Origin of the sequence: Streptomyces sp. WAC06614, assembly GCF_003949795.1 — a bacterium.
In the GTDB taxonomy this organism is placed as follows: Bacteria; Actinomycetota; Actinomycetes; order Streptomycetales; family Streptomycetaceae; genus Streptomyces.
In genome coordinates this window covers 1-42,756 of sequence record NZ_RPRY01000026.1, presented here as the reverse complement: position 1 = coordinate 42,756, position 42,756 = coordinate 1, and the positions used below count along the sequence as shown (strand labels likewise).

Sequence of the window (42,756 nt, the reverse complement as noted above, 5' to 3'; positions counted from 1 at the left end):
GTGGTGCCGGAGGCGTACGCGCTGCCGGTGACCGTCCCGGCCCTGGTGGTGGGCTTCCGGCGCCGGCGGCGGGACCCGCTGGCCTCGTCCTGGGCGGCCTACGGCGGCGGGCTGGCCGCGACGCTGGTGCCGAGCCTGGTGGCGGTGTGGACGGACCCGCACTGGCTGCGTCCGCTGCTGCTGGGGCTCGGGGCGCTGGCGGTGACCCTGGTGGGGGCCCGGGGGCGGCTCCAGGCGCCGCTGCTGCTGGGCGGGGCCGCGCTCGGCCTGGTGGCCCTGCACGAGCTGGCACCGTACGTCGTCCAGGTCGTGGACGCGCTGCCGCGATGGCTGCCGCCGGCCCTGGCGGGGGTGCTGCTGCTGGCGGTGGGTGCCACGTACGAGCGGCGGCTGCGCGATGCGCGGCGGCTGCGACAGGCCCTGGGCCGGTTGCGCTGACCGGGCGAATTCCGGCGGCGGATTGCCGTGGCCGGGAACGCCGAGGGCCCGGAGACCTTGATCGGTCTCCGGGCCCTCGGTCCGGGGTGGGCGATACTGGGTTCGAACCAGTGACCTCTTCGGTGTGAACGAAGCGCTCTCCCACTGAGCTAATCGCCCGGGCGCACCGCAAACATTACCGCATGTCAGCGGTGCTTCCGACCATCCGTGGTCCCGGGCACCGGCCGGTCACTGGTCCTTGATCTTCCAGGGCAGCACGAGCCCGTACTTCCACAGGTAGAAGCCGACCAGCGCACCGGCGATGACCAGGCCGGTGGTGGTCAGGATGATGTTGCGGCGGCGGACCTTCGGGTCCAGCGCCTTCTGCGCGGCCTCGGTGACCTTGCGCTTGGTCCAGCGCAGCACGACGTGCGCCCAGGCGAACTCGGTGGCCCAGATCGCCAGGCCCGCGAAGATCGCGACCCAGCCGGGGCCGGGCAGGACGAGCATGGCCACACCGGCGCCGATCACGGCCAGGCCGACGACGAAGACGCCGACCTGCCAGCTCAGGTGCAGGCTCCTGTTGCGCTTGATGAAGGCGGGCGCGCGCGACACGTGGTGGTGCGCGGCGTCTTCCGCGGCCGTGTCCGGCCCCGGGCCCTTGTGGTCACTCCCCGTATTCATGAGGCCGAATCTACCCGAGCCCGATGCACACGGGAACGACCTCTCGGATCCGCCGTCCGAGGGACCCAGAGGACCGCAAAACGGTCAGAGGGGTTTACAACGGCACCGTAGGTGGCATGTCGATTTCGCCGACGTGCGAATCCCCGAGCGCACACTGAGCGAAAGGCCCTGGCGCTTATGAACACCACGGTCAGCTGCGAGCTGCACCTGCGCCTCGTTGTGTCGAGCGAGTCCTCACTGCCTGTTCCCGCGGGCCTGCGGTATGACACGGCCGATCCCTACGCCGTGCACGCCACCTTCCACACCGGCGCCGAGGAGACGGTCGAGTGGGTGTTCGCCCGCGATCTCCTGGCCGAGGGCCTGCACCGGCCCACCGGCACCGGCGACGTCCGCGTCTGGCCGTCCCGCAGCCACGGCCAGGGAGTCGTCTGCATCGCCCTGAGCTCTCCGGAAGGAGAAGCCCTGCTCGAAGCCCCCGCCCGAGCCCTGGAGTCGTTCCTGAAGCGGACCGACGCCGCGGTGCCGCCCGGCACCGAGCATCGCCACTTCGACCTCGACAAGGAGCTCTCCCACATCCTGGCCGAGAGCTGATCCGGCCCGGCAGGGAGCGCACCCGGCGGTAGCCGGGGCGCCTGGCCGGGGGAACCGCCCGGCACCGTCCGACTCGGGGCGACGGTGCGCGGCGACAACCACATACGGCACGACCGGCGCTGTCCGTACGGGAGCCACCCGCACGGGCAGCGCCGCCGCGTGGTGGGGGCGGCTCCCACCTGCGGCGCGGGGCGACTATTGTCGGCCGTCAACGGCGGCACCGGCCCGCCGCCGCGTGCCGTCCCGGCCACCGAGGGAGTTCACCGTGCAGATCCCCCACGACACCCGTCGCGCGCTCGACGTCGTCGTCGCGCTGGTGAACACCGCGCCCGAGGGCGACCAGCCCGACCTGCTGGCCGACGTCCGCGCGCTGCGCGCCTTCGTGCAGGAGCACGCGATCAGCGACGTCGGCGAGCTCGGCGCCCGCGACCTGGCCGGCGTACGGACCGTGCGCGGCAAGTTCGCGCAGGTCTTCGCGGCGCAGAACGCCAGGACCGCGTCGGGGCTGATCAACGAGCTGGTGGCCACGGCGGGCACCACCCCGCAGCTGACCGACCACGACGGCTACGACTGGCACGTGCACTACTTCGCGCCGGGCGCCTCGGTCGGTGACCACCTGGCCGCCGACGGCGGCATGGCGCTGGCCTTCATCGTGGTCTCGGGCGAGCAGGAGCGGCTGCGCCGGTGCGAGGCGCCGGACTGCCGGCGGGCCTTCGTGGACCTCTCGCGCAACCGTTCGCGCCGCTACTGCGACAGCCGGACCTGCGGGAACCGGCTGCACGTGGCGGCGTACCGGGCCCGGCGCCGGTCAGAGCAGGAAGAGGTCGTGCACGGCGGCACAGAGCAGCAGCACGCCGATCACGGCTAAGAAGATCATCAGCGGCGGCTGGGAGAGCGCGAAGAGGCAGCCTCGGGGCTCCTCGGCGGCGGGGGTGTGTGCGGCCGGGACGGGGACCGGGGGCTCACCCTGGGATGTGTCGAGCATGTCGGGGCGATGATGGCGCAGCCACCCCGGTTTGACCTGTCAACACGCCATGTATGGTGCGGGAGTTCGTCAGATCCCGTGCTTCTTGAGGATCGCCTCGATGTCGGAGAAGTCGTCGGCGGGCGCGGCGGGGGCCTGCCGGGGACCCTGCTGCGCACCGCCGCCGCCGAGCGAGGGGGCGGAGGCGCCGGGAGCGACGGCGGGGGCGGCGGAGGAGCCGCGGGCGGCCTTGCGGCCCGCGGGCCGCGCGCCGGAGCGCAGGGAGCGCCGTTCCACGATCCTCGTGGTGAGGAAGAGCGCCCAGGCCAGGCCGAGCAGGCCGAAGCCGGCCCAGACCACCGGGTCGAAGACGATCGAGGCGGCCCAGTCCACCAGGCCGGTCAGCACCAGCGCCAGCGGGACCAGCGCGTACGCGGCGATCCGGGTGGCGGCCAGGAAGCGCCGGCGGTACGCCGTCACGGCGGCGATACCCAGGCCCGCCGCGGACACCGCGGAACAGATGGTCTCGGCAAGCATGGCGCTCCTCCAGCCCCTGGGCGATCCGTCCCCTCCATCCTGCACCGGCCGCCCCCGCGGCGGCCACGGCCGCCCGGGCTCCGGTACGGATCTCCGGGACATCTCCGGGTCGGCCTCCTCCTTGCGGCCAGGTGCCGGTGCGGCCGATCGTCCGGGCGGCTGGGAGACTGTCCCCATGAGCGATTCCCAGCCCGCCGGCTCCCCCTCCCCCGTGGTCCTCGACGTCTGGTGCGAACTCCAGTGCCCGGACTGCCACGCCGCCCTGGACGACGTCCGTGCCCTGCGGGCGCGGTACGGCGACCGGCTGGAGATCCGGCTGCGGCACTTCCCGCTGGAGAAGCACAAGTACGCGTTCGCGGCGGCGCAGGCGGCGGAGGAGGCCGTGGAGCAGGGCCAGGGCTGGCCCTACATCGAGGCCGTGCTCGCGCGCACGGCGGAGCTGGGCGACCGGGGCGAGGCCGTCCTGCTGGACGTGGCCCGGGAACTCGGCCTGGACGCCGAGGAGTTCGACACCGCGCTGATCGACGGCCGGCACATCCTGATCGTGGACGCCGACCAGGCCGAGGGCAAGGCGATCGGCGTGACCGGCACCCCGACCTACGTCATCGGCGGCGAACGCCTGGACGGCGGCAAGAGCCAGGAGGGCCTGCGCGCCCGCATCGAGGAGATCGCCGACCGCCTGCTGGCCGAGGCGTAGGCCGGCCGGGGAGTCGGGTCGGCGCCGGGTCGGCGCCGGGTCGGGGACGGGTCAGGGGCGGGTCGTCAGGCCGGTTTCGTAGGCGAAGACCACTGCCTGGGCCCGGCTGTTGAGGCCCAGTTTGCTCATGCAGCGGTGGACGTGGGTCTTGATCGTGGCCGCGCTGAGCACCAGGCGTTCGGCGATGTCGGAGTTCGACAGGCCGGCGCCGACCAGGCCGAGCACCTCCACCTCGCGCGGGGTCAGCGCCGCCAGGCCGGGGTGCGCCGACGGCGGCGCCGTCACCCGTGGGGTGTAGGCCTGGACGAGGTGGGCCACGACGGCGGGGCTGAACAGCATCTCCCCGGCGTGCACGGTCTCGATCGCGGCGAGCAGCCGGTCGGGCGGGGTGTCCTTGAGCAGGAAGCCGGACGCCCCGGCGCGCAGCGCCCCGTAGACGTACTCGTCCAGGTCGAAGGTGGTGAGCACGAACACCTTCGGCAGCGGGCCCGAGCGGGTCGCGGCCTCGGCGAGGATCCGTTCGGTGGCGGTGATCCCGTCGACCCCGGGCATCCGGATGTCCATCAGGATCACGTCCGGCCGAAGTTCCGCGGCCAGGCGCACGGCCTCCTCGCCGTCGCCGGCCTCGCCGAGCAGGTCGATGCCGGGCGCGGCGCGCAGCAGCGCGGCCAGTCCGCTGCGGATCAGGTACTGGTCGTCCACCACGAGCACCGAGGGCACCGCCCGGCCTCCTGCCTCGGGCTGCCCGCCCGGTCTCACCGGCCGCCGGTCACCGGCAGCGTCAGCCTCACCTCGAACCCTCCGTGCGGGCCGGGGCCGGCCGTCACCGTCCCGCCGTAGATGGTGACCCGCTCGCGCATGCCGATCAAGCCGTGGCCGGGCTGCGGGGACGGGCTGACCGAAAATGGCTGCTGCCCGTCGTCGGTGACGGTCACACGGACCTCACCCGGGCCGTACGCCACCAGGACGGCGGCCCGGGTGGCCGTGGGCGCGTGCTTCAGCACGTTGGTGAGGGCCTCCTGGACCACCCGGTACGCGCACAGGTCCGCCCCCGCCTGGAGCGCGTACGGGGTCCCCGTGACGGTCAGCGGGACCTCGACGCCGGCGGCGCGGACGCGGCGGGCCAGTTCGGCGAGCCGCCCGAGCCCGGGGGCGGGGCCCAGCCCCGGGTCGGGGGCGGGGGTGCCGCCGGCCGCGGTGAGGGCGTCCGGGCCCTCGCTCCCGCCGTGGCGCAGCACCACCAGCATCCGGCGCATCTCGGCCATGGCCTCCTGGCTGCTGCCGGCGATGGTCTCCAGGGCTCCGCGTGCGGTGTCGGGGTCGGAGGCGAACACGTAGCGGGCGAGTCCGGTCTGTACGGATATCACCGAGACGTGGTGGGCGATGACGTCGTGGAGCTCGCGGGCCATCCGCAGCCGCTCCTCGGCGACGGCCTGGCGGGAACGTTCCTCCTGCTCCTCGCGGAGCTGCCGGGTGAGGACCGCGAGCCGCTCGCCGCGCTCCGCCAGCCGCCGGGAGCCGTCCCCGGCCACCCAGCACACCACGGTCGTCACGGTCACGAAGGCGACGCTGAGCGCCCCGATCCCGGGTTCGGCCAGCCGCGTCCCCCACAGCAGCACCCCGAGCGCGATCCCGGCGCAGCGCACGGAGGTGCGCCGAGGACACAGCGCGGCCACGGTGTAGAGGGCCAGGCCCGTCCCGCAGACCACGACCACGTGGTAGTAGCCCAAGGTGAAGTAGGTGAGGACGCACGCGGCGGTCCAGCCGAAGACCACGACCGGCGCCCGGCGGCGCAGCGCCAGCGGGAGGTAGACCGCGGCCAGCAGGGCGTAGGCCCAGACGTCGGTGTCGCGCCAGTAGCCGTACGGGTCGGGCCAGTTGCGCAGCATGGTGAACGAGATGCCGAACGACCCGACGGCGTAGCCGACTTCGGCGACGTGCGGCAGGGCACGGCGGGCCACGGACCGGATCCGGTCGATCCGGATCATCGGGTCGGGCCGGTCGGTGCGGTCGGGCCGGTCGGTGCGGTCGGGCCGGTCGCGGCGCGGGTCGGGCGGTGGGGACGGCGCTGACACCGTCCGAGGGTATGCCGCACCCGGTCGGCCCGTCCCGGGGGCCGGGCAGAGGTACCACCCTGGTGGTAGACGGCACCCTCCCTGGGGGGAGACGGGTTCACCCCGTGGTGGGGCGCGGGCCGCGGGCGTCCGCGGATAGCTTTCCACCGGGCCGCATCTCCCCCCACAGCCAGGTCCCGGCCCCCCGCACGGGGGTCGGGGGGCCGGGGCCTACCAGAGCTGTTTGCCGAAGTGCACGGTCGTCGTGCGGTAGCCGAGCGACTCGTACAGGCGCAGGGCCGGGATGTTGCCGCTGTCGACGTGCAGCGCGAGCGGCCCGGCCCCGGCGGCCAGCGCCACGCGTTCGGCCTGGAGCAGCAGGCTGCGGCCGTGACCGTGGCCGCGGTGCGCCTCGGCGACCTCGACGTCGTACACGTAGGCTCCGCCGCCCCCGCCGGGCAGGTCGTGCGCGGTGGCCACCCAGACGTGGCCGACAGGCGTCCCGGCGGCCTCCAGGACGCTCAGGGCCATCCCGTCGGTGTCCGGGCCCTGCGGCAGCAGTTCGGCGTGCTGCCGGGCCGAGCTGCTGCGGGCCCGCTCGGGGTCGAGCCCGCCGCGCTCCGCGCAGCGCAGGGCGTACCCGGCCACGGCCCGGGGCAGCCACTCCTCGTACTCGGCCGGGGTCATCGGGCGGGCCGTGACGCCCTGCGGCAGCGCGGGCGGGGCGGCCGGGAGGTCCTTGCGCATGCTGCGGCCGGACTCCGTGTAGCCGAGGGCGGTGGCCAGCCGCAGCCCGCCGGCCGAGCCGACGGGGACGGCGATGCGCACGTGGCGGCAGCCCCAGCCGCGCAGCACCTCCTCGCCGGCCAGGGCGGCGACGGTGGCCCGGCCGCGGCGGCGGTCGGGCTCGTCGACGTACAGCTCGCGCAGTTCGCCGACGCCCGGTCCCAGGGGGCTGTCGGCGGCGATCACCAGCGCGCCGACCCTTCTGCTGTTGACCCGGATCTCGTACGGGCGCGAGCGCGCCCCCGTCGCGGTCTGCTGCAGCGGCGCGGACGGCCGCAGGGTGGTGGTCATCCCTGGTGTTCTACCCGCCCGGCGCCGCCCGCGTCAGCCCCGCGGCGGCCCCGCCCCGGACCGCGGCGGCCCCACGGGCGGGGTTCAGGGGTCGAGGTCCTCGCCGGACCGCTCGTCGAAGAGCCGGGCGGTCGCGGCCGTGACGGGCCCCGGCGCGTGGCCGAGCACCCGGTCGTCGAGCCGTACGACGGCCTGGACGTCGCGCAGCGAGGAGGTGAGGAAGATCTCCTCGGCCTGGTCCAGGGCCTCGAAGGGCAGGTCGGTCTCCTTGGCCCCGGTCCATTCGAGGAGCAGCTCGCGGGTGATGCCGGCGAGGCAGCCGGAGGCCGGCGGCGGGGTGTGCAGCTCGCCGTCGAGGACGACGAAGACGTTGGAGCCGGTGCCCTCGCAGAGCCGCCCGACGGTGTTGGCGAAGAGCGCCTCGGAGGCCCCGGCGCGGGCCGCGGCGGCCAGGGCCACGACGTTCTCGGCGTAGGAGGTGGTCTTCAGGCCGGCGACGGCGCTGCGCTCGTTGCGGACCCAGTCGACGGTGATCGCGGCGGTGGTGTCGGGGCGCCGGACGGCCTCGGCGAGGGCCACCACGAGGGTGGGGCCGGCCTCACCGCGGTCGGAGCCGAGCGGGGAGACGCCGCCGGTGTAGGTGATGCGCAGCCGGCCGAGCGGTACGGGCTGCGCGGCCAGGACGGCGGCGCAGGCCCTGCGGACCTCGTCGTGGTCGGGGTCGGGCAGGCCCAGGCCCCGGGCGGAGCGGGTGAGCCGGTGCAGGTGCCGGGTCATGCCGAAGGCGCGGCCGTGCTCGGCCTTGAGGGTCTCGAAGACTCCGTCGCCCACGGTCAGCCCGTGGTCGAAGACGGACACCTTCGCGCTGTCGGCGTCCTGCAGCCTGCCGTCGAGCCAGATCGTCACCGTACGGTCCTTCCGCTGTCCTGGTACGCGCCCGACGCTACCGCGAGCAGCCGGGCGGCCTTCAGCTCGGTCTCGGCCCATTCCCGTTCGGGGTCGGAGCCCCAGGTGATGCCGGCGCCGGTGCCGAAGAGCAGGCGGGGGCCGCCGGGGGCCTCCCGGTCGATCCAGAACGTGCGGATGCCGACGGCGAGCTCGGCGGTGCCCCGGTCGGCGTCGACCCAGCCGATGCCGCCGCAGTACGGGCCGCGGGGGGCGGTCTCCAGGGCCTCGATGATCCGCAGGGCGGAGGACTTCGGGGCGCCGGTGACGGAGCCGGGCGGGAAGGTGGCGGCGAGCAGCTCGGGCCAGCCGGCGCCCGCGGCGAGGTCCCCGCTCACGGTGGAGACGAGGTGGACCAGGCCCGGGTGCTCCTCGACGGCGCACAGCTCGGGGACGGTGACGGAGCCGGTGGCGCAGACGCGGCCGAGGTCGTTGCGGACCAGGTCGACGATCATGACGTTCTCGGCGCGGTCCTTCTCCAGCAGGTCCGCGGCGGTCCGGCCGGTGCCCTTGATGGGGCCGGACTCGACGTGGCGGCCGCGGCGGCGCAGGTAGAGCTCCGGGGAGGCGGTGGCGATCTCGACGCCGTGGGCCGGCAGCCGAATCGTTCCTGCGTAGGGGGCGGGGTTGCCGCGGGCCAGCAGGGCCGTCAGGGCGTCCACGTCGGCCCCGGCCGGGTCGGGCAGCGGCGCGGACATCACCCGGCAGAGGTTGGCCTGGTAGACCTCGCCGGCCGCGATGTGCTCGCGGATCCGCCGGACGCCGGCCACGTAGGCGTCACGGTCCAGGGAGGAGGTCCACGCGCCGGCGGCCGGACCGCGCCAGGCGCCCGGCACGGGCTCGGGGACCGGGTCGGTGCGTATGTCCCCGAAGCGCGCGCAGACCAGTCGGCCCTCGAAGTCCGCCGCCACCGCCCAGAAGCCGGTGGAGTCCAGGGCGGCGGGATCGCTGGTCACGTCGCGCAGATCGGTCGCGAGGAGGCCGCCGAAGCGGGCCAGGGGAGGCAGGTCGTGCACGGCTGTGAGTCTATGACCGGTGGCCGGACGGCGCCGGTGAGGTGACCTGCGGATGACGTCCGGTGATCGGGTGGCAGCACGCTGCGGAAACGCGTTTTTGAGCTGGCCCGGGAATCCGCTAGAGTTCAACACGTCGCCGGGACGCGGCGGGGAAAAACCCCGGAGCGGATCGGGCCGACAGGCGGACGTGGCTCAGTTGGTAGAGCATCACCTTGCCAAGGTGAGGGTCGCGAGTTCGAATCTCGTCGTCCGCTCGAAGTGGGGGATCTTTCCCGAGACCCCCTGCTACTGACGGGGTGGAGTGGCCGAGAGGCGAGGCAACGGCCTGCAAAGCCGTCTACACGGGTTCAAATCCCGTCTCCACCTCCAAGGACGATTAGCTCAGCGGGAGAGCGCTTCCCTGACACGGAAGAGGTCACTGGTTCAATCCCAGTATCGTCCACGCAGTAACACGCAGTACCCACGATCTCCGGGTCGTGGTCCCGAGGACGATTAGCTCAGCGGGAGAGCGCTTCCCTGACACGGAAGAGGTCACTGGTTCAATCCCAGTATCGTCCACGCAGTAACACGCAGTACCCACGGCCTCCGGGTCGTGGTCCCGAGGACGATTAGCTCAGCGGGAGAGCGCTTCCCTGACACGGAAGAGGTCACTGGTTCAATCCCAGTATCGTCCACGCACCGGAAAGCCCCGGCCGTCTCGACGGCCGGGGCTTTCGCGTGGTGCCCGGTCCCGGGACCGGCTCAGGGTCCCGGGCGCGGATCAGGACGAGAACAGCAGCCGGCCGAAGCCGCGGTGGCCGTGGTGGCCGTGTCCGTGGTGGCCGCCGTGGTGCGGGGCTCCCCACGCGGGGGCGGCGGCGTGCGCGGCCGGGTAGGCGGGCGGCGCGGCCGGCGGCGGCACCTGACCGTACTGGCCGTACTGCGACTCCAGCCGGGTCAGGGCCTCCAGCTCGCCGTAGTCGAGGAAGATGCCCCGGCAGTTGCTGCACTGCTCGATCTGGACGCCGTTGCGGTTGTAGGTGTGCATCACCGCGTGACACTTCGGACACTGCATGATCGGCTCAACTCCTCGCCGTCGTACGTCGCCAGGGACCCGTGCCCCGGCGTGGGGCACACCCTACGGCGTGCCGGCCGGTCCGCGGTCGGCCGGGAGCGCGGATATGCGGGCACAGGCGTCGGTCAGGGCGCGGTCCACCTCGTCCGGCCGGCGCCCGGCCTCGGCCGCCTTGGCGACCGCGAGGGCGGCGCTCTGCACGGTCAGCGCCCGGGCCGCGAGGTCCAGCCGCGGCCACGGGTCGGTCCCGGCCGGGCCGGCCGCGGGACCGCCCGCGGCCCGGTAGGCCTCCAGGAAGCGCTGCCAGGCCCCGGGGTCCAGCAGCCCGGCGGCGTACCAGGCGGCCGGCCGGCCCAGGTCCCAGGCCGGGTCGCCCAGGCCCAGGTCGTCCACGTCGATCAGCCGCCAGGGCCCGTCCGGGGCCGGGTGCCGTACGAGCTGGCCCAGGTGCAGGTCCCCGTGGCAGAGCGTGGCCGCGGCGGGGGCGGGCTCCTGCCCGCGGGCCCAGCCGGGCAGCCGGGCGGCGGCCGCCCGGACCGTCTCCGCCTCCGGGTACGGGTGCCCGTAGGGCCCGGCCGGGCCGACCGCCTCGGCCATCCGGTGCAGCGCCCGGTCCACCTTCGCCGGGCCGCGCATCGGGGGGACCGGGCCGGGCAGGCCCGCCACCGGCGTGCGGTGCAGCCGGGCCAGCAGCGCGGCGGCCTGCTCCCACGGGGCGTCCTCGGGCCGCTCGGGGTCGACCGGGGTGCCGTAGGGCCACAGCGAGAACGGGCGGCCGCGGACCTCGGCCGGCGCGGGGCGCAGGGGCGCGAGCAGCACCGGCGCGAGGGCCGGGTCGGCCGCGATCCGCATCCGTACGGCAAGGTCGGCGCGGTCGGTGTCGTCGGCGTGCGCCTTGGCCACCAGGTCGTGGCAGCGCACCACGGTCCCGTCCGCGCGGTCGGCCAGCACCTCGTAGCCGGGCTGCGCCCCGGGCCCACCGGGCACACCGGCCGGTCCCGGCACCTGCGCGGCCAGGGCGGCGGGGAGGGAAACGGTCACGGACACCCCCAGTCGTACGGGGCGGTCGCCCCCGGGGGATCGTACGCGGCACGGAAAACGGCGGGCACGGAAAACGGGTGCTGCCCGTACGACTCCCCAGTCGTACGGGCAGCACCCTTTTCACTGCCGTCCGCCCTACCCCCGTCCCCACGGGGTCGTGGCTGCGATGTCCCGGCCGGGGCCGCTCACCCCGGCCCGGGGCGCCGCTCAGCGCCCCAGCAACGCGCCCACGGACGACGCCTGTGTCACCACCGCGTCCCAGCCGCCGAACAGGACGACCAGGAGGGTGGCCAGGGGGAGCACCATGGCGACGGCCACCAGCGGGTGGCGCGTACCGGACTCATGGGCGTTGAACGCGAACGCCTTGCGTCCAGACCGTGCGACGTGCGCCATGATCCTCTCCCTGTCGTGTGGGAGCGGCGGGTGTGTGACCTCGGGGGACGAGTGCGCCACCCGCCGCTTGTCCTCCACACTAGGCGCGCCCGATCCCCGTTGGCCTCATGCCCTCGTACCCATTGGCGGGCCTCCAGGAGGATGACGGTGCACCGGCGGTGTACTCCCCTGGGTGGAGGCCTGTCCCCCTCCGTAGGGGTCTTCCCGGAGGGGGTCACCGGGGGTGAGTGACATCGCTCACTTCCGTCACTCCCTGCACATGCGCCTCGTCGTACGGTCGTCGGGCCGGGCGGCGTCGCGGCGGTCACGGCGGCCGCCCGCGGTGGCCGGATCCGACCGGCGGTTCGCGGCGGTCAAGATCCTTGCCGGACAAGCACGTTGGCCGCGCGTCCGGACCGGGGCGCGACGACGGCGGGTACGCCTGAGGCTCCCTCAAGTGTGTTGCGGCGCACTGACAATCGAATCTCCCGACCAGGGCGCGGCCTCTGAGCGCGCATGGCGGATCGTCCGTAAGCTGTGCCACGTCAACAGGACGACCGGTCAGCGGGGTGGACATGGCGATGATGCGGCTCCGACGCGAGGACCCGCGAGTCGTCGGCTCGTTCAGGCTGCACCGGCGGCTCGGTGCCGGCGGGATGGGTGTGGTCTACCTCGGCTCCGACCGCCGCGGCCAGCGCGTCGCGCTCAAGGTGATCCGGCCCGATCTGGCCGAGGACCAGGAGTTCCGCTCACGGTTCGCCCGGGAGGTGTCCGCCGCGCGGCGGATCCGCGGCGGCTGCACGGCCCGCCTGGTGGCCGCGGACCTGGATGCCGAGCGGCCGTGGTTCGCCACGCAGTACGTGCCCGGGCCCTCGCTGCACGACAAGGTGGCCGAGGAGGGACCGCTGACCGCGGCGCAGATCGCGGCGATCGGTGCGGCGCTCTCGGAGGGCCTGGTCGCCGTCCACGAGGCCGGCGTGGTCCACCGCGACCTCAAGCCCTCGAACATCCTGCTCTCCCCCAAGGGGCCGCGGATCATCGACTTCGGCATCGCCTGGGCGACGGGTGCGAGCACGCTGACCCATGTCGGGACCGCGGTCGGCTCCCCCGGCTTCCTCGCGCCCGAGCAGGTGCGCGGCGCCGTCGTCACGCCGGCCACCGACGTCTTCGCCCTCGGCGCCACCCTGGCCTACGCGGCGACGGCCGACTCCCCTTTCGGGCACGGCAGTTCCGAGGTCATGCTGTACCGGGTGGTGCACGAGGAGCCCCAGCTCGTCGGCGTACCGGACTCCCTGGCCCCGCTGGTGCAGGCGTGCCTGGCCAAGGACCCGGACGAGCGGCCGAGCACGCTCCAGCTCTCGATGCGGCTCAAGGAGATCGCGGCGCGCGAGGCGCAGGGCCTGTCCGACGGCCGTCCCCCGGCGCCGCGGGCCCGGGCCGAACGCCCGTCCGGCCGGCTCGCCCCGACCTACGCCGACCAGCGCACGCAGCGCGCCCCCGCCGGGACCCCGGCGCCGCGTCCGCAGGGCGGACCGGAGCGCGGGCAGGCCGGCGGCCCGGCCTCCCGGCCGTCGTCGCCGCGGCACCCGGGCGGGGCCGGGGCACGGCCGGCGGCGGGCACGGCGGGGCGTTCCACGGGCCGCCCGGGGCCGCGGACGACGGGCACGGGACGGCGGCCCGGGCGGCCGGACCCGAAGCTGATGCGGCAGCGGCTGATCGTGTTCGTGGTCGTCACGCTGGTCGTGGCGCTGGGCATCGCGGCGGCCCAGCGTCTCTGAGCCGCGGCGGGCCCGGGCGGTCCGGCCCCGCCCGAGCACCTGACCGGAGGTCGGTGGGTCAGCGGCCGGGGCCGGCCACCGCGTAGAAGGCGACGGCGGCGGCCGCGCCCACGTTGAGCGAGTCCACCCCGTGGGCCATGGGGATCCGCACCCATTCGTCGGCGGCGACCAGGGCCTGCGTGGACAGGCCGTCGCCCTCGGCGCCCAGCATCAGGGCGACCCGTTCGAGGTCCTGCGGGGCCGCCACGTCGATCGGCGAGGCCTTCTCGTGCGGGGTCAGCGCGAGCAGCTTGAACCCGGCCTCCCGGACCGTGTCCAGCCCCTTGGGCCAGGACTCCAGCCGGGCGTAGGGCACGGAGAAGACCGCGCCCATGGAGACCTTCACCGAGCGGCGGTAGAGCGGGTCCGCGCAGTCCGGCGAGAGCAGGACGGCGTCCATGCCGAGGGCGGCGGCGCTGCGGAAGATCGCACCGATGTTGGTGTGGTCGTTCACCGACTCCATGACCACCACCCGGCGGGCGCCGGCCAGCAGGTCCTCGGCGGAGGGCAGCGGCTTGCGCTGCATCGAGGCGAGGGCGCCGCGGTGCACGTGGTAGCCGGTGACCCGCTCGGCGAGCTCCGGGCTGACGGCGTAGACGGGCGCCGGGAGCTCGTCGATGACGTCGCGCATGACGTCGACCCACTTGGCGGAGAGCAGCATGGACCGCATCTCGTAGCCGGCGTTCTTGGCCCGTCTGATGACCTTCTCGCCCTCGGCGATGAACAGGCCTTCGGCGGGCTCGCGCCGACGTCGCAGTTCGACGTCGGTCAGGCCCGTGTAGTCGCGCAGGCGCGGGTCGTCGGGGTCCTCGACGGTGATGAGATCTGCCACTTGAGTGATACTGCCTTGTCCTGGGTGCGGTGCCAACGGCTCGGTCAGCCGGTGGTGTGGACCTGCACGACGTCACCGATGACGATGACGGCGGGCGGCCGGACCTCCTGGGCGCGGACGGTCTCGCCGACCGTCGCCAAGGTGGCGTCCACCCGGCGCTGGGCCGCGGTGGTGCCCTCCTGGACCACCGCGACGGGGGTCGTCGCGGGCTTGCCGTGCCGGACGAGGGCCTCGGCGATGGCACCGATCTTGTCCACGCCCATGAGGATCACCAGGGTGCCGGTGAGCTTGGCCAGGGACGCCCAGTCCACGAGGGAACGCGGGTCCTCGGGGGCCACGTGCCCGCTGACGACGGTGAACTCGTGGGCCACCCCGCGGTGGGTCACGGGGATGCCGGCGGCGCCGGGCACGGAGATGGAGCTGGAGATCCCGGGCACCACCGTGCAGGGGATGCCCGCCTCGGCGAGCGCCTGGAGCTCCTCCATGCCGCGGCCGAAGACGTACGGGTCACCGCCCTTGAGCCGGACCACGGCCTTGCCGGCCTTGGCGTGCTCGATCAGCGCGTTGTTGATGGCCTCCTGGGCCATGAACCGGCCGTACGGGATCTTCGCGGCGTCGATGACCTCGACGTGCGGGGGCAGTTCGTCGAGGAGGTCACGGGGCCCGAGGCGGTCGGCGATGACGACGTCGGCCTGGGCGAGGAGGCGGCGGCCGCGGACGGTGATCAGGTCCGGGTCACCGGGACCGCCGCCGACCAGGGCCACGCCGGGGGTGTGCGGGCGGCGCTGGGCGGGGGCGTCGAGGGAGCCCTCGCGCAGCCCCGTCACGATGGCGTCGCGGACGGCCGCGGAACGCCGCGGGTCGTTGCCGGTGAGCACCGCCACGGTGACGCCCTCGCTGCGGCCGGTGGCCGGGGTCCAGGCGGTGGCGGCGGAGGCGTCGTCGGCCCGGACGGCCCACACGCGGCGCCGCTCGGCCTCGGCGGAGGCCGCGTCGTTCACGTCGCGGTGCTGGGTGGCGATGAGCACGTACCAGGCCTCGGCGAGGTCACCGTCCTGGTAGCGGCGGCGCTCCCAGCGGATCTCGCCGGTCTCGGCCATGGCGTCCACGGAGGGGGTGGCCGAGGGCGAGATCAGCAGCACGTCGGCTCCCGCCGCGACGAGCGCGGGCAGCCGCCGCTGGGCGACCTGCCCCCCGCCGAGGACGACGACGCGGCGGCCGGCCAGACGGAGGCCTACGGGGTACGCGGGGTGCGCGGGGTGTTCGGCCATGGCGGTGCGGCTCCTGATCGCGGCGAAGGGGACGGGCCGCTGCGGCGCTGGAGCGGCGGTTTGACGTGCGGTTATCACCGCCCAACACCATACGGCCCCGGTGTCCCCGGGCCACGCCCCGGCCCTGAGTTTCGGGGGGCTCCGCCCCCGTTCCCCCGCGCCTCGAAGCCGGCGGGGCCGGACAACTCCAGCCCCGCCGGCGTTTCAGGCGAACGGGGTCCGGGGCGGAGCCCCGGGATCGGCTACTTCTCGGTGACGCCCGCCGAGTCGAAGGTGGCCACCTCGTGCATGGCCCTGGCCGCACTCTGGACCAGCGGAAGGGCCAGCAGCGCACCGGTGCCCTCGCCCAGCCGCAGGTCCAGGTCGACCAGCGGCCGCAGCCCGAGCTTGTTCAGCGCCGCGACATGCCCGGGCTCCGCGCTCCGGTGGCCGGCGATGCACGCCGAGAGGGACTCCGGGGCGATGGCCCGGGCGACCAGGGCCGCGGCCCCGGCGCTGACCCCGTCCAGGATCACCGGCGTCCGCAGCGACGCACCGCCCAGCACCAGGCCGACCATCGCCGCGTGCTCCAGGCCGCCGATGGCCGCCAGGACGCCGATCGGGTCGGTCGGGTCCGGCCGGTGCAGTTCCAGGGCCCGGCGGACCACGTCCACCTTGCGGGCGTGGGTCTCGTCGTTGATGCCGGTCCCGCGCCCGGTGACCTCCGCCGGGTCCACCTCGGTGAAGACCGAGATCAGCGCCGCGGACACGGTCGTGTTGGCGATGCCCATCTCACCGGTCAGCAGCGCCTTGTTGCCCGCCGCGACCAGGTCGCGCGCGGTCTCGATGCCGACCTCGATCGCTGCCACGGCCTCCTCGCGGGTCATGGCCGGACCGGCGGTCATGTCGGCCGTGCCCGGGCGGACCTTGCGCGGCAGCAGGCCCGGGGTGGCGGGCAGGTCGCCGGCCACGCCGACGTCGATCACGCAGACCTCGGCGCCGACCTGGTTGGCGAAGGCGTTGCAGACCGCCCCGCCGCCCAGGAAGTTGGCGACCATCTGCGAGGTGACCTCCTGCGGCCACGGCGTGACGCCCTGGGCGTGCACCCCGTGGTCCCCCGCGAAGATCGCGACGGCGGCCGGCTCCGGGATCGGCGGCGGGCAGACCCGCGACAGGCCCGCGAGCTGGGCGGAGATGATCTCCAGCATGCCGAGCGCGCCGGCCGGCTTGGTCATCCGCTTCTGCCGCTCCCACGCCTCGCCGAGCGCCTTGGCGTCCAGCGGGCGGATGCTCGCGACGGTCTCGCCCAGGAGGTCGTGCGGCTCCTCGCCGGGCAGGGCGCGGCGCCCGTACGTCTCCTCGTGGACGACCCACGACAGCGGGCGACGCTTGGACCAGCCGGCCTGCATCAGCTCGGGCTCGTCCGGGAACTCGTCGACGTAGCCCACGCACAGGTAGGCCACGACCTCCAGGTGCTCGGGCAGGCCGAGGGCGCGGACCATCTCGCGCTCGTCGAAGAAGCTCACCCAGCCGACGCCGAGGCCCTCGGCGCGGGCGGCCAGCCAGAGGTTCTCGACCGCGAGGGCCGAGGAGTACGGGGCCATCTGCGGCTGGGTGTGCCGGCCGAGCGTGTGCCGGCCGCCGCGGGTGGGGTCGGCGGTGACCACGATGTTCACCGGCGTGTCGAGGATCGCCTCGATCTTGAGTTCCTTGAACTGCTTGGCCCGGCCCTTGGGCAGCGACTTGGCGTAGGCCTCGCGCTGGCGCTGGGCGAGTTCGTGCATCGTCCGGCGGGTCTCGGCGGAGCGGATGACGACGAAGTCCCAGGGCTGGGAGTGGCCCACGCTGGGCGCGGTGTGCGCGGCCTCCAGGACGCGCAGCAGCACCTCGTGCGGGATCGGGTCGGTGCGGAAGCCGTTGCGGATGTCGCGGCGTTCGCGCATCACGCGCAGGATCGCCTCGCGCTCGGCCTCGGCGTAGCCCGGGGCGGGCTCGCCCGGCGAACGCCCCGCGACGGCCACGGCCTCCGCGTCGGCGGCCGTGTCCTCCGGGGCGGAGGCGGGCTCGGCGGCGGCCTGCGCCGCTGCCGCGTCCGCGGCGGCGACGGCCGCCTCCGGCGCGAGGGGCTCGGGCCCCTCGGCGGCCTCGGGCGCGGGCTCCGGCGACGAGGCTTCCGCAGCCTGCACCACCGCTTCCGCGGCCGCCGTCGCGTCGGCCACCGCGGGCTCCGCGACGACCGGCTCCGCCGGGGCCGGGGCCTGCTCCTGCTGCGGCTCCGCGGACACCTGCGGGGCGGCGACGGCCGCGTCCGGCAGCAGCCGGCCCAGCATCGCCTCGGGCGCGGCGGGCGCGGGAGTCGTCAGCGGGGCCGTGGCGGGCTCCGCCGCGGGCGCCGCTGCGGCAGCGGCCTCGGGCCCGGGCTGCGCGGCCTCGGGTGCGGCCCCGGCTGCGGGAGCACCCGCCGGCTCGGCTCCGGTCACGACAGCGGCTTCGGCCACCGGCTCGGCCCCGGCCGGGGCGACGGCCTCGGCGGGCGCGACGGCCTCGGCAGGGGCGACGGCCTCGGCCCCGGGCACGGCCACAGCCACGCCCTCGGCACCGGACTCGGCCCCCGGCACGGCGCCGGCGGCGCCCTCAGCCGCAGCCACGGCCCCACCATCGGCCGGGACGGCCACGCCTTCGGCACCGGCCACGGGCACGGCACCGGCCACGGGCACGGCACCGGCCAGGCCGTCGGCCGCGGGCACGGCCGCAGCTTCAGCCCCGGCCACCGCCCCGGGCCCCGCCGCACCATCGGCCGGCACGGCCCCGGCCTCGGCCGCCACGGCCCCTGCCCCGGCCACGCCTTCGGCCGCGGTCTGCGGCCCCGCCTCGCCCGTGGCCGCGGGCTCGGCCGCGGGGGCGGTGGCGGTGGCGGGCGCCGGGGAGGCCTGGGCCGTGGGGTCCAGGTTCGCCCACGGGGTGCCGGCCTGCGGCGGGATGTCGGTCAGCGGGAGGCCGGGCACGGCCGGGACCGGCTCGGGGCGGGGCAGGTCGAGGTACTCGGGGCCGAGCGTCGGCGGGCCGGCCGGCGGCATGGCGCCGGCGGCCGGGACCTGCTGCGGGGCGCCCGACGGCACGGGGGCGCCCAGCGGCAGGCCGGTGGCCGGCGGGACCGGGCCGGCCGGAGCGGCGGGGGCCGGGCCCCGGTCGGCGAGGGAACGGACGACTCCGCCGGAGGCGTCCGGCATCGGCGGGCCCATGTGCAGGGGGCGGCGGACCGGCCCGGTCGGCTGCGCCGCGGGCGGCGGCAGCAGACCGCCGAGGTCGAGCGCGCCGGAGTCACGGCCGCCGGCCTCGTGCGCGCCGTCGGCGTACCCGGCCTCCGGGTAACCGCCCTCCGGGTAGCCGCCCTGGGCGAAGGCCGGCTGCGGGTAGCCCGTGGCGGGGGCGTCGGCGTAGCCGGAGCCGTCAGGGGCCGGGAACTCGGGGACCGGCGGGACCGGCTGCGGGTCGCTCCACGAGCCGGTGTGACCGCTCGGCATCAGCAGCAGTTCCTCGTCCTCGGCCGGACCGTCCATCAGGTCCTGGAAGGCGTAACCGGCCGGCGCGCCGGGCATGGGTGCGGGGGCGGGGGCGGGCTGCACCGGGACCGGTGCGGGGATGCCCTGCTGATCCACCATGCCCGTGTTGTCCGGGTGGCCCTCGCCCGGAACCTGGCCGGTGTCAGTCATGCGTACCCCTCGCCCATCGGTTGTGCTTCGTCGATCGCCGGCGCCCGCTCAGGCCAACGAGTGCGGCTGCCCGGTGGCAACCACTAAGCATTGTCGCGTCCGTTCGCGTCCGCGGCGGCCATTACCGTCACGCTCCGCTGTGGACTGCGCCACGTCGCACGCCCGGTGGCGGTCCGGCGTCCGTACGACGATCGGCCAGCCTACCCCGGTTGCACGGTCAGCGGATCGGGGGGCGTTCGGCGGCGATCAGGAAGACGACCGAACGTCCCTGCTCGGCCCAGGTGCGCGTGTCGAGGCCGACGGACTGCAGCAGCTCGCACGCGACGGCGTACCCGCGTTCGGTGAGGGCGCGGTCGATCGCCTCGGCCTCGTCGCGGGTGGCGGCGTGGGTGACGATCCGTTCGGGGCGCCGGTCGGCGCACGCGGCGACGACCGCGGCGCCGCCCCCGCCGACCCGGACGACGTCGGGCTCGGCGAGGGACTCCAGGGCGTGCGGGGCACGGCCGTTGACCACCTGGAGCTGTACGCCCCGCTGCCGGGCGGCGGCCGTGACGCGGGCACAGGCCTCCGGGTCGGCGTCGACGGCGATGACCGCGGCGCCGAAGGCGGCGGCGTCGACCGCGAAGGCGCCGGAGCCGGCGCCGATGTCCCAGACGAGATCGCCGGGACGGGGTCCCAGCCGGGCGAGCTGGGCGGTGCTGGTCACGGCGGCGCCGGCGCCGCCGATGACGATGACGACGTTGGGGTCGCGCCAGCTGTGGTCGGCGGCCTTGTCGGAGGTGAGGACGGTGACCTGTTCCCGCTCGGTACCGAGCTCCTCGCAGATGACGAAGGTCCGGTGGACCCCGTCGAGGAGCAGGGCGAGTTCGGCGGGCCCGGCGCCGGGCGAGGTGAGGACGGCGACCTTGGGGTGGGCGCGGCAGACGTTGACGGCCCGGCGCAGGGTGCGCCGCTGGGCGACGACGACCTGGGCGTCGTCCCAGGGCATGCCGGCCCGGGCGAAGGCGGCGGCGACGGAGGAGACGGCCGGCACCACCTCGACCTCCAGGCCGTGCTCGGGCGCGCGCAGGGTCCGTACGACGCCGAAGAAGCCGGGGTCGCCGTCGGCGAGGACGACGGCGGTGCCGCGGTGGGCGGCGATCCGGCGGGCGGCGAGGCCGAGGCTGCCCAGGCGGATGCGTTCGGCGGTGGGCGGGATCTCGGGGAGGGCGAGGTGGTGGCCGGCGCCGGCGACGAGCGTGGCGGCCGCGAGTGCGGACCGGGCGGCCGCGGTGAGGGGCGAGCCGTCCCAGCCGATCACGGTGACCCGGTCGGCCATCGTCGTCAGTCTCCTGATCCGGGGGTGGGGTCGAGCGCCGGGGAGGTCTCGTACCGGCGGGCGCGCAGGTCGAGACTACCTGGTCACCGGGTCAGTGCCAGTCGGCGGAAACGGCGTATCCGGTGGCTTCGGCCATCCGGCCGCCGGCGAGGTCGTCCAGCTCGTCGAGGTCCTCGGGGAGCAGGCTCCAGACGATCAGGTCGGTGCGGATCTCGCTCCAGGTGCCGTCGTGGCCTTGGGTGCGCACTATCCACGCGTTGCGCAGGACGCCTTCGCTGATGCACCCGATCTTCTGGGCGACCTGCTGGCCGGCGGTGTTGTCGGCGGCGGTGCGCAGTTCGAGGCGTTCGAAGCGCTGGTCGGTGAAGAGCCACTGGGCGACGGCGAGCGCGGACTCGCTGGCGTAGCCCTCGCCGCGGGCCCAGGGGGCGGTGACGTAGCCGAGCTCGGCGCTGCGGGTGCGCCAGTTGGTGTTCCGGAGGTGGACGACGCCGACGAGGCGCTGGGTGAGGAACTCGGTGACGGCGAGGACGATGCCGCGGCCCTCGGTGCGTACGGTGTGGGAGCGGCGGGTGGCCCAGTCGTGGGCGTCGGCCGGGGTGTAGGGGTGCGGGACTCCGGTCCAGGCGACGACGAGCTCGTCGTTCATCATCTCGGTGAGCGCGGCGACGTCCCCTTCCTCGAAGGGGCGCAGCACCAGCCGGTCCGTGCTGATGGAGACGTCCGGGAAGGTGGTAGTCATTGCGCAGCTCCATGCCTGAAGACCGAGGTACGGGACCGTTGGTGCGGGACCGTTCGTGCGGGCGCTCGTGTGACGGGGCGTCGAAAAACCCGTAGGGCCACAGCATGCAGCATCGGCCCGGTGATGTGCATGACTGGGCCCCGCACGCTCGTTCGAAGCGGTGCGGGGCCCGGGTGTCACGGTGCGGGGACCGGGGTCAGGAGGCGGGGGTGCCGAAGGCCGGGACGACCGAGCCCTGGTACTTCTCCTCGATGAACTTCTTGACCTCGTCGGAGTTCAGCAGCTTGGCGAGCTTCTGGACCCGCGGGTCGTTCTGGTTGCCGTCCTTGACCGCGAGGAAGTTGGCGTAGGGGTTGCCCTCGGACTTCTCCAGGACGAGCGCGTCCTTGGCGGGGGTGAGCTTGGCCTCCAGGGCGTAGTTGCCGTTGATGACCGCTGCGTCGACGTCGTTCAGGGCGCGCGGGACCGTGGCGGCCTCCAGCTCCTTGAACTCCAGGCCCTTCTTGTCGGCGATGTCGGAGAGCTTGGCGCCGGTGCCGACGCCTTCCTTGAGGGTGATGAGGTGGTTGGCGGCGAGGAGCTGGAGGGCGCGGCCCTCGTTGGTGGTGTCGTTGGGCACGGCGATGGTCTGGCCGGGCTTGATGTCCTGGAGGGTCTTGACCTTCTTGGAGTAGAGGCCGAGCGGCTCCAGGTGGACGTTGCCCACCGGAACGATGTGGGTGCCGTTCTTCTTGTTGAAGTCGTCCAGGTAGGGCTTGTGCTGGAAGTAGTTGGCGCCGACGCTGCCCTGCTCGGTGGCGGTGTTGGGCAGGACGTAGTCGGTGAACTCCTTGACGTCCAGCTTCAGGCCTTCCTTGGCCGCCAGCTTGTCCTTGACGAAGTTGAGGATGTCGGCGTGCGGGGTCGGGGAGGCCGCGACGACGAGCGGCTTGCTCTCGTCGACCTTGCCGCCGTCGGCCTGGTTCGAGGCCGGGTCGGAGGCGCTGCCGCAGGCGGAGACGCCCAGGGCGATGGCGGTGGTGAGGGCGGCGAGGCCGGTGAGCTTGATGTTCTTGCGCACGAAGAGTGCCTTTCATGGTGGTGCGGGGGTGATGTCCCGCGGGATTGCAGGCCCGAGCACGACAAGTGCGGGCCCTTCTTTCTGGGGTGGGAAAGTCTGGGGTGCCGGCGGTACCGGCCGGGTCGGTCGCCCTGCCGGACCGGTGCGGGCCGGTCAGGCCGTGCGGCCTCGGCGGGCCAGGAGCCGTACGACGCCGTCGCCGATGAGCTGGATCACCGTGACGATGGCGATGAGGACCACGACGGTGGCGATCATGAACCCGGTCTCGAAGCGCTGGAAGCCGTAGGTGATCGCCTTGGAGCCGAGGCCTTCGCCGCCGACCGCGCCGGCCATGGCGGAGTAGCCGACCAGGGTGATCACGGTGGTGGTGACGCCGGCGACGAGGGAGGGCAGGGCCTGCGGCAGCAGCACCTTCCCCACCAGGGTCGGGACGCCGCCGCCCATGGACTCGACGGCCTCGACCAGCCCGTGGTCCACCTCGCGGACGGCCGTCTCGACGAGGCGGGCGAAGAAGGGGACGGCGCCGATGGCCAGCGGGACGATCATGGCGGTGGGGCCGATGAACGTGCCGACGATCGCCGTGGTGAGCGGGATCAGGAAGATCAGCAGGATGATGAACGGCAGCGACCGGCCCATGTTCACGATCACGCCGAGGATCTTGTTGAAGGGACGATTCTGCAGCAGTCCGCCCTGGTCCGTCAGCACCAGCAGGATGCCGATCGGGAGCCCGCCGAGGACCGTGACCAGGGTGGACCACAGCACCATGTAGAGGGTGTCGTAGGTGCCCTGGGTCAGCAGGGGCTGCATGTCGGACCAGGTCACTGGGCACCGTCCTTGATCAGTTCGGCCGCGGCGACGACCTCGGCCGCGTCGTCCACCACGTCCACCTGGAGGCCCTGCTCGCGCAGGAAGCCGACGGGGACGACGTTCTCCTCGTAACGGCCGGGCAGCTCGATGCGCATCCGGCCGATCTGCCGGCCCGCGACGGTGTCCATCGCGGCGCCGAGGATCGAGATGTCGATGTTGTACGTGCGGGCGAGCTGGGAGATCACCGGCTGGGTGGCCGCCTCGCCGCGGAAGGTCACGTCGAGCACGGTGCGGTCCGGGCCGGTGGCCAGGCCGCTGACCGGGAAGAGCTCGGCCGCCAGCTCCGAACCCGGCGTCGCCAGCAGTTCGGAGACGGTCCCGGACTCCACGACCCGGCCCTTCTTCATGAGGGCGGCGGAGTCGCAGACGCTCTTGACGACGTCCATCTCGTGCGTGATGAGCAGGACGGTCAGGCCGAGCTCCTGGTTGAGGTCGCGCAGGAGCTGGAGGATCGAGCGGGTGGTCTCGGGGTCCAGGGCGCTGGTGGCCTCGTCGGACAGCAGCACCTTGGGGTTGCCGGCCAGGGCGCGGGCGATGCCGACGCGCTGCTTCTGGCCGCCGGAGAGCTGACCGGGGTAGGCCTTGGCCTTGTCGGCGAGGCCGACCAGGTCGAGCAGGGCCAGGGCGCGGGCGCGCCGTTCGCCGCCGGAGAGGCCGAGGATCTCCAGGGGCAGCTCGACGTTGGCCTGGACGGTGCGCGAGGACAGCAGGTTGAAGTGCTGGAACACCATGCCGATGCGGCTGCGCGCCTCGCGCAGTTCCTTGCCGGCGCGGCGGCCGCGGCCGGCGAGCGCGGTGAGGTCGACGCCGTCGACGGTCACGGTGCCGGAGGTGGGGCGCTCCAGCAGGTTGACGCAGCGGATGAGGGAGGACTTGCCGGCGCCGCTCTGGCCGATGACGCCGAAGACCTCGCCCTCACGGACGTGCAGATCGACGCCGTCCAGGGCGGTGACCTCGCGGCCACGGGACTGGTAGACCTTCGTGAGGCCCGATGTGGTGATCACAGGATTTCCGTCGCTGTCGAGTGCGCGGCGCTACGTGCCGGGCACGGGGCAATCGTCTGGGGATGCGGCAACGGGCTGATTCCGGGACGAACCGGGCGGCAGCGCGTGCGGGGGGCATGGAGCGTTCCGTGGGGGACACGGGGCTCGGCCGGCCTCGCTTCGGGGCGCGAGGCGTTGCGGAAGGGGCCCTCAGAAGGCGCACATTCGACACATACAACGAGCACCGGGCGTCATCATCGCCTCGGTCGCAAGGGTGCGGCTGCTCGTCGTGGTCATGGGCCTCAGTAAAGCAGACAGACCGGTCCAGCGGTCCAGGCTGTCCGAATAGCGGACGAAATCCCTTCACATAGCGGACAGCTGCGGATATCCGGAGGGGCCGGTCCCGCCCCCTGGACCACGGCCCCCACCTGCGCCTACGCCGCGGGGACGGGGCCCGGCGGGGCGCGTGGCGCCCGCACTCCTCCGTCGACCGGGGGCCGGGCCTGTGGTCAAGACCACTGCCGGGCCGGGGGCCCCGCCGGTCCCGCCGCCCGGGGCGCGCGCAGCCGGGTCCCGGGCCCGTACTACCCTCGCTGCATGCTCGATGCCCTGACGACCGCCATCGGCGTGGCCGCGCTCGCGCTCGCCGCCTGGTGCGGCTTCGCCGCGTACCGCGACCAGCCGACCAAGGACTGGCACTTCCTCGGCATGGCCGTGGTGACCGTGCTGGTGCTGGCGCAGCTCGTGATCGGGGTGGTCGCGCTCGCCCGGGGCAACCGGCCCGACGAGGGCTCGGTGATCTTCGTGGCCTATCTGATCGGCGCCTTCGCGGCGATCCCGGCGGCGGGTCTGCTCTCGCTGACCGAACGCACCAAGTGGGGGTCGGTGACGGTGTCCGCCGGCGCCGTGGTCCTCGCCGTGCTGGAAGTACGACTCTTCGACATCTGGGGCGGCACCGGTGCCTGAGACGACCTCTCCCACTCCCCCGGCCACTCCCCCGGCCGCCGCGCCGCCCCGCGCCCGGCTGGTCTCCGGCCCGGGGCTGCTGCTGGTCTGGCTCTACGGCGTGATGGTCGTCGGCGCGCTCTCCCGGTCCGCCTACCAGATCTCCACCGCGTTCGACCGGGCCCCGCTGGCGTACACGCTGTCCGCGGTGGCGGGCGTCGTCTACGCCTTCATCACCTACTCGCTGGTGCGCGGCGGGGACACGGCCCGGCGTGCGGCGCTGGTGTGCTGCGCCCTGGAGCTGGCCGGTGTGCTGGCCGTGGGCACCTGGACGCTGGTGCGGCCCGAGGCCTTCCCCGACGCCACGGTGTGGTCGGACTTCGGCATGGACTACCTGTTCATCCCGGTCGTCCTGCCGGTCACCGGGATGCTCTGGCTGCGCCGCAAGCACTGACCGCCGACGGGCGTTCCCGTCGGCGGCCGGACGCTGCGTGAGGCGGCGGCGGTTACGCGCTGACCGCGTAGTCGGTGGGGGCGTCCTTCTCCAGGATCACCAGCTCCACCCCGTCGGACGCGGTGCGCCCGCCGACGGCGACGTAGCCCGCCTTGCGGTACATGCGCAGGTTCGACTCGCTCTTGCGGCCGGTGTGCAGCCGGAACCGGGCGGCCCGGGCGCGCTCGGCGAGGGCCTCCTCGACAGCGCGCAGCAGCCGGGCGCCCAGGCCGTGGCCCTGGAGGCGGGGGTGGACGCACAGCTTGGCGATGGCACCGGCGCCGTCCTCGTCGACGCTGCCGCGGACCGCTCCGACCACCTCGTCGCCGAGCCGGGCCACCAGCACGATGTGCTGCGCCAGCTCCTCCCTCAGGGAGTCCAGGGACTGCGTGAGGGGCTGGATGCGGTAGTTGCCGTAGAGGGCGGCCTCGCTCTGGAAGGCGAGGTACTGCAGCTTGAAGATCTGCTCCGCGTCCTCGGCGACCGCCGACGAAATGGTCACGCTCATGCCCATGTGCGCATGCCTCCCGCTCATCTGGTAGCCCGTTGTTCTACGGCTCCTTTCCCCACAGGCCAGGAGCTGCAACCTCTACAGCGAGCATTCTGCGCAGACATCCCAGGCAACGGGAACGTATGGGCCCCAAACTTCCTTGTGAGATACCCAACTCTCCTGCGATTTCACGGTAAGTCAGGTCCTGTGGCGAAAGAAGTGCGCTCATCAGCTCCGGGCAGCGTCCCGGCAATCGGGCGACCGCCGATCGGAGCGTGCGCCGTTGTTCACGCCCCATCAGTTCCTCGTCGGGCGCCGCCGCCACCGGTGCCTGGCCGCCGTAGGGGACCTCACGGCGGGCGCGGCGGCGGGCGGGGCGGGCCTCGGCGCGCACGGCCCGGCGCAGCCAACGGGCCCGTTCGCGGGGCGGGGGCGCGGGGCCGCGCTCCAGCAGCCTGACCCATACGGCTTGTTCGAGGTCGGCCGGGTCCACGCCGGCGCCCGGCGCCTCGGCGGCGGCCTCCGCCGCGAGCAGCGGCCCGAGTTCCTTCAGCAGGTCCATGCCGGGCGGGACGAGCGGGCCGCGGCGGGTGGTTGCCCTCCCGGCCGCGGCCCACTCGTACGGGGGGCTGCCCCGCGGGACGGTGTCTAACGGTTGACGGGGCGCCGGCCGGGGCGGAAGTCCTCGGCGGCCAGCAGGGCGGTGTCGGCCTGGTCGCTGAAGATGCCGTCGATGCCCTGCTCGAAGTACTTCCGGTACGCGCCGAAGACGTCGCCGTAGGCGGTCGGGTCGGTGCCCTTGCGGTACTCGGCGGGCAGGAAGCTGTTCTCGTTGCGCGCCGTGTAGGGGTGCAGGACCAGGCCCTGGGCGTGGGCGTCGCGCACCAGGGTGGTCGGGGTGCCGAGCTTGCCGTCCGCGGTGCGCGGGATCACCAGGTTGAGGGTGGGGCCGATGCCCTGGGCGAATCCGGCCAGCCACCTCAGCCCCTCGGGCTCGACCAGGTCGGCGACCGTGCGCGGGTCCTTGGCCAGCTCGAAGTCCCAGGGGCGGGTGCCGGCGTCGGAGAGCAGGACCACGCGCGGGGTGGCGACCAGGCGGGACAGGCGCTGGATGCTGGAGGGCTCGAACGACTGCAGGAACGCGGCGGAGTCGTGGCGGTCCCGGCCGTAGCGGCGCAGGAGCCTGGCGAGCGGCTCCTCCAGGCCCAGGCCCAGGCCGCGGAAGTAGCTGGGGTGCTTGGTCTCGACGTGCAGCCAGACCCGCTTGCCGCGGCGGTGGCCCTCGCGGTCGGCCCAGCGCAGCACCTCCTCGAAGGTGGGCACGTCCCAACGGCCGTCGTAGAGGGTGTTGCGCTGGCGGACGGCGGGGATCCGTTCCTTCGCCCGTAGCGTCTTGAGCTCGGCGAGGGTGAAGTCCTCGGTGAACCAGCCGGTCAGGGCGACGCCGTCGACGGTCCTGGTGGTGCGCCGGGAGGCGAACTCGGGGTGGTCGGCGACGTCGGTGGTACCGCCGATCTCGTTCTCGTGGCGGCAGACCAGGTGACCGTCGCGGGTGGGGACGAGGTCCTGTTCGACGACGTCGGCGCCGAGGTCGAGGGCGAGCTGGTAGGAGCCGAGGGTGTGCTCGGGGCGGTAGCCGCTCGCGCCGCGGTGGCCGATGACCGTGGGGCAGGGCAGGTCGCGGTAGCCGCCGCGGCCGCTGCCGCTGCCGTACTGGCCCTCCTGGCGGTCCTGGCCGCCGCCCTGACCCTCCGTCGCCGCCGCGGCCGCTGCCGGCCCCGCCCCCAGGCCGAGGGCGCCGCCGCTCGCGGCGAGCACCGCCGCCCCCAGTACTGCGCGTCGTGCCGCCCCGCCCTGTGTCATGGTCGTCTCTCCCCAGTCGTCGTGAGGCGCCGGGGCCCGGGATCCGGCCGGGGTGATCGGCGCCGATCGGCGCAGTGATGGTAGGCGGCGGCCGGTGTCGGCCGGGCCAGCGGCGCCGGAACATGGCGGAAACGTGTGTCAACACGACGTATCCATCGCGTGAACCCGATGTGCGATCACGCGTGACCCGCGAGTATCGTCCTCACCTGCACTGCCCGTGGGCGGTGCGCCACCGCTTGTCGATGCCGGAGGGGCCCCCGTTGTTCCGTACCCGTCTCATCAAAGCCACTGTCGGACCGGTTCTCCGTGCGTTCTTCCGCACCCGGGTGGAAGGCGTGGAGAACATTCCCGGCACGGGTCCGGTGATCCTCGCGGGCAACCACCTCACCTTCATCGACTCGATGATCATGCCGCTGGCGGTGGACCGGACGGTGCACTTCATCGGCAAGGACGAGTACGTCACCGGCAAGGGGATCAAGGGCCGGGCCATGGCCTGGTTCTTCACGGGCACCGGCATGATCCCGGTGGACCGGGACGGTGCCAACGGTGGCGTGGCCGCGCTGATGACCGGGCGGCGGATCCTGGAGGAGGGCAAGATCTTCGGGATCTACCCGGAGGGCACCCGCTCCCCCGACGGCCGCCTCTACCGCGGGCGCACCGGCATCGCCCGGCTCACCCTGATGACGGGCGCCCCGGTCGTCCCGTTCGCCGTCATCGGCACGGACAAGCTCCAGCCGGGCGGCAAGGGCATGCCCCGCCCGGGCCGCGTCACGGTCCGCTTCGGCGAGCCGATGGAGTTCTCCCGCTACGAGGGCATGGACCGCGACCGCTACGTCCTGCGCGCGGTGACGGACTCGGTGATGGCCGAGGTCATGCGCCTGTCGGGCCAGGAATACGTCGACATGTACGCCACCAAGGCCAAGGCCGCCTGACCCCCCGGGCGCCTGCTCCCCGCCGCCCGGGCGCGGCGCGCCCCGCAGGAGCGCGGCTCCGGGCCGGGCCTACTGCCGTTGCAGCGAGCGGGTGACGCCGGCTGCGGTGGTGGTGGCCAGGAGCCAGCCGGTGATGGTCAGGAGGTACGAGAGCCACTGGTACCAGCCTGACGGGGCGAAGGCCCCCTCCTGGCCGAAGCCGATGATCGGCAGGAGCAGGTCGATGGTGTAGAAGAGCGGGTTGAAGTCCGGGGCCTCGCCTGGCTTGAGGGGGCGGGGCGGTTCCAGGCCGTAGGCGAGGGTGCCCGTCACGAGCAGGGCCAGCAGCCAGGCCGCGGCGCGCAGCGGGCGGAAGCCGTAGCCGACGGTGACGTCCTGGAGCGCGCCCCACACGCGGCTGGGCCGGGGCCGGGTGTGCCGGTGGCGGCGCAGCTTGGCCAGTTGGACGGTGCGCGCGGAGGTCTCGTCCCCGACCGTCCGGTACGAGGCCGCCAACTGCTCGTACGCGTACGGCAGGTACCCGTCCTCCTCCCGCTCCAGCAGCGGCAGCCGCTCCTCGGCGGGCAGGTGCGGGTGCAGCACTCGGTAGGTGAGCCCGTCCGTGCGGACCACGGGCGGCCAGACGGACGGCTCGGCCCACAGCAGGTCGAGCTGGCTGCGGCGCAGGTTGACGACGCCGTCGACGGGCGGGCACTTGCGCAGCCAGAACTCCCCGATCACACAGCTGCTCGCCCGCAGCGCCACCCCGCCGGGGTTCGACAGCCGCGCCCGTCCCAGGAACAGCTGCCCGGGGATGCGTGCGCCGGTGAGGTTGACCATGCCCTCGGCGTCGAGCCGGTTGCCGCGCAGGTCGGTGCCGACGGACAGGGTCTCGGCGTGCAGGGCGATTCCCCCGGGGTTGATCAGCCGGGCCCGGTCGAGGTTGATCTGGCCGGCGACGGTGGCCCCGTTGATGCGGAGCTGGCCGTGGACGGTGAGGCCGCCCGCGATGACGTCCGTGCCTATCTCGGCGTGGTTGAGCTGGACCGGCGGCTCGTCGACCTCGTCGGGGAGGCTGCTGGGCCGGACCACCGCGCTCTGGAGGAACAGACCGCCGGTGATCCGCGCGCCCGCGAGCCGGATCGGGCCGTTGACGGTGCAGCAGGACAGCCGCAGCACGACGTCCACCCGTACGGTGGCGGCGGTCAGGCCCGGCAGGGTGGAGTCGCTCAGGACGACGGCGCGCAGCTGGGCGCCGTACATCATGGGCTTGCGCTCGAACCAGCACGCGCGCAGCCGGATCGGATGGTCCACGATCGCGTACTTGAGGTCGAGCTTGCCGACGATCCTGGCCCCGTAGAGCTTGAGCCCGGCGACCCGGTCCGCCTGGGGCGGGACGCTGAGCAGCAGGGTCCGCAGGACGTCCGCGCGCACGGTGCGCTCCGGGCCCCAGGCGGCCCCGTCGCCGGAGGGTTCGTCGGGCCGCGCACGGAAGTCGACGCCCTCGCCGCGCGGGAAGGCGTCCCAGACGCGGCGTTCGGCGGGGGTCAGGTCGGTGATCTCCATCGGCGGGATGGTGTCGTGACCGTGACGGCCTGTCAACTCCGGTCGATTCCGGTCACTTGCCGCCGGGCGGCACCGGCGGCGGGGCGCCGGCGACGGGGCGCCGGCGCCGGACCGTCAGTGCTCGATCCCGCCCTGGAGCCGCTGCCCGCGCAGCAGGAACCAGGCCGCCGCGGCAGTGGCCAGCAGCACGACCGCACCGACCCCGGAGGCGAGCCGCAGCCCGTCCACGAAGGCGTCCTGGGCCGCGGTGACCATGGACTGCGCCGTGGCGGGGTCCAGGCCCTTGGCCGCCTCCACGGCCCCGCCCAGCGACTCGTGGGCGGCGTCGGCGACGGCGGCCGGCACCCCGGCCGGAGCGGTGAACGCCTGGTAGGCCCCGGTGACGATCGAGCCGAGCAGGGCGATGCCGAGCGCGGCGCCGAGCTCGTAGGCGGTCTCGGAGACGGCGGAGGCGGAGCCGGCCTGCTCCTTGGGCACGCTGGAGAGGATCACGTCGGCGGTGACGGTGAAGGAGAAGCCCGCACCGAGGCCGACGATCAGCAGGGCCACGCCGAGCAGCGGGTAGCCGGTCTCCCGGTGGACGAGGGTGACCATGCCGAGGGCGAGGCCGATGGCCGCCAGGCCACCCGTCACCACCGAGCGGACCGAGAAGCGGCGGGCCCAGTGGCCGGCGATCAGGCCGGTGACCACGGCGCCGAGGGCTGCGGGCAGCTCGGCCAGGCCCGCCTCCAGCGGCGAGCGGCTCTGGACGAGCTGGAGGAACTGGGAGAGGAAGAAGACCAGCCCGGACAGGCCCAGGACGGTCAGCAGGTCCGCCAGTACGGCTCCGGAGAAGCCGCGGTGCCGGAACAGGCGCATGTCGAGAAGGGGCGCGGTGAGGCGGAGCTGGCGGCGGACGAACGCGTACAGACAGGCCGAGCCGAGCGCGGCCGTCGCCGCGACGGTCCAGGTGAAACCGTGGGCGGCGACCTCCTTGATCGCGTAGACGACGGCGATGACGCCGACGAGGGACAGCCCGACGCTGAGCAGGTCCCAGGGGCCGCTGATCCGGCTCTTGGACTCGGGCAGCAGCTTGCTGCCGACGACGACCATGACGGCCATCACGGGCAGGTTGATCAGGAAGACCGAACCCCAGTAGAAGTGCTCCAGCAGGAACCCGCCGACGACCGGGCCCACGGCCGCACCACCGGAGGCGGCGGCGCCCCAGACGCCGATGGCGAGGCTGCGCTCCTTGGGGTCGTGGAAGATGTTGCGGATCAGCGCCAGCGTGGACGGCATCAGGGTGGCACCGGCGACACCGAGCAGCGCCCGGGCGGCGATCATCATCTCGGGGCTGGTGGCGTAGGCGCAGAGCACGGAGAAGGCGCCGAACGCGGTGGCACCCGTCAGCAGGAGCTTCTTGCGGCCTATTCGGTCGCCGAGCGAGCCCATGGAGACCAGCAGACCCGCGATGACGAACGAATAGATGTCGCCGATCCACAGCAGCTGGTTGCCGGAGGGCTTGAGGTCCTCGCTCAGGGCGGGGGTGGCGAGGCCGAGTACGGTGGCGTCGATGGCGACCAGCAGGATGCCGAACACCAGCACGGACAGCGCGAGCCAGCGGCCGGAGTGCGTCGCTCCCGTCCCGCTCTCCTGTGTGAACTGCTTGGTCCCGGTCATTTCTCCACACTCCGTCGGGCGCCACCGAGCAGCAGCTCGATGACCATGTACTGGAAGTCCTTGGCGGCGACCCGGCCGTCCATGACGGCCCAGGCGCAAGTGCCGATGAGGCCGTAGAGGGCCTCGGTGAGCCAGGCGAGGCTCAGGTCGATGCGGAAGTCGCCCTCCTCCTGGCCCCGTTTGAACAGGGCGGAGACGCGGGCGTCGAGCCGGGCCCAGCCCTCGTCGACCTGGTCGCCCTCGAAGAGCTGGTTCTCGGTGACGAGGAAGGCCAGGAGCTGGGCGTTGGGCTCGGTCTCGGCCACGAGCCGGCGCAGGGCCTGCTCGGCGGTGCCCTCGGCGAGCCGGGCCCGGTCGAAGGCCCCTTCGAACTCGCGGATGCCGAGCTCCTCCAGGGCCTTGACCAGGGCGTCCCGCCCGGCGAAGTGCCGGTGCAGGGTGGCCCGGCCGATCCCGGCGGCCTTGGCGACCTCGTCCATGGTGGCGGTCGACTTGCGGGAGAGCAGAGCGGCGGCTGCGCGGAGCACCTGGTCACGATCCATTGCCATGAGACCAGCGTACCTCAAATGAGACATCAATGTCTCATTCAATATTCGCGTGCCTCACGCGAGGCCGGAAGGAACCCTTGACGTATGAAGCCCCTGCTGCTGATCGACGTGGACGGCCCCCTCAACCCGTACGGCGCCCGGCCCGAGCGCCGCCCTCCCGGCTACACCACCCACCGGATGCGCCCGACCGGCTTCACGGCGGGCCGCCCCCTGCGGGTCTGGCTGAACCCCGGCCACGGCGCGCAGCTGCTGGCCCTGGCCCGGCGGTACGAGCTGGTCTGGGCGACCACCTGGAAGGACGAGGCGAACGACTGGATCGGGCCCCACCTGGGCCTGCCGCGGCTGCCGTACATCGACTGGCCGGAGATGCACGGCCGGGCACCGCGCGGCACGTTCTGGAAGACGCAGTACGTCCTGGAGTACGCGGCGGGCCGCGCGTTCGCCTGGATCGACGACGACATCGCGGACCCGGACCGCGAGTACGTCGACCAGCGCCACCCGGCCCCGGCGCTGCTGATGCGCATCGACGAGCGGATCGGGCTGGTCGGGGACGACTTCGAGGCGCTGGCGCGGTGGGCGGCGTAGGGAGGGCGGAGGACGGGCGGCGGACGCGTCGAGGGGCGGCCCGGCGGGGTGCCGGACCGCCCCTCGGCGGTGGAACGTGAACGGGGAGGCCGCGACGGGGAGACGCAGGCTCAGGCGTGACTCGGACTCGGACTCGGACGGGAGGGCCCGGCCCGGAGGGCTACTGCTTGTGGGTCGCCCAGGCGTGCTGGATCACCAGGTCCGCCTTGAGCTCGGTCAGCTGGACCGCGACCGCGCTCGGGGCGGTGCCGCCCCGGCCGTTGCGGGAGGCCAGGGCGCCCGGCACGTTCAGGACGGTCCGCACCTCCGGGGTCAGGTGCTCCGAGATCTTGGCGAACTGCTCGTCGGTCAGCTCGTCCAGCTCGATCCCGTGCGCCTCGCACTCCTTGACGCACTCGCCCGCGACCTCGTGCGCGACCCGGAACGGCACGCCCTGCTTGACCAGCCACTCGGCGATGTCGGTGGCCAGCGAGAAGCCGGCCGGGGCCAGCTCCTCCATCCGCTCCCGGTTGACGGTGAGGGTGGCCATCATGCCCGTGAAGGCCGGCAGCAGCACCTCCAGGGTGTCGCAGGAGTCGAAGACCGGCTCCTTGTCCTCCTGGAGGTCCCGGTTGTAGGCGAGCGGCAGGGCCTTCAGCGTCGCGAGCAGGCCGGTCAGGTTGCCGATCAGCCGGCCCGACTTGCCGCGCGCCAGCTCCGCGATGTCGGGGTTCTTCTTCTGCGGCATGATCGACGAGCCGGTGGAGAAGGCGTCGTGCAGGGTCACGAAGGAGAACTCCTTCGTGTTCCAGATGATGATCTCCTCGGCGATCCGGGACAGGTTGATCCCGATCATCGCGGTGACGAACGCGAACTCGGCGACGAAGTCGCGCGAGGCCGTGCCGTCGATGGAGTTCCCGGCCGAGCCCCGCTCGAAGCCGAGGTCGGCGGCGACCGCCTCCGGGTCGAGCCCCAGCGAGGAGCCGGCCAGGGCGCCGGAGCCGTACGGGGACACCGCCGTGCGGGTGTCCCACTGCCGCAGCCGCTCCGCGTCCCGCGACAGGGCCTGTACGTGCGCCAGCACGTGGTGCGCGAAGAGCACCGGCTGGGCGTGCTGGAGGTGGGTCCGGCCGGGCATGGCCACGTCCGGGTGGGCCTCGGCGAGACCGACCAGGGCGTCCTGGAGGTCGGCGATCAGCCCGCCGATGATCCGGGCGTGGTCGCGCAGGTACATCCGGAAGAGGGTGGCAACCTGGTCGTTGCGGGACCGGCCGGCCCGCAGCTTGCCGCCGAGGTCCGGGCCGAGGCGCTCCAGCAGGCCCCGTTCCAGGGCGGTGTGCACGTCCTCGTCGGCGACGGTGCCCACGAAGGTGCCGGCGGCGACGTCCGCCTCCAGCAGGTCGAGCCCGGCGATCATGCGGTCGAGCTCGTCGGCGGTGAGCAGCCCGGCCTTGTGGAGCACCCGGGCGTGGGCACGGGAACCGGCGATGTCGTACGGCGCGAGCCGCCAGTCGAAGTGGACCGACGCGGACAGCTTCGCCAGGGCCTCGGCGGGCCCGTCGGCGAACCGGCCGCCCCAGAGCCGGACGTCACCGTTGTTGCTGCTCACTGCTGCTGCTCCTCAGGAGGGTGGAAGGAGGGCGGCCTCCCCGGCGGGGAGGATCCGGGGAGGCGGCCCCTACGACGTGCGACTTCGACGAGTCGGGTCGGGTCGGGTCGGGCGAGTCGTCAGGCGAGGTCGCGCTTGGCCGCGATCTTCGACGAGAGGCCGAAGATCTCGATGAAGCCCTGCGCCTTGGACTGGTCGAAGGTGTCGCCCGTGTCATAGGTGGCGAGGTTGAAGTCGTACAGCGACACGTCGGACTTCCGACCGGTGACGACGGCGCGGCCGCCGTGCAGGGTCATCCGGATGTCGCCGGTGACGTGCTGGTTGGCCTCGTCGATGAAGCCGTCCAGGGCCCGCTTGAGCGGGGAGAACCACAGGCCGTCGTAGACCAGCTCGCCCCAGCGCTGCTCGACCTGCCGCTTGTAGCGGGCGAGCTCGCGCTCGACGGTGACGTTCTCCAGCTCCTGGTGGGCGGTGATCAGCGCGATCGCGCCCGGGGCCTCGTAGACCTCGCGGGACTTGATGCCCACGAGGCGGTCCTCGACCATGTCGATCCGGCCGATGCCCTGGGCGCCGGCCCGCTCGTTGAGCTGCTGGATGGCCTGCAGGACGGTGACGGGCTTGCCGTCGATCGCGACGGGCACGCCCTCCTTGAAGGAGATGACGACCTCGTCGGGCTCACGCGGGGTGGCCGGGTTGGAGGTGTACTCGTAGATGTCCTCGATCGGGGCGTTCCAGATGTCCTCCAGGAAGCCCGTCTCGACGGCCCGCCCGAAGACGTTCTGGTCGATGGAGTACGGGGACTTCTTGGTGGTGGCGATCGGGAGGTTGGCCTTCTCGGCGAAGGCGATCGCCTTGTCCCGGGTCATCGCGTAGTCCCGGACCGGGGCGATGCACTTCAGGTCGGGGCCGAGGGCGGCGATGCCGGCCTCGAAGCGGACCTGGTCGTTGCCCTTGCCGGTGCAGCCGTGGGCGACGATGCCGGCGTTGTGCTTCTGGGCGGCGGTGACGAGGTGCTTGACGATGGTCGGCCGGGAGAGCGCCGAGACCAGCGGGTAGCGGTCCATGTAGAGGGCGTTGGCCTTGATCGCCGGGAGGCAGTACTCCTCGGCGAACTCGTCCCTGGCGTCCGCGACCTCCGCCTCGACGGCACCGCAGGCGAGCGCGCGCTTGCGGATGACGTCCAGGTCCTCGCCGCCCTGGCCGACGTCCACGGCAACGGCGATGACCTCGGCGCCCGTCTCCTCGGCGATCCAGCCGATGGCGACGGAGGTGTCCAGGCCGCCCGAGTAGGCGAGTACGACGCGCTCGGTCACGGGATTCTCCTTACGGTGCATTCACTGTCAGGCATAACTATGCATGACTCCGTATGTTTCGTCAATTGCGCCGCCCTCCGGGGCTCTGACCTGCGCCGATATCGCAGTACGAGCGGCGGGCGTGACCGTGCTGCGCCGCGCCGGCCGGTCCGCCGAGGCCACCGCGCACCTCACCGACCGCGCGGCGATCGTGCGGGCCTGCGCCCGCGGCTGGGCGCCGGCAGCGGCGCCGACCCGTACGCCCACCACCTGGGCCTGTGCCTGCTCCGCCCGTCCGGCCCGGACCCGCTGCTGCCGCGGCTCGACGCCCCCGAGCCCGCCCTGCGGACGACGGCGCGGGCCGACGTCCGGGGGTGGGACGGGGGCCTGAGCGTGGTGCTCGGTGCCGACCGGGCCGACACGGCGGGACTGCTGGACCGCGCGGCCGGCGCCTTCGGCGAGGGTGAACTGGCGCTGCGGCGGCAGCCTGGGGATCGGCGCTTCCGGCGTCCCGCGGACACGTTAGGTTGCCGGACATGGGAAAACTGCATGAACGGATAGACGGGCGGCTGCGGGAGTTCATCGAGGCGCAGCCCGTGTTCTTCACCGCGACCGCGCCGCTCGACGGGGGCGGTCATGTCAACCTCTCGCCCAAGGGGCGGGCCGGGACCCTCGTCGTGCTCGACGAGAAGACCCTGGCCTACCTCGACTTCGGCGGCAGCGGCGCCGAGACCATCGCGCACGTGCGGGAGAACGGGCGGATCACGCTGATGTGGTGCGCCTTCTCGGGACCGCCGAACATCGTGCGGATCCACGGGCGGGGCGAGGCCGTGTTCCGGGACGATCCGCGCTGGCCCGAGCTGGTCGCGCGGTTCGGGGACGCGGACGGGCCGGCGGCGCGGGCGGTGATCGTCGTGCACGCCACCCGGATCGCCGACGTGTGCGGGTACGCCGTCCCGCTCATGGAGTACCAGGGCGAGCGCACCCTCCACGCGGAGTACTTCGGCCGCAAGACCGACGAGGAGTTCGCCGCGTACTGCGAGAAGAAGGACCACATCGGTTCGAGTCTCGACGGCCTGCCTGCGCTGCCGCTGCCCCTTCCGCCCCGTACCGTCTGACATGTGCTGCGAACCGCCCTGCTGACCGCTGCCGTCCTCGCCACCGCGCTCCTCCCGGGCCCCGGCCCCGCGCTGCCCGACCGGCTCGCCGACACCGGCGGGGGGAGCCAGCTGATCACGGCGGTCGCGCCCGCCGCCGGGTCCACCACCGGGACGCTCGTCTGGTGGGACCGGCGGGCGGGGCGGTGGTACGAGGAGGGGCGCACCGAGGCGCGGTTCGGGGCGAACGGGCTCACCGACGGTGCGACCCGGCGCCAGGGCACCAGCACCACGCCGACCGGGCTGTTCGCCCTGCCGTACGCCTTCGGGATCCGGCCGGCGCCCGCCGGGACGGAGTACGCCTACCGGCCCGTGACCCCGGACTCCTGGTGGTGCCAGGACAACGCCTCGGCCGCCTACAACCGCTGGTCCGAACCGCTGCCCGCCGACTGCGCGCCGGGCGAGGCCGAGCACCTGGTGACGTACGCGAGCCAGTACGCGCACGCGCTGGTCATCGGCTTCAACTACGACCGGCCGGTGCGCGGCCGGGGCGCGGGGATCTTCTTGCACGTCAACGGCAAGGGCGCGACGGCCGGTTGTGTGTCGGTGCCGGAGCGGGCGATGCGGGCGATCCTGCGCTGGGCCGATCCGCGCCGCCGGCCGCACATCGTCATCGGAACCGATGGCGGGGCCCTCTCCGTCGACCGTTACTGACCCCCGCTCAGCCTTCCTTCTGGGCCAGCTTCAGCAGGTGGTCGGCGAGGGCCTGGCCGCCGGCCGGGTCACGGCTGATGAGCATCAGGGTGTCGTCGCCGGCGATGGTGCCGAGGACGGCGTGCAGTTCGGCCTGGTCGATGGCCGAGGCCAGGAACTGGGCCGCACCCGGCGGGGTGCGCAGGACCACGAGGTTCGCCGAGGCCTCCGCGGAGATCAGCAGTTCGCCGGAGAGGCGGCGCATGCGCTCCTCCTTCGCCGACTCCCCCAGCGGCGCCTGCGGCGTGCGGAACCCGCCCTCGCTGGGGACCGCGTAGATCAGCTCGCCGCCGGTGTTGCGGATCTTCACCGCGCCCAGTTCGTCGAGGTCCCGGCTGAGCGTCGCCTGGGTGACGCTCAGCCCGTCGTCGGCGAGCAGCTTCGCGAGCTGGCTCTGGGAGCGGACCGGCTGCCGGTTGAGGATGTCCACGATCCGGCGGTGGCGGGCCGTACGGGTCTGCGGTACGGAGGGCCCTCCCTGGGGCTGGTGCGGGGACTCCGCGCGGGGGGACCCCCAGTCCTCGTGGTCCTGCGCCTGGCTCATCGTCGTCTCATTCTCCGGGTCGTCCCGCCTCGTGGCTTGCGTCGAGGATGCCGGGCAGGGCCTGGACGAAGGCGTCCACCTCGGCCTCCGTCACGATGTACGGGGGCATGAGCCGTACGACGTCGGGGGCGGGCGCGTTGACCAGGAAGCCGGCTTCCTGAGCCGCCTGCTGCACCTTCGGCGCGAGCGGCTCTGTCAGCACGATACCCAGCAGAAGACCCGCACCACGGACATGGCTGACCAGCGGGTGCCCGGAGGCTTCGATTCCGGAGCGCAGCCGCTCGCCGCGCTCCTTGACCTGGTCGAGCAGCCCCTCGGCGGCGATGGTGTCGATCACCGCGAGTCCGGCGGCGCAGGACACCGGGTTCCCGCCGAAGGTGGTGCCGTGCTGGCCGGGGCGCAGCAGGTCGGCCGCCGCGCCGAAGGCGGCCACGGCGCCGAGCGGGAGTCCGCCGCCCAGGCCCTTGGCGAGGGTGACGAGGTCGGGCTCGACGCCCTCGTGGGCCTGGTGCTCGAACCACTGTCCGCAGCGGCCGATGCCGGTCTGCACCTCGTCGAGGGCGAGGAGGGTGCCGGTGGCCCGGGTGATCTCGCGGGCGGCCGTCAGATAGCCGGCGGGCGGGACCACCACGCCGTTCTCGCCCTGGACGGGCTCGATCAGCACCAGCGCGGTGTCCTCGGTGACGGCGGCGAGCAGCGCCTCCACGTCGCCGTACGGCACGTGCGTGACCTCACCGGGCAGCGGCAGGAACGGCACCTGCTTGGCGGGCTGGCCGGTCAGGGCGAGGGCGCCCATGGTCCGGCCGTGGAAGCCGCCGGTGGTGGCGACCATGTGGGTCCGTCCGGTGAGCCGGCCGATCTTGAACACGGCTTCGACGGCCTCGGCGCCGGAGTTGCAGAAGAAGACCTTGCCCTCGCGGCCGAAGAGCTGGAGCAGCCGCTCGCCGAGGGCGAGGACCGGCTCGGAGGCGTAGAGGTTGGAGACGTGGGCGAGGGTGGCGATCTGGGTGGAGACCGCCTCGACGACCGCCGGGTGGGCGTGGCCGAGCGCATTGACCGCGATGCCGCCGACGAGGTCGGTGTACTGCTTGCCGTCCGCGTCCCAGACCTGGGCCCCCTGGCCGCGGACGAGGGCCACGGCCGGGGTGCCGTAGTTGTCGGTCAGCGTGCCCTTCCAGCGCGCGCCGTACTGCTGGTTGCCGCCGGTGCTCATGTCTGTGCCCCTCCCGGTGCTGCGGGGTCCTGCGGGTCGGGCAGGACCATGGTGCCGATGCCGGAGTCGGTGAAGATCTCCAGCAGGATCGAGTGCTGCACCCGGCCGTCGATCACCCGCGCGGTGCGCACCCCGTTGCGGACGGCGTGCAGGCAGCCCTCCATCTTGGGCACCATGCCGCTGGACAGCTCGGGCAGCAGCTTCTCCAGTTCGCTGACGGTGAGCCGGCTGATGACCTCGTCGCTGTGCGGCCAGTCGGCGTAGAGGCCCTCGACGTCGGTGAGGACCATCAGGGTCTCGGCCTTCAGGGCGGCGGCGAGCGCCGCTGCGGCCGTGTCCGCGTTGACGTTGTAGACGTGGCCGTCGTCGGCGCTGCGGGCGATGGAGGAGACGACCGGGATCCGGCCGTCCTCCAGCAGGGCCTCGATGGCGCCGGTGTCGATGGCCGTGATCTCGCCGACCCGGCCGATGTCGACCTGTTCGCCCTCGATCTCCGGCTTGTGCTGGACGGCGGAGATGGTGTGGGCGTCCTCGCCGGTCATGCCGATGGCGAACGGGCCGTGCTGGTTGAGCAGTCCGACCAGTTCCCGCTGGACCTGGCCGGCGAGCACCATCCGGACCACGTCCATGGCCTCGGGCGTGGTGACCCGCAGGCCGGCCTTGAACTCGCTGACCAGGCCGTGCCGGTCGAGCTGGGCGCTGATCTGCGGGCCGCCGCCGTGCACCACGACGGGCTTGAGCCCGGCGTGCCGCAGGAAGACGACGTCCTGGGCGAACGCGGCCTTGAGCTCCTCGTTCACCATGGCGTTGCCGCCGAACTTGATCACGACGGTCTTGCCGTGGTGGCGGGTCAGCCAGGGCAGGGCCTCGATGAGGATCTCGGCCTTGGGGAGCGCGGTGTGCTTCCGCGTGGTGCCGGTCACGACGAGTACGCGCTGTTCTCGTGGACGTACTCGGCGGTCAGGTCGTTGGCCCAGATGACCGCGGACGCGGAGCCGGCGGCCAGGTCGGCGGTGATCCGCACCTCGCGCTCCTTCATGCTGACCAGGTCGCGGTCCTCGCCGACGGAGCCGTTGCGGCACACCCAGACGCCGTTGATGGCGACGTTGAGGCGGTCGGGGTCGAACGAGGCCTTGGTGGTGCCGATGGCGGAGAGCACCCGGCCCCAGTTGGGGTCCTCGCCGTGGATGGCGCACTTGAGGAGGTTGTTGCGGGCGATGGACCGGCCGACCTCGACGGCGTCGTCCTCGTCGGCCGCGTTGATCACCTCGATCCGGATGTCCTTGCTGGCGCCCTCGGCGTCGCCGATGAGCTGGCGGGCCAGGTCCTCGCAGACGGTCCGGACGGCCTCGGCGAAGGCCTCGTACTCGGGGACCTGGCCGGAGGCGCCGGAGGCCAGCAGCAGCACGGTGTCGTTGGTGGACATGCAGCCGTCGGAGTCGACCCGGTCGAAGGTGGTCCGGGTCGCGGCGCGCAGCGCCTTGTCCAGGGTGGCGGAGTCCAGGTCGGCGTCGGTGGTGAGGACCACGAGCATGGTGGCCAGGCCCGGGGCGAGCATGCCGGCGCCCTTGGCCATGCCGCCGACCGTCCAGCCGTCCTGGGAGACGGTGGCGGTCTTGTGCACGGTGTCGGTGGTCTTGATGGCGACGGCGGCGGCCTCGCCGCCGTCCTCGGACAGGGCCGCGGCGGCGGTCTCGACACCGGGCAGCAGCTTGTCCATGGGCAGCAGGACGCCGATCAGGCCGGTCGAGGCGACCGCGATCTCGCCGGCGTTGTGCTCGCCGCCCAGCACCTCGGCCGCCTTCTCGGCGGTGGCGTGGGTGTCCTGGAAGCCCCGGGGACCGGTGCACGCGTTGGCGCCGCCGGAGTTGAGGACGACGGCGCTGACGGCGCCGCCGCGCAGCACCTGCTCCGACCACAGGACGGGCGCGGCCTTGACGCGGTTGGAGGTGAAGACGCCGGCGGCAGCCAGGCGGGGACCGTGGTTGACCACGAGGGCCAGGTCCGGGTTGCCGTTCTCCTTGATCCCGGCCGCGATGCCCGCGGCGGAGAATCCTTGTGCAGCCGTCACACTCACGGCGCGACTCCCATCGTGGAAAGCCCGAGGCTCTCGTGGAGCCCGAGGGCGATGTTCATGCTCTGCACCGCGCCACCGGCGGTGCCCTTGGTCAGGTTGTCGATGGCGCTGATGGCGATGATGCGCTGCGCCGCCCCGTCGTACGCGACCTGCACCTGAACGGCGTTGGAACCGTGGACGGACGCCGTGGCGGGCCACCGGCCCTCGGGGAGCAGGTGGACGAAGGGCTCGTCCGCGTACGCCTTCTCGTAGGCCGCGCGCACCGCCTCGGCGGTGGTGCCGGGGACGGCCTTGGCGGTGCAGGTGGCGAGGATGCCGCGGGACATGGGGGCCAGGGTCGGGGTGAAGGAGACCGAGACCCGGGTGCCGGCGGCGGGGCTGAGGTTCTGGATCATCTCGGGGATGTGCCGGTGGCCGCCGCCGACGCCGTAGGGGCTCATGGAGCCCATGACCTCGGAGCCGAGCAGGTGCGGCTTGAGGGCCTTGCCGGCGCCGGAGGTGCCGCTGGCCGCGACGACCACGGCCTCGGGCTCGGCGAGCCCGGCCGTGTAGGCGGGGACGAGGGCCAGCGAGACGGCGGTGGGGTAGCAGCCGGGAACCGCGATGCGCTTGGACCCCTCCAGCGCGGTGCGGCCGCCCGGCAGTTCGGGGAGCCCGTAGGGCCAGGTCCCGGCGTGCGGGGAACCGTAGAACGTCTCCCAGTCGGCGGCGTCCTTCAGCCGGTGGTCGGCGCCCATGTCGACGACGAGCACGTCGTCGCCGAGCTGGGCGGCCACGGCGGCGGACCGGCCGTGCGGCAGCGCGAGGAAGACGACGTCGTGGCCGGCGAGGACCTCGGGCGTGGTGGGCTCCAGCGTGCGCCCGGCCAGCGGGAGCAGGTGCGGCTGGAGCGAGCCGAGGAGCTGCCCGGCGTTGGATCCCCCGGTGAGCGCACCGATCTCGACCTCGGGGTGGGAGAGCAGCAGACGCAGGACTTCGCCGCCCGCGTACCCACTGGCTCCGGCCACCGCAACTCGTACCACCATCGGACCTCCTTCGATGGCATGACTATACGTATCGATGCACGTTTATGCAAAGCCCTTGTCCTGCCGCCCCGACCCT

43 protein-coding genes and 6 tRNA genes are annotated in these 42,756 nt (G+C 73.6%); 16 read left to right on the top strand and 33 right to left on the bottom strand.

Going from position 1 to position 42,756, the window contains the following annotated elements; genetic code table 11:
- Positions 1-438 (top strand): SCO7613 C-terminal domain-containing membrane protein (locus tag EF918_RS06005; protein ID WP_369009091.1); only part of this gene is annotated, 438 nt, incomplete at its 5' end.
- 87 nt (positions 439-525) lie between these two features.
- Here EF918_RS06005 and EF918_RS06000 read toward each other — a convergent pair.
- Both EF918_RS06000 and EF918_RS05995 read right to left on the bottom strand, forming a co-directional pair.
- Positions 526-597, bottom strand: a tRNA-Val gene (locus tag EF918_RS06000).
- Positions 598-666: 69 nt separating this feature from the next.
- A complete protein-coding gene (locus EF918_RS05995) occupies positions 667-1,101 on the bottom strand; it encodes a TIGR02611 family protein (protein ID WP_125641908.1) in 435 nt (144 codons plus the stop codon).
- Between the two features lie 177 nt (positions 1,102-1,278).
- Here EF918_RS05995 and EF918_RS05990 point away from each other — a divergent pair, with 177 nt between their 5' ends.
- Positions 1,279-1,692, top strand: a complete 414-nt coding sequence (locus EF918_RS05990) for an SsgA family sporulation/cell division regulator (RefSeq protein WP_030011909.1) — start codon at positions 1,279-1,281, stop codon at positions 1,690-1,692.
- 265 nt (positions 1,693-1,957) lie between these two features.
- Positions 1,958-2,560: a CGNR zinc finger domain-containing protein gene (locus tag EF918_RS05985; protein WP_125641905.1), complete on the top strand. Its 603-nt coding sequence runs from the start codon at positions 1,958-1,960 to the stop codon at positions 2,558-2,560.
- On the opposite strand, the gene EF918_RS36775 is transcribed toward EF918_RS05985, so the two are convergent.
- Together EF918_RS36775 and EF918_RS05980 are read right to left on the bottom strand one after the other, a co-directional pair.
- Positions 2,501-2,677 (bottom strand): hypothetical protein, encoded by a 177-nt coding sequence (locus EF918_RS36775; protein ID WP_185921604.1) that lies wholly within the window; start codon positions 2,675-2,677, stop codon positions 2,501-2,503. The two genes, EF918_RS05985 and EF918_RS36775, sit on opposite strands and share 60 nt — an antisense overlap.
- A 69-nt stretch (positions 2,678-2,746) precedes the next feature.
- Positions 2,747-3,193 carry a hypothetical protein gene (locus tag EF918_RS05980; protein ID WP_125641902.1) on the bottom strand — a complete coding sequence of 149 codons (447 nt, stop codon included), beginning with the start codon at positions 3,191-3,193 and terminating at the stop codon, positions 2,747-2,749.
- A gap of 175 nt (positions 3,194-3,368) precedes the next feature.
- Between EF918_RS05980 and EF918_RS05975 the strand changes: the two genes are divergently transcribed.
- Complete coding sequence (locus tag EF918_RS05975) at positions 3,369-3,890, top strand: DsbA family protein (RefSeq protein WP_125641899.1); 522 nt, start codon at positions 3,369-3,371, stop codon at positions 3,888-3,890.
- A 51-nt stretch (positions 3,891-3,941) separates the two neighbouring features.
- Here the strand turns inward: EF918_RS05975 and EF918_RS05970 are convergent, their stop codons facing one another.
- The 5 genes from EF918_RS05970 to EF918_RS05950 all read right to left on the bottom strand — a co-directional run bounded on the left by EF918_RS05970 (position 3,942) and on the right by EF918_RS05950 (position 8,982).
- The gene (locus EF918_RS05970) at positions 3,942-4,601 is read right to left on the bottom strand and encodes a response regulator transcription factor (RefSeq protein WP_125641923.1); all 660 of its coding nucleotides are present in this window, start codon (positions 4,599-4,601) and stop codon (positions 3,942-3,944) included.
- A 44-nt stretch (positions 4,602-4,645) separates the two neighbouring features.
- Positions 4,646-5,965 (bottom strand): sensor histidine kinase, encoded by a 1,320-nt coding sequence (locus tag EF918_RS05965; RefSeq protein ID WP_260609851.1) that lies wholly within the window; start codon positions 5,963-5,965, stop codon positions 4,646-4,648.
- A gap of 210 nt (positions 5,966-6,175) precedes the next feature.
- Entirely contained in the window at positions 6,176-7,021 is an 846-nt protein-coding gene (locus EF918_RS05960; RefSeq protein WP_125641896.1) for a GNAT family N-acetyltransferase, read from the bottom strand.
- 84 nt (positions 7,022-7,105) lie between these two features.
- The gene (locus EF918_RS05955) at positions 7,106-7,927 is read right to left on the bottom strand and encodes an aminotransferase class IV (protein WP_125641893.1); all 822 of its coding nucleotides are present in this window, start codon (positions 7,925-7,927) and stop codon (positions 7,106-7,108) included.
- Positions 7,924-8,982 carry a chorismate-binding protein gene (locus EF918_RS05950; protein WP_125641890.1) on the bottom strand — a complete coding sequence of 353 codons (1,059 nt, stop codon included), beginning with the start codon at positions 8,980-8,982 and terminating at the stop codon, positions 7,924-7,926. The genes EF918_RS05955 and EF918_RS05950 overlap by 4 nt, the downstream gene beginning before the upstream one ends.
- Positions 8,983-9,163: 181 nt before the next feature.
- Between EF918_RS05950 and EF918_RS05945 the strand changes: the two genes are divergently transcribed.
- From EF918_RS05945 to EF918_RS05925, 5 genes are all read left to right on the top strand, one after another.
- Positions 9,164-9,236 (top strand) — tRNA-Gly (locus EF918_RS05945).
- Positions 9,237-9,277: 41 nt separating this feature from the next.
- Positions 9,278-9,351, top strand: a tRNA-Cys gene (locus EF918_RS05940).
- A 1-nt stretch (position 9,352) separates the two neighbouring features.
- A tRNA-Val gene (locus EF918_RS05935) sits at positions 9,353-9,424 on the top strand.
- A 44-nt stretch (positions 9,425-9,468) separates the two neighbouring features.
- Positions 9,469-9,540: transfer RNA gene (locus tag EF918_RS05930), tRNA-Val, on the top strand.
- Between the two features lie 44 nt (positions 9,541-9,584).
- Positions 9,585-9,656 (top strand) — tRNA-Val (locus EF918_RS05925).
- A gap of 86 nt (positions 9,657-9,742) precedes the next feature.
- Here the strand turns inward: EF918_RS05925 and EF918_RS05920 are convergent.
- From EF918_RS05920 to EF918_RS05910, 3 genes are all read right to left on the bottom strand, one after another.
- Positions 9,743-10,036, bottom strand: a complete 294-nt coding sequence (locus tag EF918_RS05920) for a zf-TFIIB domain-containing protein (RefSeq protein ID WP_125641886.1) — start codon at positions 10,034-10,036, stop codon at positions 9,743-9,745.
- A gap of 63 nt (positions 10,037-10,099) precedes the next feature.
- A complete protein-coding gene (locus EF918_RS05915) occupies positions 10,100-11,041 on the bottom strand; it encodes a phosphotransferase family protein (protein ID WP_260609854.1) in 942 nt (313 codons plus the stop codon).
- A gap of 243 nt (positions 11,042-11,284) precedes the next feature.
- A complete protein-coding gene (locus EF918_RS05910; RefSeq protein WP_125641883.1) occupies positions 11,285-11,470 on the bottom strand; it encodes a hypothetical protein in 186 nt (61 codons plus the stop codon).
- Between the two features lie 554 nt (positions 11,471-12,024).
- On the opposite strand from EF918_RS05910, the gene EF918_RS05905 reads away from it, so the two are divergent.
- The gene (locus EF918_RS05905) at positions 12,025-13,227 is read left to right on the top strand and encodes a serine/threonine-protein kinase (protein ID WP_125641880.1); all 1,203 of its coding nucleotides are present in this window, start codon (positions 12,025-12,027) and stop codon (positions 13,225-13,227) included.
- Between the two features lie 58 nt (positions 13,228-13,285).
- Here EF918_RS05905 and EF918_RS05900 read toward each other — a convergent pair whose 3' ends face one another.
- From EF918_RS05900 to EF918_RS05865, 8 genes are all read right to left on the bottom strand, one after another.
- Entirely contained in the window at positions 13,286-14,098 is an 813-nt protein-coding gene (locus EF918_RS05900) for an RNA methyltransferase (RefSeq protein ID WP_125641877.1), read from the bottom strand.
- Between the two features lie 44 nt (positions 14,099-14,142).
- Positions 14,143-15,369, bottom strand: a complete 1,227-nt coding sequence (gene cobA / locus EF918_RS05895) for a uroporphyrinogen-III C-methyltransferase (RefSeq protein WP_125641874.1) — start codon at positions 15,367-15,369, stop codon at positions 14,143-14,145.
- Between the two features lie 242 nt (positions 15,370-15,611).
- Positions 15,612-19,061, bottom strand: coding sequence for a nicotinate-nucleotide--dimethylbenzimidazole phosphoribosyltransferase (gene cobT, locus EF918_RS05890; RefSeq protein WP_125641871.1), 3,450 nt, complete (start codon positions 19,059-19,061; stop codon positions 15,612-15,614).
- A 217-nt stretch (positions 19,062-19,278) separates the two neighbouring features.
- Positions 19,279-20,379 (bottom strand): precorrin-6y C5,15-methyltransferase (decarboxylating) subunit CbiE, encoded by a 1,101-nt coding sequence (cbiE, locus tag EF918_RS05885; RefSeq protein WP_125641868.1) that lies wholly within the window; start codon positions 20,377-20,379, stop codon positions 19,279-19,281.
- 91 nt (positions 20,380-20,470) lie between these two features.
- Positions 20,471-21,121 carry a GNAT family N-acetyltransferase gene (locus EF918_RS05880; RefSeq protein ID WP_125641865.1) on the bottom strand — a complete coding sequence of 217 codons (651 nt, stop codon included), beginning with the start codon at positions 21,119-21,121 and terminating at the stop codon, positions 20,471-20,473.
- Positions 21,122-21,317: 196 nt separating this feature from the next.
- Complete coding sequence (locus EF918_RS05875; protein ID WP_125641862.1) at positions 21,318-22,181, bottom strand: MetQ/NlpA family ABC transporter substrate-binding protein; 864 nt, start codon at positions 22,179-22,181, stop codon at positions 21,318-21,320.
- 153 nt (positions 22,182-22,334) lie between these two features.
- A complete protein-coding gene (locus EF918_RS05870) occupies positions 22,335-23,003 on the bottom strand; it encodes a methionine ABC transporter permease (protein WP_125641859.1) in 669 nt (222 codons plus the stop codon).
- A complete protein-coding gene (locus tag EF918_RS05865; RefSeq protein WP_125641856.1) occupies positions 23,000-24,052 on the bottom strand; it encodes a methionine ABC transporter ATP-binding protein in 1,053 nt (350 codons plus the stop codon). Before EF918_RS05865 ends, EF918_RS05870 begins: the two co-directional genes overlap by 4 nt.
- 576 nt (positions 24,053-24,628) lie before the next feature.
- Between EF918_RS05865 and EF918_RS05860 the strand changes: the two genes are divergently transcribed.
- Entirely contained in the window at positions 24,629-24,997 is a 369-nt protein-coding gene (locus EF918_RS05860) for a hypothetical protein (RefSeq protein WP_125641853.1), read from the top strand.
- A 58-nt stretch (positions 24,998-25,055) separates the two neighbouring features.
- Complete coding sequence (locus tag EF918_RS05855) at positions 25,056-25,430, top strand: hypothetical protein (RefSeq protein ID WP_260609853.1); 375 nt, start codon at positions 25,056-25,058, stop codon at positions 25,428-25,430.
- Between the two features lie 52 nt (positions 25,431-25,482).
- Here the strand turns inward: EF918_RS05855 and EF918_RS05850 are convergent, their stop codons facing one another.
- From EF918_RS05850 to EF918_RS05840, 3 genes are all read right to left on the bottom strand, one after another.
- On the bottom strand, positions 25,483-25,983 hold the full coding sequence (locus EF918_RS05850) for a GNAT family N-acetyltransferase (RefSeq protein ID WP_125641914.1): 501 nt from the start codon (positions 25,981-25,983) through the stop codon (positions 25,483-25,485).
- 37 nt (positions 25,984-26,020) lie between these two features.
- Positions 26,021-26,521: an RNA polymerase sigma factor gene (locus EF918_RS05845; RefSeq protein WP_125641847.1), complete on the bottom strand. Its 501-nt coding sequence runs from the start codon at positions 26,519-26,521 to the stop codon at positions 26,021-26,023.
- Positions 26,522-26,607: 86 nt separating this feature from the next.
- Entirely contained in the window at positions 26,608-27,822 is a 1,215-nt protein-coding gene (locus tag EF918_RS05840) for a glycerophosphodiester phosphodiesterase (protein ID WP_125641844.1), read from the bottom strand.
- A gap of 242 nt (positions 27,823-28,064) precedes the next feature.
- Here EF918_RS05840 and EF918_RS05835 point away from each other — a divergent pair, with 242 nt between their 5' ends.
- Positions 28,065-28,754 (top strand): 1-acyl-sn-glycerol-3-phosphate acyltransferase, encoded by a 690-nt coding sequence (locus tag EF918_RS05835; RefSeq protein WP_125641841.1) that lies wholly within the window; start codon positions 28,065-28,067, stop codon positions 28,752-28,754.
- A 69-nt stretch (positions 28,755-28,823) separates the two neighbouring features.
- Here EF918_RS05835 and EF918_RS05830 read toward each other — a convergent pair whose 3' ends face one another.
- The 3 genes from EF918_RS05830 to EF918_RS05820 form a co-directional block, all read right to left on the bottom strand.
- On the bottom strand, positions 28,824-30,299 hold the full coding sequence (locus EF918_RS05830; protein WP_125641838.1) for a membrane-associated oxidoreductase: 1,476 nt from the start codon (positions 30,297-30,299) through the stop codon (positions 28,824-28,826).
- Positions 30,300-30,413: 114 nt separating this feature from the next.
- Positions 30,414-31,958 carry an MFS transporter gene (locus EF918_RS05825; protein ID WP_125641835.1) on the bottom strand — a complete coding sequence of 515 codons (1,545 nt, stop codon included), beginning with the start codon at positions 31,956-31,958 and terminating at the stop codon, positions 30,414-30,416.
- Positions 31,955-32,506, bottom strand: coding sequence for a TetR/AcrR family transcriptional regulator (locus tag EF918_RS05820; RefSeq protein ID WP_125641832.1), 552 nt, complete (start codon positions 32,504-32,506; stop codon positions 31,955-31,957). The genes EF918_RS05825 and EF918_RS05820 overlap by 4 nt, the downstream gene beginning before the upstream one ends.
- A gap of 84 nt (positions 32,507-32,590) precedes the next feature.
- On the opposite strand from EF918_RS05820, the gene EF918_RS05815 reads away from it, so the two are divergent.
- On the top strand, positions 32,591-33,091 hold the full coding sequence (locus tag EF918_RS05815; protein ID WP_125641829.1) for an HAD domain-containing protein: 501 nt from the start codon (positions 32,591-32,593) through the stop codon (positions 33,089-33,091).
- Positions 33,092-33,251: 160 nt separating this feature from the next.
- Here EF918_RS05815 and argH read toward each other — a convergent pair whose 3' ends face one another.
- Positions 33,252-34,679 carry an argininosuccinate lyase gene (gene argH / locus EF918_RS05810; protein WP_125641826.1) on the bottom strand — a complete coding sequence of 476 codons (1,428 nt, stop codon included), beginning with the start codon at positions 34,677-34,679 and terminating at the stop codon, positions 33,252-33,254.
- 119 nt (positions 34,680-34,798) lie between these two features.
- Positions 34,799-35,992, bottom strand: coding sequence for an argininosuccinate synthase (locus tag EF918_RS05805; RefSeq protein ID WP_125641823.1), 1,194 nt, complete (start codon positions 35,990-35,992; stop codon positions 34,799-34,801).
- Positions 35,993-36,507: 515 nt separating this feature from the next.
- Here EF918_RS05805 and EF918_RS05795 point away from each other — a divergent pair.
- Together EF918_RS05795 and EF918_RS05790 are read left to right on the top strand one after the other, a co-directional pair.
- Positions 36,508-37,089, top strand: a complete 582-nt coding sequence (locus EF918_RS05795; protein ID WP_125641817.1) for a pyridoxamine 5'-phosphate oxidase family protein — start codon at positions 36,508-36,510, stop codon at positions 37,087-37,089.
- An 18-nt stretch (positions 37,090-37,107) separates the two neighbouring features.
- Entirely contained in the window at positions 37,108-37,782 is a 675-nt protein-coding gene (locus EF918_RS05790) for a L,D-transpeptidase (protein ID WP_260609852.1), read from the top strand.
- A 7-nt stretch (positions 37,783-37,789) separates the two neighbouring features.
- On the opposite strand, the gene EF918_RS05785 is transcribed toward EF918_RS05790, so the two are convergent.
- From EF918_RS05785 to argC, 5 genes are read right to left on the bottom strand one after another with little or no spacing between them, the layout of a single operon-like run.
- Entirely contained in the window at positions 37,790-38,365 is a 576-nt protein-coding gene (locus EF918_RS05785) for an arginine repressor (RefSeq protein ID WP_125641814.1), read from the bottom strand.
- A gap of 7 nt (positions 38,366-38,372) precedes the next feature.
- Complete coding sequence (locus tag EF918_RS05780; RefSeq protein WP_125641811.1) at positions 38,373-39,578, bottom strand: acetylornithine transaminase; 1,206 nt, start codon at positions 39,576-39,578, stop codon at positions 38,373-38,375.
- A complete protein-coding gene (argB, locus tag EF918_RS05775) occupies positions 39,575-40,501 on the bottom strand; it encodes an acetylglutamate kinase (RefSeq protein ID WP_125641808.1) in 927 nt (308 codons plus the stop codon). Before argB ends, EF918_RS05780 begins: the two co-directional genes overlap by 4 nt.
- Positions 40,498-41,655 carry a bifunctional glutamate N-acetyltransferase/amino-acid acetyltransferase ArgJ gene (gene argJ, locus EF918_RS05770; protein WP_125641805.1) on the bottom strand — a complete coding sequence of 386 codons (1,158 nt, stop codon included), beginning with the start codon at positions 41,653-41,655 and terminating at the stop codon, positions 40,498-40,500. The genes argB and argJ overlap by 4 nt, the downstream gene beginning before the upstream one ends.
- The gene (gene argC, locus EF918_RS05765) at positions 41,652-42,680 is read right to left on the bottom strand and encodes an N-acetyl-gamma-glutamyl-phosphate reductase (RefSeq protein ID WP_125641802.1); all 1,029 of its coding nucleotides are present in this window, start codon (positions 42,678-42,680) and stop codon (positions 41,652-41,654) included. Before argC ends, argJ begins: the two co-directional genes overlap by 4 nt.
- Between the last annotated feature and the right edge of the window lie 76 nt (positions 42,681-42,756).

What these genes read in the sequence shown, in the direction of transcription:
- EF918_RS05995 (WP_125641908.1), bottom strand. Translation starts at nt 1,101, where the DNA reads ATGAATACGGGGAGTGACCACAAGGGCCCGGGGCCGGACACGGCCGCG.
- EF918_RS05990 (WP_030011909.1), top strand. Translation starts at nt 1,279, where the DNA reads ATGAACACCACGGTCAGCTGCGAGCTGCACCTGCGCCTCGTTGTGTCG.
- EF918_RS36775 (WP_185921604.1), bottom strand. Translation starts at nt 2,677, where the DNA reads ATGCTCGACACATCCCAGGGTGAGCCCCCGGTCCCCGTCCCGGCCGCA.
- EF918_RS05980 (WP_125641902.1), bottom strand. Translation starts at nt 3,193, where the DNA reads ATGCTTGCCGAGACCATCTGTTCCGCGGTGTCCGCGGCGGGCCTGGGT.
- EF918_RS05975 (WP_125641899.1), top strand. Translation starts at nt 3,369, where the DNA reads ATGAGCGATTCCCAGCCCGCCGGCTCCCCCTCCCCCGTGGTCCTCGAC.
- EF918_RS05960 (WP_125641896.1), bottom strand. Translation starts at nt 7,021, where the DNA reads ATGACCACCACCCTGCGGCCGTCCGCGCCGCTGCAGCAGACCGCGACG.
- EF918_RS05920 (WP_125641886.1), bottom strand. Translation starts at nt 10,036, where the DNA reads ATGCAGTGTCCGAAGTGTCACGCGGTGATGCACACCTACAACCGCAAC.
- EF918_RS05910 (WP_125641883.1), bottom strand. Translation starts at nt 11,470, where the DNA reads ATGGCGCACGTCGCACGGTCTGGACGCAAGGCGTTCGCGTTCAACGCC.
- EF918_RS05905 (WP_125641880.1), top strand. Translation starts at nt 12,025, where the DNA reads ATGGCGATGATGCGGCTCCGACGCGAGGACCCGCGAGTCGTCGGCTCG.
- cobA (WP_125641874.1), bottom strand. Translation starts at nt 15,369, where the DNA reads ATGGCCGAACACCCCGCGCACCCCGCGTACCCCGTAGGCCTCCGTCTG.
- cobT (WP_125641871.1), bottom strand. Translation starts at nt 19,061, where the DNA reads ATGACTGACACCGGCCAGGTTCCGGGCGAGGGCCACCCGGACAACACG.
- cbiE (WP_125641868.1), bottom strand. Translation starts at nt 20,379, where the DNA reads ATGGCCGACCGGGTCACCGTGATCGGCTGGGACGGCTCGCCCCTCACC.
- EF918_RS05880 (WP_125641865.1), bottom strand. Translation starts at nt 21,121, where the DNA reads ATGACTACCACCTTCCCGGACGTCTCCATCAGCACGGACCGGCTGGTG.
- EF918_RS05860 (WP_125641853.1), top strand. Translation starts at nt 24,629, where the DNA reads ATGCTCGATGCCCTGACGACCGCCATCGGCGTGGCCGCGCTCGCGCTC.
- EF918_RS05850 (WP_125641914.1), bottom strand. Translation starts at nt 25,983, where the DNA reads ATGGGCATGAGCGTGACCATTTCGTCGGCGGTCGCCGAGGACGCGGAG.
- EF918_RS05845 (WP_125641847.1), bottom strand. Translation starts at nt 26,521, where the DNA reads ATGGACCTGCTGAAGGAACTCGGGCCGCTGCTCGCGGCGGAGGCCGCC.
- EF918_RS05840 (WP_125641844.1), bottom strand. Translation starts at nt 27,822, where the DNA reads ATGACACAGGGCGGGGCGGCACGACGCGCAGTACTGGGGGCGGCGGTG.
- EF918_RS05835 (WP_125641841.1), top strand. Translation starts at nt 28,065, where the DNA reads ATGCCGGAGGGGCCCCCGTTGTTCCGTACCCGTCTCATCAAAGCCACT.
- EF918_RS05830 (WP_125641838.1), bottom strand. Translation starts at nt 30,299, where the DNA reads ATGGAGATCACCGACCTGACCCCCGCCGAACGCCGCGTCTGGGACGCC.
- EF918_RS05825 (WP_125641835.1), bottom strand. Translation starts at nt 31,958, where the DNA reads ATGACCGGGACCAAGCAGTTCACACAGGAGAGCGGGACGGGAGCGACG.
- EF918_RS05820 (WP_125641832.1), bottom strand. Translation starts at nt 32,506, where the DNA reads ATGGCAATGGATCGTGACCAGGTGCTCCGCGCAGCCGCCGCTCTGCTC.
- EF918_RS05815 (WP_125641829.1), top strand. Translation starts at nt 32,591, where the DNA reads ATGAAGCCCCTGCTGCTGATCGACGTGGACGGCCCCCTCAACCCGTAC.
- EF918_RS05795 (WP_125641817.1), top strand. Translation starts at nt 36,508, where the DNA reads ATGGGAAAACTGCATGAACGGATAGACGGGCGGCTGCGGGAGTTCATC.
- EF918_RS05785 (WP_125641814.1), bottom strand. Translation starts at nt 38,365, where the DNA reads ATGAGCCAGGCGCAGGACCACGAGGACTGGGGGTCCCCCCGCGCGGAG.
- EF918_RS05780 (WP_125641811.1), bottom strand. Translation starts at nt 39,578, where the DNA reads ATGAGCACCGGCGGCAACCAGCAGTACGGCGCGCGCTGGAAGGGCACG.
- argC (WP_125641802.1), bottom strand. Translation starts at nt 42,680, where the DNA reads ATGGTGGTACGAGTTGCGGTGGCCGGAGCCAGTGGGTACGCGGGCGGC.